The following is a 56,184-nucleotide window of genomic DNA, read 5'->3' as shown; positions in this document are numbered from 1 at the left end:
CGCGTGGCGGACGGTCGGAAGCATGGCCGCCGCGGGCGCGGTGCTGACGTCGACCGCCTGCGGCACGGGCAGCGCCGACGACGCGCGCTCCGAGAATCGCGAGACCAAGTACCGGCGCGTCATCGAAGAGCCCCATCCGCGGCCCGCCGACGTCATCGAGATGGCCGGCGCCCCCATCGGAGTGGCCCGCGCCGACGACGGCTCGCTGCTGCTGACGTACGAGGCCGGCAACGTCGAGGACGACGAGGGACCCGCCGCCACGGCCTGGCGCATCATCGACCCCGGCGGCAGAACGGTCGCCGAGCACGCGGAACACGCGGACGCGGAGGCGACACGGATCAGCTTCGAGGGCGTACCCGGGGGATTCGTACGCGTACCCCAGGAGGGGTCCGAGGGTGCTTACGTCCTCGACGTCCACGGTGAGCGGCGCACGACCGTCGTCGCGCAGACCCCGATGCGGGCCCGGGCGGGCGACGTCCTGCTCGCGGAGACGGAACCGACGCTCGTCTACCGCCCCGCCACCCGCACCGTGGCACCCCTGGCCGGGGTGCCGCAGGACGCCGTCCAAGTCGCCGTTGACGAGCGCGGCACGGTCTGGAGCCTGGACCAGCCCCTCACCGACGAGCCGAACCGGGTCGTATGGCAGCGCGACGCCCGCACTCTCGGCTCACAGGCGGTCCCCGAGCCGTACGCGGGCGGCGTCCTCACCGCACGGGGCGACACCGCGGCGCTCGCCCTCACCACGGACGACGGCGTAGCCGGCCTCCTGACGACCACCGACGCCGGCGCGCACTGGAAGACGCAGCTCGGCGGTGGCATCCCCTGGAAGAACCTGAAGAGCGGATCGGACCTGCTCACCCTGGGGCTCCTCGCCGACGGGCGCCTCCTCGTCGGCGAGGAAGGCGGCCCCCACTGGCTCGCCACCGACCCCACCAACACCGCCTTCCACCAGCTCAAGACCCCGGCCCCCTTCACCTCCCTCACCGCCCACGGCACCACCCTCTACGGCATCGTGGACACCGTCACGTCGACGTACGACCTGGCCAGGGGGGAAGGCCTCTGGATCTCGGAGGACGCCGGGGGCCAGTGGCGGCGTCACGAGCAGCGCGGCTAGCGACGGGGAACCCGGCGTGAGGGGAGCGGTTACGCGGCCGGCGCGGGGAGTTCCACGGTGACGCTCATCCCGCCCGCGGGGCGTGGGGTGAGGGTGAGGGTTCCGTCGTGGGCGTGGGTGATGGACTGGACGATGGCGAGGCCGAGGCCGACGCCGTCGTGATCGGTGTGGATGCGTTCGGAGCCGCGCTGGAAGGGCTCGGTCAGTTTCGAGGCCAGCCGGGGCGCGAGGACGTCGCCGGTGTTCTCGACGGTGAGGAGCACGGTTTCCGGGCCCACGGCGGTACTGACCCGCACGGTGCCCCGCTCGGACAGGTTGTGGACGATCGCGTTGTGCACGAGGTTTGTGGTGAGTTGGAGCAGGAGCGCCGGCGATCCGCTCGTGGGCGCGAAGTCGGCGCGGGTCTCGATGGTGATGCCGCGCTTTTCCGCCAGGGGCAGGAGGGTCTCGGTGGCCTCTTCCGCCAGGAGGGACAGATCCACCGGCTCTCGGGCGAAGGAGCGCTGGTCGGCGCGGCTGAGCAGCAGCAGCGCCTCGGTGAGGTCGATCGCGCGGGCGTTGACCGCGTGGAGGCGCTCGATGAGTTCGCCGGTGACCCGGCTCGGATCGGTGCGGGCCACGTCGAGAAGCGTCTGCGAGATCGCCAGGGGAGTGCGCAGCTCGTGCGACGCGTTGGCCGCGAACCGCTGCTGTTCGGCCACGTGCGCTTCGAGTCGGGCGAGCATCGCGTCGAAGGCGTCGGCGAGTTCGCGGAACTCGTCCCTGCGGCCCGGCAGCCGGACCCGGTGGGAGAGTGAGCCCTTCGTCGCCCTGCGCGTGGCGTCCGTGATGCGGCTGAGCGGGGCGAGCATCCGGCCGGCGAGGATCCAGCCGCCCACGAGGCCGAAGACCAGCAGGAACGCCAGCACCGCCGCCGCCCTCGGCGCGAACGTGCTCAGCAGGACGGACCGAATAGGGAAGACACCCCCGGTAGGCCGGTCATCGGGGTTGTAGAGCATCGCGCGGTCGGGGACGTACCGCAGGAGGAACACCCAGACCGCCGCGAGCAGCAGGGTTCCGGCCAGCATGAGGAACCCGGCGTAGCTGAGGGTGAGCCTGACGCGCACGCTCAAGCCGGGTGCCCTATCCATGCCGGCCGCCGCCCTGTCCGTCCTGCGGCCGCGCGTCGATGCGGTAGCCGACGCCGGGCACGGTGACGATGATCCAGGGTTCCCCGAGGCGCTTGCGCAGGGCCGATACCGTGATCCGCACCGCGTTGGTGAACGGATCGGCGTTCTCGTCCCACGCGCGTTCCAGGAGTTCCTCGGCGCTGACGACACCCCCCTCCGCGGCGACGAGCACGTCCAGTACCGCGAACTGCTTCCTGGTCAGGGCGATGTAGCGGCCGTCGCGGTAGACCTCGCGGCGGAACGGGTCCAGTCGCAGGCCCGCGATCTCGCGCACCGGAGGCCTGCTGTGGGCGCGCCTGCGGTTGAGTGCCCTGAGCCTGAGCGCGAGTTCTCTGAGCTCGAAGGGCTTGGTGAGGTAGTCGTCGGCGCCCAGGGCGAACCCGGAGGCCTTGTCGTCGAGACGGTCGGCGGCCGTGAGCATGAGGATCGGCATGCCGCTGCCGGAGGCGACGATGCGTCGGGCGATCTCGTCACCGGACGGGCCGGGAACGTCACGGTCGAGGACGGCGATGTCGTAGGTGTTCACGCCCAGCAGCTCCAGGGCGGTGTCGCCGTCACCCGCGATGTCGGAGGCGATCGCTTCCAGACGGAGACCATCGCGGATGGCCTCCGCCATGAACGGTTCGTCCTCGACGATCAATACACGCATGTCATCGATGCTACGAGCCACCGCATATCGCCGACGTATCGAAAACCGCATACGTGCCCGCAACACCACGCTGCCTTGACTGGCGGCATGATTCGGACCTCACCGTCACCGCGCACACCGCCCCCTCCACTTCACCGGCCGGTGGTCATCGTCGTCATCGGCTTCCTGACCGCGATCAGCGCAGCCCTCGGCTACCAGTTACTCAAGCCCTCGGCCTCGTCGTCCGGCCCCTCGCTGTCGGTCGTCTCGTCCTCTCCGGCCCGCGCGCCCTCGCACTCCGTCCACGGGGAGCGCGGCGGCGTGGTGGGTGAGGCCGACGGGGTCGTTCCGGACGGCGTGACGGTCTTCGAGGACGGCAGCCCGGCGGTTGCGAAACTCGAACCGGAACTGCTGAGAGCCCTCCGCCAGGCCGCCACCGATGCCGCGGACGACGGAGTCGAGTTCACCGTCAACAGCGGCTGGCGTTCCCCGGGATATCAGGACCAGCTCCTTCGCGACGCGGTCTCGGAGTACGGATCCGAGGACGAGGCCGCCCGATGGGTGGCCACCGCGGCGACCTCTCCGCATGTGTCGGGGGACGCCGTCGACATCGGGCCCTCGGACGCGGCGGCTTGGCTGTCCGACCACGGCGCCGCGTACGGGCTGTGCCAGATCTACCGCAACGAACCCTGGCACTACGAACTGCGCCCCGCCGCGATCGACGACAGCTGCCCGCGGATGTACGCCGACCCCACCCAGGACCCCAGGATGCAGCAGTGACCGGTGACGAACGAGGACAGACGATGACAGAGCAGGCGGTCACGGCCGAGACCGTGCGGCCGGAGACCGACCAGGCCGGCCCCGACCACAGAAACCCCGGCCACAGCCCCGGCCCCGACTCCCGGCGCCCCGGGTCCGGGGCCTGGCACACCGCCCCGCGCCGGGCGCTCCGCAGCGTCTCCCGGCCGGAGACCTGGAGGCGCGGCCCGGTGCTCACGGCCCTCGCGCTGTGCCTCGGCCTGCTCATGCTGCTGCACGGGAAGGTCACGAACGCGCGGGGACTGGGCAGTCTGGTGGAGACCTTCCTGCCGTGGTTCGGCCTGTTCGTCCCGGTGCTGCTGGCCGCGGCCGTGTGGCGCCGCTCCGCCTCCACCGTGCTCGCGCTGCTGCTGCCGGCCATGGTGTGGCTGAACCTTTTCGGCGGGCTGCTCGGCGACAAGTCCCACGCGGGCGGCGACCTCACCGTGGTCAGCCACAATGTCGGCGCCGACAACCCCGACCCGGTCGGCACGGCACGCGACCTGGCCGCCTCCGGAGCGCACGTGCTCGCGCTGGAGGAGATCACCCCGCAGGCGCTGGGAGAGTACGAGAGGGAGCTGGCCAAGACGTACCCCCACCACGTGGTCCGGGGCACCGTCGGGCTGTGGAGCAAGCTGCCGCTGTCGGACACCCGCACGGTCGACGTCGCGATGCAGGGCATGGCCGGACCGCTCGCCGAGCACCTGTCACCCGAGGAGAGGGCCGCCACGCCCCGGGCGCTGCGCACGACGGTGGTCACGGACCAGGGACCGCTCGCGGTGTACGTGGCGCACCTGGGGTCCGTGCGGCTGATGCCCAGGAACGGTTTCTGGACGGCCCAGCGGGACGCCGGCGCACAGGCGCTCGGCGAGGCCCTCGCCGCCGAGCGCAACGAGCGGGTGCTGCTGCTCGGCGACCTGAACGGCACCACGGACGACCGCGCGTTGACCGGACTCACCTCCCAGCTGCGCTCCGCCCAGGAGAGCGCCGGGGACGGGTTCGGCTTCACCTGGCCGGCGACGTTCCCGGTGGCCCGGATCGACCAGATCCTGGTCCGCGGCGTGCAGCCGCGGAGTTCGTGGGTGCTGCCGGCCACTGGCAGCGACCACCTGCCGGTGGCGGCGGGGATCAGCTGGTGAGCACCGGGCACCACGGCGGACGACACAGGCCCGCGGGCGCCGACGACGAAGGGCGGATCGGCCCTGCGCCGTGTGTTCACAGTTGAGGCCAACGCCCCTAAGCTGAGCGGCCTTCGCGCCTGGGGAGGTCTCGTGAAGGGGCTCCGAACGCTCGTCGTCTGCCTTGTGATCACGTGTGCCGCGATGGTGTCACCGGCCGCGGCCGTCACCCCGGCCGCGGCCGTGACGCCGACCTGGTCGGCGCTGCCGGTGCCCCCGGCGGCCGCCACACCGCTGACGGTGTCCGATCTCGCCACCCGAGGTCCGGCGGATGCGTGGGCCACCGGCTACGAACACGCCGCCGATGGACTGCGGCCGATGCTGTACCGCTGGGACGGCACGGCCTGGAGCCGGGACACCGGCTTCCCCGGCGCCGGGGAACCGGGCTGGCTGCGCAAGGTGCAGTTCGTCGGCGAGGAGGTGTGGATCTTCCAGAACCGGATGGGCGCGGGGGACATCCTGCGCCGGTCGGCCACCGGGTGGGATGCCCTCCCGCTGCCCCAGACCCTGTGGACCTACCAGGACTTCGCCGCCGTACCGGGCGCCGCGTGGGTGGTCGGCGAGGACGACACCGGGCTGAAGGTGCTGCACCACGACGGTTCCGGCTGGAGCACCCAGTCCATCCCGGACGGTGTCCGGTACGTGATGGGGATCAACGCCCGCACCGCCACCGACGCCTGGGCCTGGGCGGACACCGACACCGGCAGCACCGTCCTGCGCTGGGACGGCACGGCCTGGCGGGACGCGCACGTACCTCTGCCGGCGAACGCCAACGTGCACACCATCCTGCTCGAACCGGCAGGCCGGATCACGATCGGTGGCAGCCAGTACACCGACGGCGCGCCCCGCACCTACCTGATGACCTTCAACGGGCATACCTGGCGCACTACTTACCCGCCGCTGGGCGACACCTACACCGAGTCCATGGCACGTGGCCCGGACGGCGCGCTGTGGCTGCCGATGCGCGGCGACCGCGCGTTCCAGTCGAAGTACGCACGCGTGTCCGGCACCCGTACCACCTTCTCCTACGGCCCGGAGCGCACGAACGCCATCGACGTCCACCCGCGCGCACTGGCGAGGGCCGGGTCCTCGCTGCTGTCGTTCGGGACCGTCGAGATCTACGGCTCGAAACCGAACCTGATGAGTGAGCGACTGGGAGGCTGACCATGGCACGCAGACTTCTCCTCGCCGCCCTCGCCGTCGCCATGACCCTCGTGGCCACCCTGAGCCCGGCCGCGGCGGACACCCTGTCCTGGCACCACTTTCCGGTCCCGGCACAGGTGCGTCCCCAGGCCGCGCTGAACGAAGCCGCGGCCACCGGACCGGACCGGGCCTGGGCGGTGGGTGCCGACGCCGTCGGCCGCGAGGCGCCGGGCTTCCCGCTGGTGCTGCGCTGGGACGGGACCGCGTGGCAGCGGCAGAGCCTGCCCGGGGTCGCCTGGCAGGGCGAGCTGCTGTCGGTCGCCGCCACCGCACCGACCGCCGTGTGGGCGGTGGGCCGGGACTCGGCGGGCGGCGCCCGGCTCCTGCGCTTCGACGGCATCGCCTGGTCCGAGAGCCGTCCGCCACGCGGGGTCCAGCTGACCAGGGTGGTCACCGGCGGCGGCGAGACATGGCTGATCGGCTCCCGGGACGGCGTACAGGTCCTGCTGCGTCGGGACGGGCGCGGCTGGCAGGAGGTGCCCGCGCCGCCCGGATGGGTCTACGGCCTGCACGTCCTCGCGGCCGACGACGTCTGGGCCGCGGGCGAGACCGGCTCGGGGGCGGCCGTGTCGCACTGGGACGGGCAGGCGTGGCAGCAGACGGTCGTGGACGGGTACCCGCGGTCGGCCGTGGGCAGTGTGCTCGCCGTCTCCCCGACCGAGGTGTGGGCCGGGGGCACCGCCGGGTTCGTCGGCGGCCCGGTGGGCCGGCCGATCCCGCCCCTGCTGGTGCGCTGGGACGGGCAGAGCTGGAAACGGGTGACGATCCCCACCGACTTCGGCGGGATCACCTCCCTGACCCCGAACGCCTCCGGCCAACTGGGCTGGGTGGCCGTGGCCAACGCGCAGAAGTGGGGCCCGCCGGGCAGCTACCCGCCGCTCGTCCCCGGCCCGGACTTCCTCGCCTGGGACGGGCAGTCGTTCGCCGAGTACAGCGAGCCGGCGGTGCCCGGCGAGGGCGACTCCCGCACGCTGCGGCTGGCGCCGGTACCGGGTACGGAGACGGTGTGGTCGGTCGGCCGTGCCACCGGCCCCGAGAACACCTTCGCCCCGCGCATCCTGCGCTTCGGCTGAGACACGGACGTGGGGGCCGCCGTCGCGGAGGGGGTGCATAGGATCGCGGCATGGCACTGCGACCGGTTCACGTGAACATCAAGGCTCTGGACGCCTCGGCGGTCGGCCGGTTCTGGGCGGAGGCGCTCGGCTGGACCGCCTACAGTCCCGGCGTGACCACCTACGTCGGTCCCCCCGGCGGCCTCGTCTGGCCGGACCCGGCCGTCCTCGGTATCGACGTCGTGCCCGTCCCGGAACCGAGGACGGCGACGAAGAACCGTGTGCACCTCGATCTCGCCACCACCTCCGCGGCCCATCAGACGGAGTTGGTCGAGCGCCTGAGGACGCTCGGCGCGACACCCGTCGACGTGGGCCAGGGAGAGGTGCCGTGGACCGTCCTGGCCGACCCCGAGGGCAACGAGTTCTGCGTGCTGGAGCCCCGGGAGGTCTACCGGGACACCGGGCCGATCGCCGCGGTCGTCGTCGACTGCGCGGACCCGCGCGCGATGGCCCGGTTCTGGGACGCGGCCGTGGACTGGACCCTGCACGACGTGTCCGAGGACCACGCCACCTTCCGCTCAGCCAAGGGCGCCGGCCCCTACCTCGAGTTCCTCCGCACGCCCGACGTGCGGACCGCGCCGGACCGCGTCCATCTCGACCTGCTGCCGTACCCCGGTGACGACAAGGCGGCCGAGGTCGCGAGGCTGCGCAGCCTCGGCGCCACCGACCTCGACGTGGGGCAGGGAGACGTGCCCTGGACCTGCCTCACCGATCCGGACGGCCACGAGTTCTGCGTACTCGCCCCGTCCTGAGCGGACACGACGTCCCGTCGGCACGCAGGCGCTACGACGGGACGCGCGGCGCCAATTCGGGGTCAGTCGCCCGACGCCGGCTGCCCGTCGGCGGCCCGCGCCCCCGTGGCACCGCGCGTCACGAGCAGTGCCGCGCCGAGATCGGCCACCGTGTGCGGGTCCGACAGGGAGCGGCCGGTCAGCTCCTCGACGCGGCGCAGCCGGTAGCGGACGGTGTTGGGGTGGACGTAGAGCCGTTCCGCCGCGGTCGTGGCGGAGCCGCCGGCGGCGAACCAGGTCTCCAGCGTGTCCAGGAGCCTGACGCGTTCCAGGCCCGGAAGGTCGAGTACGGGTCCGAGGACCACGTTCATCAGGTGCGCGGCCTCCGCGGGTGCGGCGGCGACGAGCATGGCGAGCGGGTTGTCGTCGAAGCGGGCCACGCCCGGGGCGTCGCCCGGCAGGCCCGCGAGCGCCAGGCGGGCGAAGCGGAGTGCCTGGGGTGTGTCGCGCAGGGAGGCGAAGGAAGGGCTGACGCCCACGCGGGCGCCGGCGCGCCGCAGCAGGCGCAGGGCCGTGGCCTCCGCCTTCGGTGTGGTGACGGCGATGAGGCCGATCTGCTGGTCCGGCAACAGCCGCCAGGCGGAGGCGAGATGAGCCTGTCGCAGCGAGGCCTCCGCGCCGGGCAGGGGCTCCACGCCGGGGGAGTCCGCGGACGCCGCGACGACGGTGTAGGGGCCGCGTTCCGGCAGGCCCAGCTCGCGCGCCGCTTCCCACAGGGTGATGCGGTCGGCGATCACGCCGGAGAACAGCGCCTCGACCAGGGCCGAACGCCGGGCGCCGCGCTGTTCGGCCAGCTCGGCGCTGGTCTCCCGGTGCGCGGCCGCCACGGCTTCGGCGTACAGGCCGAACAGGTGCCACAGGTCCGCCGAGCGGTCCACCAGCTGGATGTCGGGGACCAAGGGGTGGGCACGCGCCTCCGTGAGGATCTCGGACCACACGCACTCGAAGCCGATCCGGTAGGCGTGCAGGATGTCCGGCAGCGGCATGCCCTGCTCGGCGCGGGTCCGGCCGGTCTGCCGTGCGGGATCGGGGTCCGGGCCGATGAGACCGAGCAGATGGCGCAGCAGCAGGTCCACGTTGGCGGTGCAGGACGTGCGCAGCGAGTCGAAGGGGATGAGCGACTCGTCGGCGTACACGGGAACCTCGGCACGGATGCGTTCCGCGATCCGCCCGCCCAGCTCGGGGTACCGGCCATGGATCACCGCGAGCACGTCTGAGAGGTCCATCATCGCAGCTTAATGCCGCTGTTTTGTTCGCCGGAACAGTTGACGGCGTGGGACGGTGTCGTATCGCCCATAGGCGAGGGCCGCGGTTCGACGCACGATGTCGCCCACGTGAACAACGGATTTCAACGGTGAGTTCGTGGAGGCAGGCATGGCGAATCTGGCGGAGTTCCTGGTGCGGACGGCGGCCCGGCAGCCGCGGCGTCCCGCACTGCGACTGGGCCCCGACAGCGTCTCCTACGGGGAGTTGGACGAGCGCAGTGCCCGGGCGGCCGCGCTGTTGCGGGCCGAGGGCGTACGCCCCGGCGATCGCGTCGCCCTGATGCTGCCCAACGTCCCCGAGTTCGTCGTCCTCTACTACGGCGCGCTGCGCGCCGGGGCGATCGTGGTGCCGCTGAACCCGCTGCTGAAGGAGCGGGAGACCGCGTACCACCTGACCGACTCCCAAGCCGCGCTGCTCCTCGAATGGCACCAGGCGCCCGGCGAGGGCTCCCAGGGCGCCGCGAGTGCCGGAGTGCGGCGCATCGCGGTGGAGCCCGCGTCCCTCGCCGCGCGGCTCGCCGGGCACGAGCCGCTGACCGAGGTGGCGCGGACGGCCGACGACGACATCGCCGTCCTGCTGTACACCTCCGGCACCACCGGCAAGCCCAAGGGCGCCGCGCTCACCCACGCCGGACTGCGGCACAACACCGAGGTCATGGAGGCCCGGGTCGCGCGGATGACCTCGGACGACGTGGTCGTGGGGTGTCTGCCGCTGTTCCACATCTTCGGCCAGATCTGCACGATGAGCGTGGCCATCCGCAGCGGCGCCTCGCTCACCCTCGTGCCGCGCTTCGAACCGCGGGCCGTCCTGGACGCCATCGCCCGGGACCGGGCCACCGTGTTCGAGGGCGTACCGACCATGTACGCGGCCCTGCTCCAGCATCCGGCGGAGGCGGACGTGTCGACGCTGCGGATGTGCATCTCCGGCGGCGCGTCCCTGCCGGTGGAAGTCCTGCGCGCGTTCGAGGAGCGCTTCGGGTGCGCGGTGCTGGAGGGTTTCGGGATGTCCGAGACCAGCCCGGTGGTGACCTTCAACCACGTCGACCGGCCGCGCAAGGCCGGGTCCATCGGCACGCCGATCCAGGACGTGGAGGTCCGGCTGCTGGACGAACAGGGCCAGGACGTGGACACCGGCGCGATCGGCGAACTGGCCGTGCGCGGACCGAACGTCATGAAGGGCTACTGGAACCGTCCCGAGGAGACGGCGATCGCCATCCCCGACGGCTGGCTGCGCACCGGTGACCTCGGCCGGCGGGACGAGGACGGTTACCTCTACATCGTCGACCGCAAGAAGGACATGATCATCCGCGGCGGATACAACGTGTACCCGCGCGAGATCGAGGAGGTCCTGCACGAGCACCCGGCCGTCGGCCTCGCCGCGGTGGTGGGCGTGCCGCACCAGGAGCTCGGTGAGGAGATCGCCGCCGCGGTGGTGCTGCGCCCGGGCGCGCAGGCGACGCCGGACGAGCTGCAGCGCTACGTCAAGGACCGGGTGGCGGCGTACAAGTACCCCCGGGCCGTGTGGCTGATGGATTCCCTGCCGACGGGGCCGAGCGGCAAGATCCTCAAGCGGGAGATCAGCGCGCCGGCAGCGCGGCCGAGGGGCTGACGGCCGGGCCGCTCGGACTCGCCGGGCGGCCCGGCCCGCCCAGCCGCGCCGCTGTAGGGGAGCGGAGACCGGGAGCCCGCGCTAGGTATGGGGCGGCAGGAGGGGGCCCAGCGGGCCGAGATCGAGGTTGAGGTCCTCCAGCGCGTAGCCGTGCTCGGCGCACAGGTCGGCCAGGCGGTCGTGGAGGGCCAGGAGTGTGGCTCCCAACTCCTCCTCCTGTTCGTCGGTGAGGTCTCCCGCGTCCACGCGGCGCAAGGCCTGGCGCTCGATGAGCTGGCGCAGAAGTTCGACCACGGTGAGCACGAGCTTGAGGAGATCTTCTTCGACCGTGTCACGGTCGGTGTACATGCGGTGGGCCGGGCGCGGGGCTGCCTCGTGTGGCAGGGGAGGTGCCTGGAGCAGCCGCAGCGCCTGGGACATGGTGTCGCCGACGCCCTCCAGAGCGGGTGCTGGGGGCGGCGACGGGCGACGGGTCCCCCGCTGGGGGCGTTCGCGTTCCTCACTCACCTGGGCCGCCCTCCTGCGGCGCGATGGCCGGGCGGGTCTCGGAGCTGACGGACACGACCAGGGCGCGCAGGGAGATACGGACGAGGTCGATGCCGGCGATGGAGAGAACGATGTCGCCGGTGATGACGACGCCGCCGCTGAGCAGCCGGTCGAGAAGGTCCACGAGGGCCACCTGGCGCCCGGGAAGCGGTTCTCCGTACCTGTCGACAGTCATGGGGCGCGCTCCTCGCCGGCGGCCGCGTTCTGCCGTTCGGCCGGCGGCATGGCGAAGGAGTAGGGGGCCCAGGGGCCGGTCACCTCGACACGAACGCCGTCGAAGGCTCCGGCGGCCTCGGCGACGGCGGCCTGGAACTGCTCCGCGTACGCGTCGGGGATCAGGTAGGCGTCGTTGAGGACATTCTCGGCGGGACCGCTCAGGCTGCCGCTCTGGGTGGGGTGGCGCACGCGCTGTGAGGCGTATCGGGAGCCGATGGCATCGATGGCCGCGGCGGCCTTCTGCGCCTGGCTGTAGACGGCTTCCTGGGCGTTGTGCTGGGCCCTGCGGCGCTGGAGGTACGCCTTGCCGGGAGTGGCGGTGCCGGCGGCAGGTCCGGGTTCGGGCGCCGCGGCGGTGGGGGCGAGGTAGATCTTCACGCCGAATTCGGTGTGGTCGGCGAGCTGGGCGAGCCTGTCGGCGAATACGTGGTGCTGCTCGGCGAGCGCTCGGCGGGCGCGGTCGTCGTCCTGGTACACGGTGGCCATACGAAGGGGCAGGACGGTGGCGTGCAGGGAGAGTGCCTGGATGACGTCGTGGTGGGCGCGCGCGACGCTCTCGAGCCACTCCAGGTCTTCGAAGCGGTGCTTCAGTCCGTGCTCGCTGAAGTCACGGTGGGGAACGTGGCCGGCGGCGAAGGCCAGGGACGGCTCAGGGGTGTCAGGGCCGGCGGTGAGGAAGAGGACGGGTGAGCCGTAGATCCCGCGGAGCCCGGCGGCGGCGTCGCGGAGATCCGTCGTCAAGGGGGCCGCGGCGTAGACGTAGGTGAGGGTGTCGTCAGGTGTGCTCATGTGCGGCGCCCCCGTGCGGTTCCCTCACCCGTCTCGGGCTCCTCGCCGGTTGCGCGGGGCGGGAGTTCCTCGCCGTCGACGCGATCGCTGCGCAGGGCCTCCAACTCGGCGCGCAGGCGCCGGTTCTCCTGCTCGAGAGGGCTGCCTGTGTGCCGGGAGGACAGCGAGGGGTCGTGCTCCCACCAGTCGATGCCCATCTCTTTCGCCTTGTCGACGGAGGCGATCAGGATCCGGAGTTTGATCGTCAGCAGTTCGATGTCGAGGAGGTTGATGCGGATGTCGCCGGCGATGACGATGCCCTTGTCGAGGACTCTCTCCAGGATGTCGGCGAGGCTGGAGGTGCTTTGTCCGTAAGGCGTCGAGGCGGCGCGGGACGGGAAGGATCCCAGTCGGTCGGGTAGTGGCTCGGACACGTGGGAAGCCTCCCTTGCCCATCAGGGCTGTTGCCGGCGGAACTCTGCGATCTCTGTCAGCCGGTCGATCAGTTCGTCCTCCTGGCGGTCGAAGGTCTCCTCGTCGATCTCGCCGCGCAGCAGCCGCCGCTCGAGGTCGGCCAGCTCGCGCCGTACAGGGGCCGGGTCGTAGTACTCCTCCTCGGCCTTCTCAGCCACCCGTTGGGCGGCCCATACGACGGCTTCCACCGGTGCGACGGGAAGGGTGAACAGCCGGCTCAGCAGTCCCATTTCGTCTCCTCCCGCCACGTTCGAAGCATCGTGGCTGTCACTGAACGAAGCTGTACGGGGGCAGGGGGCCGGTGAGTCGGAAGTCGACTCCGCCGTCGATCTGCGCGGTGAGGCCCGCCTGCGCTGCCAGCAGGTCGTGCTTGCGCTCGTGCGGTACGAGCAGCGACAGATTGAGGAAGTCTGGGGGCGAGGGCGGACGAGTGGCGTGCTCGCGCGCGTAGGGAGTCAGTGCGTGGACCAGCCCGGCGGCCAGTGCGTCCTGGCGTTCTTGTACTTCGCGGGCGACGAGTTCGCCGAGCGCGAGAGGCAACTGCGGATCCTGCGCGCCGGATCGGATCCGCTCGTTGAGTTCCCTCGCCTCGGGAGAGTCCCGCAGGATCCGGCGCAGCAACTCGTCCTCGTCCGTCTGGGTCGCCCGTGCGTGGTACTCGGCGCAGCCGTCGAGTCGTTCCAGAGTGGCCAGGTAAGAGTCCGGATTCCCGTCCAGGGCCTGCCGGATGGTCTGCTCGTCAGGGGCGATGTACCCGAACTGCAGTGGCAGGACCACTGCGTCGGCCATGAGGCGCTCCTGCACCTCCTGGTGTGCCTGGAGGTCTCGGCGCTTGGGCCGGATCTCCTCGGAGACGTCGCTGACCACCGCGCACAGGAGACCGGCGGTGACGGTGCGCACGGGCGCGGGGCGGGATCCCACCCCTTTCAGGCCGTCGAGGCGGTGGGGATGGTCCTTGCCGGTGAGCGCGTAGACGTAGAGCGCCATGGTCACTCCCTCTCCCGGCGTGCCGGACGCCGGGCGGGACGCCGCTTCCTGGGGGCGGCTTCCTCTTCGGCTTCCTGTTCGGCTTCCTCCTCCGGTTCTTCCTGCTTGGAGGACCGGCCGGTGAGGGATTCGGTCACGGCGTCCACCGCTCCGCTGAGCGCGCCCTTGGATTTGCCGCGGGCGCCGCCCTCCATCATCGTTCCGACGACTTCGGGGAGTTGGGCCGGTGCCTTGCGGCCTGCTTCGAGGTCGAGGCGGTTGCACGCTTCGGCGAAGCGCAGGTAGGTGTCCACGCTGGCCACCACGATGCGGACGTCGATCTTGATGAGCTCGATGCCCACCAGCGAGATGCGGATGAACACGTCGATGACCAGACCGCGGTCGAGTATGAGTTCCAGGACGTCGTAGAGGCTGCCCGAACCGCTCGGGCCCCTGCTTACGCTGCTGCCGCTCTGCGGCACCATGGTCATGGCGCCTCCCTTCCCGGCGATCTGGACGTCAGGTCGGCCGGTCGATCATTCCTCGGCTGTAGCGGCGGGTCCGTTCGTAGGAGACCAGCTGTCCCTCCGGATCCAGGGTGACTTTGTAGCTGGCCATCACGCTGGTCGTGTCGGGGATGCGTTCCAGTTCCACCACCTCCACCTGCGCTTGCCAGCCGTCCTCGGTCGGCTTGAGGGAGGAGACGGAGTCGGGCGTGCGGCCCAGGAGTTGGGCCAGCTGCCCGGCCGCGGAGCGCATCGCCGAAGCCGCGCTGGGAACCCCGGCCTTCCGCTTGGGGGCGGAGGGGCGGCGTGCGGGAGCCCTGTCCTGCGACTCGTCGTCCTCCTCGGTCCGGCGGGGACGGGCTCTGCGCGGTCGTGCCGGTTCTTCGGCCATCGGACGCTCCGCTGGGGGAATACCGAGTTGTGAATCTACAATGTCAGCATATAGGGAAATATGTTCCGCGTCGGGGGCGGGCGGTATACAGGCCGCACGAGCGGGGCGTGCTTCGGTCGGCGCCAGCAGGACAGCAGCCGGCACATCCGCAGACCCACCCGGTGTCCCTGGGCAGCGTCGTACAGCCCGCAAGCGCCCCGGTGAAGGGACAGCAGCTCATGCAGGACTCGACCAAAATCGCGCTCGCGGCCGCCGTGGCCGGGGGCTATGTACTCGGACGGACAAAGAAGGGCCGCCTCGCGTTCACCGCGGCGACCTACCTTGCCGGCCGCCGTTTCGCGCTTGAGCCCGGCCAGCTCATGACGCAGGGCCTCGCCAAGCTGAAGGAGACGCCTCAGTTCGCCGAGATGAGCGAGCAGCTTCGCGGTGAAGCTCTGGAGGCGGGCAAGAAGGCTGTGACGGCTGCGGCCAACCGCAAGCTCGCCGACCTCGCCGACTCGCTCCACCAGCGGACCTCCGCATTGGGCAGCGGCGGCGAAGCCGACGACGAGGACGACGAGGACCAGGAGGAGCCTGAGGACTACGAGGACGAGGAGGAAGCCGAAGGGAGAGGCGAGGACGAGGAGGAAGCCGAAGGGGGAGGCGAGGACGAGGACGAGGACGAGGAGGAAGACGAGGAACAGGCCGAGGAGGGCTACGAGCCCGCGACGGACGAGGAGGAGGACGAGGAGGAAGACGACGAGGAGGCAGACGACGACGAGGAGGAAGACGAGGACGAGGGCGAGGGAACCGAAGACGGTTACGAGCCCGAGGAAGAAGACGAACCCGAGGAGGAGCCTCCGCCTCGCAGGCGCGGCCGGCCCTCGGCCAAGGCTCCCCAGAGCGCACCAGCGCGCAGGGCCCGTCGCTCGGCTCCGGCAGAGCAGCCGCCCCCGGCTCGGAAGACGGCGGGGAAGAAGACCGCGGCGAAGAAGACCGCTGGGAAGGCGCCGACGAAGACCCCGTCCAAGTCGGCGGCCGCGAAGAAGGCCGCGCCGTCGAGGACGGCCGCCAAGAAGACAGCGACGAAGGCCCCGGCGAAGAAGACCGCGGCGCGCGGTTCGGCGAGCAAGACAGCCGCCAAGAAGACGGCCAAGCGCGCCCCGGCGAGCAAGACAGCCGCGAAGAAGACCGCTGCGCGCACTCCGGCACGCAAAACGGCAGCCAAGAAGACCGCGGCGAAGAAGACGCCGGGTCGCAAGCCGTCCACGCGGAGGTAGGTCATGACGAAGTCGGACCGCGCCAGCGAACAAGAGCCCAAGTCCGGGCTCGACCAGCTGCTCGGAGAGTTGACCTCGTTCCTGGAAGCACAGGCCGGGCAGCTCGCGGACAAGGCCACGGACAAGCTGGGGGAGGTCACCGACCAGCTCCAGGACGTCGCGCAGGGCAACGGAAAGCTGTCCGACGTAGCCGGCGTCGGAGGGCGGATGCTGCAAGGAGACTCGCCCGTCAAGGCGATGATGGGCCAGGGTTTCAGCGGTCTCAAGGACAAGGTGACCGAGGGCGCCTCCAAGCTGTTCGGCAAGGGCAAGAAGGGCCGCAAGAGCGGCGGCAAAGTCATCAACATCGTCGAGTTCCTCGATGTCGGCCTGCCGCTGCGCACCGTGTACGACCACTGGACGCAGTACGAGGACTTCAGTGGCTTCGCCAAAGGTGTGCGCGATGTCTCCCGCAACGATGACACCACCAGCGACTGGAAGGTCAAGGTCGGGCCGTCGACGCGCGGTTGGAAGGCCACCGTGCAGGAGCAGGTACCGGACGAGCGGATCGTGTGGACCTCCGAAGGCGCCAAGGGCACGACACGCGGTTGCGTGAGCTTCCACGAACTCACGCCGACACTGACCCGCATCGTCGCGGTGGTCGAGTACTACCCCTCCGGACTCTTCGAGAAGACCGGGAATCTGTGGCGCGCCCAGGGTCGGCGCCTGCGTCTGGACCTCAAGCACTTCCTTCGGCACGTCTCGCTCACGACCGACGAGGCGGAGGGCTGGCGCGGTGAGATCCGTGACGGCGAGGTGGTCCGCACCCACGAGGAAGCGTTGGAGGAGGAAGGCGAAGCGGAAGACGAGGACACCGACGACGAGGAAGGCGAGTACGAGGGCGAGTACGAGGACGAGGACGAGGAAGGGCAAGAGAACGGGGACGGGCGGTCTGAGGAGGACGAGGACCCTGAGGAGGACGAAGAGGAACCCGAGGCGTACGCCGACGAACCGGACGAGGACGAGGACGAGGACGAGTACGAGTACGAGGACGAAGAGGTCCCCGAGGAGGACTACGAGGACGAGGACGCCCCCGAGGAGGACGAGGACGAAGCAAGCCGTCCGGGCCGGCGGCGCCGCTAGCCGCACAGAGGGCCGCGCCATCCGGGCGGCCGCCGAGCAAGGGCCGACGTGGGACGTCGGCCCTTGCTCACGGCTTCCTGCTACGAGGAGATGAGTTCAGCCTTTTCTGAATTCAGACATCCCTGTATTGTCCTGGTGTGCTGACCGCTGCCACTGACATCGAGGTGCTGGCCCGCTTCGGCCGCGCACTCGCCGACCCGATCCGCTGCCGCATCCTGCTCGCCCTGCGCGAGGCCCCCGCCTACCCCGCCGACCTCGCCGACGCGCTCGACGTCTCCCGCACCCGGCTCTCCAACCACCTGGCGTGTCTGCGTGACTGCGGCCTGGTCGTCACCGTGCCCGACGGCCGCCGCACCCGTTACGAACTGGCCGACGCACGCCTCGGCCACGCCCTCGACGACCTGCGCACCGCCGTGCTGGCCGTCGAGACCGACCGCACCTGCGCCGAGGCGGACGACAAGGGGTGCTGCTGATGACCACCCTGCACCTCGGCCCCTCGCCGGTCCGGCGCGAGCAACTCGCCGGGCGCATACGTCTGCTGGTCGCCGCGACCATCGCGTACAACGTCATCGAGGCGATCGTCGCCCTCACCGCCGGGACCCTGGCCTCCTCCACCGCCCTGATCGGCTTCGGACTCGACTCCGTCATCGAGGTCTCCTCCGCCGCGGCGGTGGCCTGGCAGTTCTCCGCCCGTGACCACGCCCTGCGGGAGGCCCGCGAGCAACGCGCCCTGCGCGTCATCGCCGTCTCGTTCCTCGCACTCGCGGTCTACGTCGTCGTCGACGCCGCCCGAACCCTGACCGGCACCGGCGAGGCGCGACCCTCCGTCCTCGGCATCGCCCTCGCCGCCCTCTCCCTCGCGGTCATGCCGTTCCTGTCCGCGGCGCAGCGCCGCGCGGGCCGTGAACTGGGTTCCGCGTCCGCCGTCGCCGACTCCCGGCAGACCCTGCTGTGCACGTACCTCTCGGCCGTACTCCTGATCGGCCTGGTCCTCAACGCCACCCTCGGCTGGTCCTGGGCCGACCCGATCGCCGCCCTGGTCATAGCCGCCCTCGCCCTCAAGGAGGGCCGCGACGCCTGGCAGGGCAAGGGCTGCTGCGCGACTCCGGCATCGCCGGTCCCGGATCGGCGGGACACGGATTCCTGCGGCTGCGTTGAACACCACCTGCCCGTCACCTCCCGCTGACACGGCCGCCGGGAGCACCGAGGGCGATCGTGCTCCGTCCCGACCGCGCCCCCGTCCAGCCAGGCGAGCTGATCACGCGGATCGGCCGCGAGCAGGGTCGTCCGTCGCAGCGTCCAGGTCCGCAGGTTCGCGTCGCCGAGATGGTTCATGCACGCAGCATCGCACCCGGGTCTCGGGTGGCCCTCGTCCCGCCTCCCCGGAAGAGGTGGGACGGAGGAATTGCGGGGCAGGTGGACAGCAAGCCGTAGCCGCACGACGAGGAGCTCTTACGCCATGGGTAGCGCTGTCCATGTCCCTCAGACCCGGGACATGATCGGAGAGGAGCTCTCCGGAGACGAGGCGTTCACCGCGCTGCGCCATTACGGGGGGCTGCGGCTGCTGACCGACTCCTTCGCCCGGTTCCGCTACGCCGACGGCTTCAGCAACGCGCGGGCGCTGGCCTTCCAGGTGGTGCTGGGGCTGCTTCCGTGCACCGTGGCCCTGGTCGGACTGGCCACCTCGGTGCACACGGAGGCGGTGGGCCGGGTCATCGAGCTCACCCTCGGCCGTATCGTGCCCGGTGCCAGCGCGGAGATCGTCGAGGATGCCTTCGACGGCTCCCGGCGCACCGCGAACGGCGATGTGTGGAGCACTCTCGCCCTGTGGCTCGGCACCGGCTTCGCCCTGCTGAACCTGGCCTCGGCCATGGGCCAGATCGAGCGGGGCGCGAACCGCATCTACGGCATCGAGCGGGACCGGCCCTTCCCGCGCAAGTACGCCCGGGCGATCGTCCTCGCGTTCGCCGCCGGTCTGCCGCTGGTCCTGGGCTTCGTCGTGCTGGTCGCCGGACAGGCGGTCGGCGACGCGGTGGCCGACACCCTCGGCTGGGAGCAAGGCGCCGCACGCTGGTGGGGTGTCCTCGACATCCCCGTGGGGCTGCTGCTGGCCTGGATGGCCTCCGCCGTGATCTTCCGCTGGTCCCCGCGCCGACGCCAACCCGGCTACACCTGGCTGGCGTTCGGCTCGGCCCTGCACCTTCTGCTGTGGGTCTCGGCCACCTGGCTGCTCGCCCTGTACGTCGAGGGCAGCGGTGCCTTCGGTGGGGTCTACGGGCCGCTCACCGCGTTCATCGCCCTGTTGCTGTGGGCCAACCTCACCGCCGTGGCCCTCTTCCTGGGCATCGCCTTCGCCGCCCAGCTGGAAGCGGCCCGCGCCGGCATCGAATCGGCCGTCCACCCGGACCCGGGCCCAGGCCCCTGACACGGCACGCCTGCCCGCGGCGGGTCGACCCTGGCACCGCCGCGCCGGACGACCTGTCCGTGCGGACCGCGGCTCACACCCCGCTGACCTTGCCGCTCGCCGACAGCTCGTAGACGAGCGTGACCGTGCGACGGCCGTTCGGCGGCAGGGCGATGTCCCAGCGGGCGATGCCCTCGGCGTCGACCGCGTCGGGGGCGGGGGAACAGGCCTCCTCGCGCAGCCGCACCTCCACCGCCGAGACCTCGGAGACCGGGATCCGCTCCCGCAGCGCCACCTTCTGCTCGCCCTGTTCCCCGGGGGCGGAGAAGCGGGACAGGTGCAGCCGCACCGTGCGGGTGACGGTGGTGCGCTGGGTCATGGTGGCGGTGTCGCGGTGCTCCTCCACCTCGCGGACCACCCGGAAGTCGTCGTGGCTGCCGAACGCGAGCCGCAGCGGCGCACCGGGAGCGGTGAACTCCAGGGTGCCGCGGCCGCCGAACCCGCCGGCGCCGACAAGGTCCACCGGGCCCGCCAGCAGAGCGTGACCGGTCGGGTTGTCGCCGCGCACCACGTGGGTGACGAGCGGGGACAGCTCCGGGGAGCAGGCGTACTCGCTGCGCGCGGGCGTGGTGGCCACCGAGAGCGGTACCCGGTGGGCGTGGCCGTCGGCGGGGATCGAGACGGGCGCGGGCGAGTGCAGGACGCGCGTACGGCCGCCGTCGTCCACTCCCGGCAGTCCGAGCACCGAGGCCGGGCCGAGTTCCGCGATCTCCTCCTCGCGCAGTTCGACGGCGACCGTGCGCCGCTCCGCGGGGGAGCGCTCCGTGAGGGTCAGCCGGTCCTCCCCGAGCCGGGGCGGCTCGGTGGACAGCGCCGAGCGGGCCGTCGACAGCGTCAGGCGCACGTCCGACCAGTGCTCACCGGTGAGTTGCCAGACCATCGCGTCGGTCTCCAGCGTGAGCGCGTCCCCGTCGAGCACCGCACGATAGGCGGGACGCCACAGGGCACACGCGGTGAGGTGGGTCAGCCGCAGACGGGCGGGCCCCTCGACGGCGGCCTCCACGGTCAGTTCCACGTGACCGACCAGCTCGGCGGGGCGCCGCTCGGCGAGCTCGATGGCGCGCTCGGCCTCCTGGAGTTCGGTGGCGAGCGTCCGCAACTGGGCCTCGGCGGCGCGCAGATGCTCGCCATGGGTGTCGCGTTCCTCGTCCACCCGGTCCAGTTCGGCGCTCCAGCGGGCGGTGTCGGCCTCTCCGTGGCCGGTGCCTTCGCCGATCTCCCGCAGCAGGTCGGTGGCGAGGCGGCCGAGCAGGTCGAGGCGGGCGCGCAGGCGGTCACGCCGGCGCTCCAGCGCGGACCGTTCCTCTTCGATCACGTGGAGGCGTAGCCGCAGGGCCGAGGAGTCGGCGTCGGGCAGTGGTCCTTGCGGTGTCCAGGTGCGCACGACCCTGGCGTCCAGGACGGTCGCCGGATGGTCGCCGGCCAGCTCGGCGTGCAGGGTGCGGTCGACCGCCAGCGCGCTGACGGGGCCCAGACGCAGCCGCTGGACGCCGGCGCGGAGGTCGAGCACGGCGGTGCGCTCGACCTGGGCGCGGTCTTCGAGGCAGGTGACGGCGGTGACGGGCAGCGGGATCGGCTCGAGGTCCGTGGGCATGGTGGGTCAGCTCCTGCGGTTTCCGCCGACGAGGGCCTTCGCGGCCGGGATACGGATCTCGTAGCCGCCATCGCGGGCGGCGGTGCCACCGGCGGGCAGATCGACGCGCCAGAGGCGGGTGCCCGGCGTGAGGTGGTCGGGCCCCTCGTCGTCCTGGGGGACCGTCCAGTCGGCGCGTTCCTCGATGCGGACGTCGGCCTCGGTGCTGACCGGCACCTGCTCGCGGACCTCCACGGTGACGGGCCTGGCGAGCCGGTTGGCAAGCTCCACGTGGACGCCGTGGTCAAGCACGGTGACGTTGTTGCGCAGCCCCGCCGTCGACTCCCGCAGGCTCGTGCGCCGGGTGACCTCGATGTCCTCCGCCGGCCCGAGCCCCATCCGGCGGACCCCGCCCGGGGCGAGCGTGGGCAGCGCGGCGGTCAGCACGAAGTCGTCGTCGACAGCCACCTCCACAGGCCCGGCGAGCAGCGCCTGGTCGGTGGCGTTGGACAGCACCAGCGTCTGGTACACCCGCTGCTCCACCGACGGCACACAGACATACTCGGTCCGCAGACCGACCGGGATCCGCGTGACGGTGACGGTGTGCCAGGTGCCGTCCGAGGGGATGTCGGCGCGGGCGACGGCGTCGTAGCGGTGGTCGAAGGAGCCCGCCGACTCCCGGGGGCGCACGGCGTGGCAGGGCAGGGGCAGCGCGGCCACCGTCTCGGCGCGGCGCCGGTACTCGACGGCGACCGGGTCGAAGGAGGTGGCGGGGAACAGCCGGCCCCTGCGGCTCTCGGGCTCGTCGGGACCGCTCAGGACGAGTCCGGCGTAGTCGAGTTCGGCGCCGCTGGGCTGCGGGGGACCCGCCACCGGTACGGGCGGGGCCGACGGCGGGGGTGGCGCGAACGCACCCGAGGGGGCCTGCGGCATGGCGGCGGGCACGGCCATGGCGGCGCCGGCGAACGCGGGCGGGCCTTGCCTCAACCGGTTCGCCTGCGGGGGCATCGCCTGAAGACTGCCGGGCGCGGCGGGCACCGGGGGCGGAGCGCCGTAGGCCGGCGGCGCGGGAGGGGGAACGGGGCCCCCGGCGACGGGCAGGGGAAGCCCTCCGACGGCCAGGGCCTCGGGCTCGGCGGGTGAATCCGGGCGGGGTCCCGCCGAGTCGTAGGCGGTGAAGAGGTCGGCGAGCCCGGCCGGGGGCTCGCGCCAGCCGGCCGGTGCGGGGGCGGGCTGACGGCGCCCGATCCGCAGGGAGCGCAGCCGCGGCAACTCCGTGTGGCGCTTCAGGTCGGCGGTGGCGAGCGCGATACGCACACCCCTCCAGTCCTCGCCGGTGCGCTGGGCCACGCCGGCCCGCAGCACGAGGGTGCCGCTGCCGTCGCCCTGGCGGTAGGTCAGACGGTAGGCGGGGACCCATACGGCGCCCGGGACCGCGTACTCGACCTCCAGCAGCACCTCGCCGGTGCCGTCGAGAGTGACGGCCGCGCCGACCGTGGTGCGGACCTGTCCTGGCGGCGCGTCGGTGGAGGCGCGGTGCAGTCGGTCCGTGGCGACGGCGCGGTCGTGCTCCAGGCGGCGCAGCTGCTCCTCCAGGGCGGCGAGGCGGTCGTGCAGGCTCGTCAGCCGCTCGTCCACGAAGTCCGCGAGGGTCAGCCAGGCCTCGGCGGGGGTGCGGCGATGCGGGTCCTCACGCTTACGGCCCGGGGGGACCGGGTGGAGGTCGGTGATCTCCTTGATCCGGCCCAGGAGCCGGTCACGGCGCCCTCGGGCCGCCTCACACGCCTCGTCCAGCCGCTCTCTCTCCAGCCGCAGACCGTCCGCGGACCCCGGGTCGGCCGGCTCGGCACCCATGTCGATCCGCACCTCGGTGACCCGTACAGGCGAGTCGCCCAGCACGCGGGCCCGCACGGAGCCGCGGTCCAGACAACGCGGCAGCCCCGTCAGCAGCACCCGCCCGCCGGGCGGCACCGTACCCCGCGCCACCCGCGTGCACAGCGCCCCTTGCGCGTACACGACAACCGCGTCGAGCGTCGTCCCCCACCGCGCTGCTTCCTCGGACCCCATGTCCCCAGCCCCCCGTTCTGTCCGTGCCCGGCGAAGCCTAACGCCCGCCCGCGAGGTGGTGGTTCGACCCCCTGGCGATGCGAGGAGTGCCCCGGCGCGGAGGCGGCATTCCGCGGCCGAGATGCCGGCCACTTTCCGTCCGCCGGTCACCTCCGTCCGCCCGGGCCCTCAGCCCTCCCCCTGCCGGCACCGTCCGCCCGTCACCCCTCCGGCCTCGTCGTCGCTGTCCTCGCGCAGAGGTACGGCCGCGCCAGCAGCAACCCCGTGCCGGTCAGGGCGATGCCGATGTAGACCGGTACGAGGTGGACGAAGCTGGTGTAGTGGATGACTCCGTGGGCCACCACGGCGGGCAGGAAGCCGGCGGTCGCCGCCGCGGCCAGCGTCCAGAACACCCACGCCTCACCTCGCCGCCAGCCCCACGCGCTGAGCAGGACGATCGCGACCGCCGCGGACATCAGGGCGCCGCCGAACCCCGCGCGGTCGTGGGCGATGAACGGCACGAGCCGGGCGTTGACGGCTTCCAGCGCCTGCGTGCTGGTCCTCAGGAAGGTCAGGTCGGTCGGTACGAAGACGTCGGTCAGGCCGACCACCGAGACCACCGCACCGCCGATGAACAGCCCGACTCCCGTGACGATCAGCAGTAGTTGGCCGGTCAGCGCCCGCAGGCGCTCCGACTCCGGCCCCTCGGGCGCCGTCCGCCACCGTGGTGCGTGCGGGGTCCGGCGCACCCCGGCCACGAACATCGGGAACAGCATGAGGGCGGTGGCCGTGTGCAGGGGTTCCACGAAGCCGGTGCCCAGGAAGTAGAAGAGGGTGGGGAAGCCGATCGCCCCCGAGATCAGGTACACCTCGCGGGCCCAGGGCCAGCCGCGTCTGATGCCGCCCAGGGCGAGGCCGGTGTAGAGGGCGCCGATCGCCACCATGGTGCCGGCCATGGTGATCCGGTCGTGCTGGAGGAAGTGCACGAGGTGGTGGTTGGCGGCGTGCAGCTCGTGCAGCGTCATCCCGAGGTAGTCGCGGTCGTACCAGAGCAGCACCGGTCCGAGTGTGATCGCCGCGGCACCGAGCCCGGCGCCCGTCATCCCCAGTCCGACGAGCAGCGCCCACCACCAGGCGGGCCAGCGGCGGGGATCACGGCCCACGTCCCGTGGGCCCGGCGCGGGCGCGGTCGGGGTGGCCGCCTCGACGACCCGCGCGAACCAACCGGGCCCGGCCTCCACGAGCACCCCGGGCCGGGCGAGGACGACAGTGCCCGGTTCCCCGAGCGCGGCGGCCGCGGCGGTGACCGACGGGTCCCCGACAGGGACCATGCGCGGGTCGGCGCCGGTGAACCCGTCGACATGCGGGGCGAGAGCGGCCTTGACGTCGGGGTCCCCGGTCCGGACGAGCAGTGGGATCGTACGACCGGCCGCGGCCTGTCGTACGACCGGCACGTCGGCCGCCGAGACGGGCGCCACCTCGACGAACCCGGCTCCCAGCGGCGGCATGGCCCGAACCGTCGCCCGCGCCAGCGCCGGCGGGACGGATATGCCGAGCCGGACGGCCACGGGGACGCCGGCGACGTCCCCGGCGAGTCGTCGCGGCGGATGCCGGTGGCCGAACCCGCGGGCGATCAACCGGGCACCGGCGGGCCGGGAGCCGACCCGGGCCAGCAGCCCCAGCGCGGCCCGCTGCGAACGGCGGCGGCCGAGCACGGCGGTGGCGGCTCCACGCAGCGGGTGATAGGTCCAGTCCGGCATCAGGGGGTCTCGTTCGGCGTCAATGGGCTTCGATTGGTGTCAAGGGATCTCGCTCGGAGGAAGAGAGTCCCGTTCGGCGTCAGTGGTTCCCGCCGCGCGTCGCGCTCGTCCCCTCGCCGGGCGCCCGCCAGCCCAGCACCGGCGTCATGGAACGCAGCGTCGCCCGCGTCGGCGTCAGCCGGGCCGCGGCGTCACGCAGCAACACCGCCGGCGGCCACGACAGTTGGCCGACCGCGCCGAGCCGGGCGGAGCGGCGCGCGACGGCCTGGGTCCGGGGGCGGCGCAGCAGGTCGTACGAGGAGAGCGCGGCGGCGATGTCCGGGGTGCCGTCGAGGCAGTGGGCGAGGGTGACCGCGTCCTCCAGGGCCTGGCACGCGCCCTGGCCCAGATTGGGGGTCATCGCGTGGGCCGCGTCACCCAGCAGCGCCACCCGTCCGCGCGAGAAGGCGGGCAGGGGCGGCAGGTCGTAGAGGTCATGCCGTAGTACGGCGTCCGCGGGGACGGCGGCGAGGAGGGCGGGGATCGGGTCCGGCCAGGCGCCGAATCGGCGCAGCAGCTCGGCGTACTCGGTCGAACCGGAGGCTGTCCCGGCCGGGAGCGAGGCGGTCGCGAAGCAGTACATCCGGCCGCCCGGCAACGCCGTGTAGCCGAACCGCTCGCCGCGCCCCCAGGTCGCCGCGCCCTCGGCGGGCGGCTCGGCGAGGGGCTCGGTGACCATGCGCCACGCGGTGTACCCGGCATACCGGGGGCCGACCGCGTCGGGCCACAGCGCACGGCGCACCACGCTGCGCAGCCCGTCGGCGCCGACCACGAGATCGGGCCGGGACCGCCCACCGCGGTGCTCGACGACCAGGCCCGAGCCGTCGTCGGGGGCAGCGTCGTCGCGGACCGCGGAGACCTCGCAGCCGGGCCGCAGGCTGTCGGCGGGCAGCGCCGCGGTGAGCGCCCGCAGCAGGTCCGCGCGGTGCAGGACCAGCAGGGGGTGGCCGAAGCGGCGCTCCAGCTCCGCGTTGTCCGTACGGGACAACCACCGGCCCCGGCCGTCGCGTACGCCTCCAGCGGCCTCCACGGCGCCGAGCGCCCGTACGGCGTCGGCCAGGCCGAGCGCCTCCAGCGCGTGCAGCGCGTTCGGCCACAGGGAGATGCCGGCGCCGATCTCGGTGAACTCCCCGGCCCGTTCCAGCACTTCGACGCGCCAGCCCCGGCGATGCAGGGCGATGGCCGCCGCGAGTCCGCCGATGCCGCCGCCGACGACGGTCGCGGCGCGCTGCGGCATGGATCCTCGCTCTGTCTTCGGGGGCGCCGCCCTGGGTCTCGTGGCGGCCGGTCCGGTGCCCAGCGGCATGCGACGGGGCGCGGGGTCCGGCTGAGCAGCGCCTGATCACAGCATGTCGGCAGACACCTGTCAACGTGCCGGGGCGGGCCGCAGCGGAGCGGCCCGGTCCGGGGGCGAGGCAACCGGGTCCACCCGCCCGGTGGTCGTGCTGACCTGCGGATGCGTGCCCCTTCACGCGCGGTGGTCCGCTGATCCGGCCATGGCCGACTCACGCCCCTTTTCGCCCCCTCTCGGGCGGTTCACACTGCGGTACACGGACCTGTGGGGGAGGGCTTCGACGTGACGGGGCGTGGACGGGGCGCGGCTGCTCGCAGGCGGCGAGCGGCGCGGCTGAGGTCGGGAGCGACGGGCGGCGGTGTGCTGCTGCTCCTGCTGGTGGTCTTCTGGTCGCAGGTGTGGCCGTACGTCATAGGGGCCGTGGTGCTCGGCGGCGTCGGAGCGGCGGGCTGGTGGTGGTGGCGCACGGACCGGCTTCTGCGGGGGCGGGACCGGCTGTGGCGGCAGGAGGAGGCGGTCAAGGCCGGTCGTCGCACGCTCGCCGAGGTGGACGCGATGACCGGTACCGAGTTCGAGGAGCTGGTGGCAGACCTGTGCAGACGGGACGGACTCACCGACGTCCGGCGGGTGGGTGGTGCCCACGACAACGGGGCCGACGTCGTCGGCCGCCTCCCGGACGGCCGCAGCGTGGTGATCCAGTGCAAGCGGTACGCGCCGACCAGCGTGATCGCGAGCCGGGAACTGCGTGATCTGCTGGGGGCGCGGGTGCACTTCGGTGCGGACGTCGCCGTGTTCGTGACGACCACGCGGTTCAGCCGCCCTTCCGAGCGGTTCGCGCTGCAACACGACATCCTCGCCGTGCACCGGGACTTCCTCGGCCTGTGGAACAACGGGGCCGGCCTGCTGTCCCTGCTCGCGGTCAACGGCCGAGGGCAGGGTGACACCCGTCATCGGGCGCGCTGGAAGCAGGCGTACGAGAAGTGACGGCTCGGTGAGAAGAGGTTGGCCGGTGGTCAGACCGGGTCGCCGCCGGTCGGCGCGGGCGGGGTGTGCGGGCGCAGGACCATGAGCGGGCCTTCCGGGGTCGCCACCATGGCGAAGGGGAATCGGTCCAGTTCGAGACAGAGCGCGACATCGTCGGGGTGGACCCCTTCGCGTACTCCCGTCGTCAGTTCGGCGGCGGCGCGTGAGGCGGCGGCGCGGCGGAGGAACCCGGCGGCGACCGTGCGCGGTTCGGTGGCGCGCCGGGCGATGTACTGGGCGCACGCCAGGTCCTCGTCGGCCTGTCCGTCCTCGCCGGTGACGACGAAGGTGACCTTCCCGCCCCCGTGCGCCCGCAGGACCCGCGCCGTGGCCCCGGCCACCGCGAAACTGGCGCAGAGCACCAGAGACGCCTCCCTGACGGCGAGGGCGCCGACCGTGCCGGCTGTGGTCTTCTGCACCACGGTCCGTCCCGTGAGGTCCAGGGACCGCAGCAGACCAGGTGAGTTGACCGTGTCGAAACCGGGCGCGGGCGGACCGTCCTTGAGCGTCACCCAGTCCGGGTGGCGGGCCTTGAGCGCCAGCGCCTCGCCCAAGGACCCGGCCATCACGATCTTCTCCGCACCCTGGCCGAAGGCCCAGGCGGCCACCGTGAAAGCGCGCATGACGTCGACCACGACCGCCACGGACGGGACGTCGACCAGATCGGCGATACCAAGGAAACGGGCCTCCATGCGGGTCATGATCGCGCATGCCCGGCCCGGGGCACTCGGAGAGTGCCGCGCGTCACGTCGTCGTGCGCGGAAGGCCCCCGAGCCGGGAGCACATGACCTTCCGCCACCGGCGACACGTCCGCGAGACCCGCCGGGGCGCGTGACAGTATCGGCGGTGAGCGCAGGGCCGCGCGCCGGCGGCGAGGGCAGAGGACGAGGGACATGAACCGGCCACCAGGAATGATGGACGTGGCACGGGAGGCCGGCGTCTCGCACATCACCGTCTCGCGGGTCGTCAACGGCCATCCGTCGGTACGGCCGGAGACCCGGGCCCGGGTCGAGGCCGCGATCCAGAAGCTGGGCTACCGCCGCAACAGTGTGGCCAGGGCCCTCAAGAGCCGCCGCTCCTCGACGATCGGTGTGGTGATCACCGGGGCGGAGTTGTTCGAGCTGCCCCGCATCCTCAGCGGCGTGGAGGCGGCCGCCAAGCGGGCCGGGTACTGGGTGAGCCTGGCGAGCCGGCAGGGCGAGAGCGGCACCGATGACCTGGTGGAGACGTTGCAGCGGCTCACCGACCAGTCGGTGGAGGCCATCGCGGTCGTCGCCGACCGGCCGGCCGCCGTCGAGGCGCTGACCAGCCTCGTCCTGGACGTGCCGGTGGCCGTGGTGATGTCGGGCGGCGTGCCCAACCTCGACCTGAGCTGCGTCGAGGTCGACCAGGAACTCGGCGCCCGGCTCGCCGTGCGGCATCTGCTCGACCTCGGGCACCGGCACATCGCCCATCTCACCGGCGCCCTGCGCACCTTCGACGCGCGCGCCCGGGTCACGGGCTGGCGGGACGAGCTGGCGGCCGGGGGAGGCGAAGGCGCCATGCTCGAAGGGGACTTCAGCGCGGAGAGCGGGTTCCGGCTGGCGCACGCGCTGTGTGCGGACCGGTCCGCGCTGCCGACCGCCGTCTTCGCGGGCAACGACCAGATGGCCATGGGCGTGCTGGCGGCGTTCGCGGAACAGGGTGTGAGGGTGCCCGAGGACGTGTCCCTCGTCGGCTTCGACGACATGAGGGGCGCCGGATACCTCGTCCCCGCCCTGACCACCGTCCGCCAGGACCTCGACCACCTCGGCAGCAGCGCCATCGAGCTGCTGGTGCGGATGCTGGGCGGGGAGCGGGCAACCCGGGAGAAGCTCACCCCGCAGCTCGTCGTCCGGCGCAGTACCGCGGCTCCCCGCACGGCCCGCTGAGGATCGACGGACCGGCTACGGCTGAGCCGGGCTGTACTCGAACCACCTCACGTGTGCCTCACCGGTGTCGCCGATGCCGTACAGGCCGAGGTGGACGCCGACGAACCCACCGGCGCGTTCCGTGCTGAAGAAGGGGCGTTCGACGCTGCCCAGGGTCGTCCAGGCGGCGTTGTCGTGGACGAGGAAGGTGTAGGCGGACTCGTCGCCGTCCACCGCGAGGACCACCTCGGTGTCCGTGACGGGTACCGCCGCGAGCCGGGTGGCGACGCCCGCCTCCCGGGCCGTGAGGACGACCTGCGGGGCGCCGGCGGTGTCGACGGTGAGCGCCACGGTGGCGTGCTGGTGGTGGTTCTGGAAGACGGCAAGCCCCGCCTCCTGGCTCGGCGCGGTGGCGCTGAGGCGCAGGCGGGTGCTCGCGCGCATGCGCAGGTGCTGCTGGCGGCGGGCGATGAACGCGGGGGTGCCGGTGGAGGTGAGGGGGTCGAGACGGCGGCAACGGCGGAGCACGACACGGGGCCGGGGTGGCCTCGACGTCGGAGCGCGGGGCCGAGAAGGAGACGAAAGTTGGGCTCGGGACAAGCCATCAGAGCGTGTTAACGTTAACATCACTGTTCATGTCGACCTCCGGAAACACCCACACCCGACCGTCGTTCCCCGCCGACTTCCTCCTCGGTTCCGCTACGGCCGCCTACCAGATCGAAGGCGCCGCCACCGAGGACGGGCGCGGTCCCTCCATCTGGGACACCTTCTCCCACACCCCCGGCAAGACCTGGAACGGCGACACCGGTGACGTGGCCGCCGACCACTACCACCGCCTGGGGGACGACCTGGACCTCATGGCCTCCCTCGGCCTGCGGGCCTACCGCTTCTCCCTGTCCTGGCCGCGCATCCAGCCCACCGGCCGCGGCCCGGCCAACCCCAAGGGCCTGGACTTCTACAGCCGGTTGGTCGACGGGCTGCTGGAGCGGGGCATCACCCCCGTCGCGACCCTCTACCACTGGGACCTGCCCCAGGCGCTCGAGGACGAGGGCGGCTGGACGAACCGTGCCACCGCTCTCGCCTTCGCCGACTACGCCCGCATCGTCGGCGAGGCCCTCGGTGACCGCGTCGCGATCTGGACCACGCTGAACGAGCCGTGGTGCTCCGCCTACCTCGGCTACGGCTCCGGTGCCCACGCCCCCGGTCGCACCGACGGCGCCGCGGCGCTCACCGCGGTTCACCACCTCAACCTCGCCCACGGGTTGGCCGTCCAGCAGCTCAGGGCGGTCGCCACCAACTCCCCCCAGTACTCCGTGACCCTGAACTTCCACGTCCTGAGGGGACAGGGCGACGGCGCCGCCGAAGCCGTACGCCGCATCGACGCGCTGGCCAACCGCTCCTTCACCGACCCCCTGTTGCACGGCCACTACCCGAAGGACCTGTTCAGCGACACGGCGTCCGTCACCGACTGGTCGTTCGTCCGGGACGGCGACCTCACCGACATCCACCAGCCGCTGGACCTCCTCGGCGTCAACTACTACGCGACCACCGCCGTCCGCCTGTGGGACGGCAAGGGCGCGCGGCACACCAGCGACGGCCACAAGGACATGGGCGGCTCCCCCTGGCCCGGCTCACCCCAGGTCGAGTTCCTCCCGCAGGCCGGCCCGCACACCGCCATGGGCTGGAACATCGACCCCGACGGCCTGGAAGAGCTCCTCCTCGACCTGCACAGCCGCTACCCGGACCAGCCCCTGGTCATCACCGAGAACGGTGCCGCCTTCGAGGACCACCTCACCACCGGCCCCGACGGCACCCACGCCGTCCACGACCCCGAGCGCGTCGACTACCTCCACCGCCACCTCACCGCCGCCCATCGCGCACTGTCCGCCGGCGTCGATCTGCGCGGCTACTTCGTGTGGTCCCTGATGGACAACTTCGAATGGGGCTACGGCTACTCCAAGCGCTTCGGCATCGTCCACGTCGACTACGAGACCCAGCGCCGCACGCCGAAGGACAGCGCCCTGTGGTTCAGGGAACTCGCACTGACCCGCACCCTGCCGTCGACGGAGGCGATCCCGGCCGAGTGACCTACGACCCGGGGAGCGGCCGGTTGCCGGCTGTCGGGGCCCGCTCAGCACCGGCGGCCGCCGCGCAGCTCCAGCCGCTCCCCGGGGAAGCGGGCGCGAAAACCCCGGTCGTGCGAGACCGCGACCACCGCCCCCGGGTACGCCGCGAGGGCCGTCTCCAGATCCTCGACCAGGTCGAGCGCGATGTGGTTGGTCGGCTCGTCGAGGACCAGGAGGTCCACGGGCCGGGTCACCAACCGCGCGATCTGCAACCGCCGTTGCTGCCCGGCGGACAGCTCACCGACCGGGACACGCAGATCCTCATCACGGAAGAGTCCGAGTGCCAGCAGCTGATCGGCGTGCTCCTCCGGCAGTCCGCGCCGCCCGGCCGCGAAGGCGGCGAGCAACGGCAGGCGCGTGGAGCGCGCGGGCAGCTCCTGCGTCAGATATCCGATCCGGGCCGGACGGCGTACCGTGCCCGCGTCCGGTTCCAGGTCTCCCGCGAGGACACGCAGCAGGGTCGTCTTGCCCGCGCCGTTCTCGCCCGTGACGAGCAACCGCTGACCGTGGCCGATCACCAGCGGCCCCTCCAGGTGCAGCCGCTCGCCGACGCTCACGTCGTGGAGCTCGGCGAGCGGAGCCTGACCGGAAGGCGCGTCGCCCGTCGTCGGCAACGCCGTCGTGAACCGCAGGGGTTCGGGCGGCGCCGCCACCGGGTTGCGCCGCAGACGCGCCAACCGCTCCCGGACCGACCGGACGTGTCCGCCGAGCTTCGCCTCGTGGGATCGCCGGTGCTTGCCGAACCCCTGCCCGGGGTCCTTGCCGGTGCCGGCGAGCCTCCTCCCGGCGGCGTCGAGCAGTTCCTCGGCACGGGCCAACTCCGCGACCCAGAGCGCGTGTTCCTGCTCCGCGCGGCGTCGCGCGGCGGCCTTGGCGGTGCGATAGCCGGCCCAGCCGTCGCCGTACCGGCGCACCGTGCGCGTGTCCCGGTCGACCTCGAGGATCACGGTGGCCACGCGTTCCAGGAACCCGCGGTCGTGGGTGACGGCGACGACCGTGCCGCGGTGCGCGCGCAGTTGCTCCTCCAGCCAGTGCACGGCCGACGCGTCGAGATGGTTCGTCGGCTCGTCGAGGAGCAGCAACTCGGGCGCGGCGGCCAACACGCAGGCCAGCGCGAGCCGTGACTGTTCTCCGCCGGAGAGCGAGCCGAGCAGACGGTCACGGGTGACGTGGGCGAGCCCGAGCCCGTGCAGGGCGGCGTCCACGCGGGCGTCCGCCTCGTATCCGCCGCGATCCTCGTAGGCGATCAACAGTTCGCCGTACGCGGCGAGTTCGTCTTCCGTCGCCTGGCCGAGGCGTTGCTCCATCGTCCGCAACCGGCGCTCCATACCGCGCAGTTCGGCCAGAGCGGTATCGACGGCGTCCCGCACGCTGCGGGACGGGTCGAGGTCGAGGGTCTGGGCGAGATGGCCGACGCCGCCGGGGAAGCTGACGGTGATCTCCCCGGAGTCCGGCCTCTCGACCGCGGCCAGCAACCGCAGCAGAGTGGACTTGCCGGAGCCGTTCTCACCGATGACGGCGGCCTTGTCGCCTGGGCGGACGGTGAAGCACACCTGGTCCAGGACGGTTCGGGTGCCATAGGACTTGGTCACGTCCTTGACGGACAGCTGCGCCACGGCAGCGGGCACAGCGGTATTAGCGCGGTCGCGCATGTCACTTTCCCTGGGGATGCGAAGGGCCTACGGGCAGCAGAAACGGCGGCGTGGGCCGTGCCCGGACTCAGAGAAAGTGGTAGTAAGACATGCCTTCACCATACAAGACGATGCGTATCGTCTCCATTTATTTCGGGAGGTGCTCGACGCCGCCGCGCGGTGATCGAACACCGGCGAGCAGTTCCCGTCCAGCGCGGCCGGAGTACGGCGGCCACCGCGCACACGTGACAGGGCGCACAAACAGCAAAGGCAAGGAGAGATCTCTCCTTGCCTCTCTCAACTTATAGCGCACAGGGGGGCTTGCCACAAGGCCCCGGTCAGGGCGCAGACTCATGGGCCGACGCCGCAACCTGCAAGAACGCGGCGTGACTTGAGCTGCCGGGTGGCCTTGCGGGGAGGGGTCGGGGACGACGACATGCCCGGCAGAGGTTCGACGGAGTTCAGGGACCCGGTGATTCGATCAACCGGTGCCGTGCGACGGAGCGCGGTTGCCTCGGAGGTAGCGCAGTGGTGGAGCAGTACGTGTTGGATCTTCAGGACGTGGACGAGTCGCAGGTCGCGCTCGTCGGCGGCAAGGGCGCGCACCTGGGCGGGCTTTCGCGGATCGAAGGCGTCCGGGTGCCGTCGGGCATCTGCGTGACGACGGACGCCTTCCGGCGGGTCATGGCGCAGGCGCCGTCCATCGACGAACGGCTCGAGGAGTTGTCGCGTCTGGACCCGGAGGACCGGGCGGCGGTCCGCAGGCTCAGCGCGGATGTCCGCCAGGCCGTCGAGGGGATCGCCGTCCCCGGCGACCTCGCGGAGGAGATCACCCGCGCGCTCGCCCGGGACGGCGCACACGCCTCCTACGCCGTCCGCTCCAGCGCGACGGCCGAGGACCTGCCGACGGCCTCGTTCGCCGGGCAGCAGGACACCTACCTGAACGTCATCGGGGCGGAGGGGGTCCTGCGGCACGTCAGCCGCTGCTGGGCCTCGCTGTTCACCGAGCGGGCCGTCACCTACCGCCGACGCAACGGCATCGACGACCGTACGGTCCAGATGGCCGTGGTCGTGCAGCGGATGGTCTTTCCCCAGGCCTCCGGCATCCTGTTCACGGCCGACCCGGTCACGGGGCACCGGAAGGTCGCCACCGTGGACGCCGGATTCGGCCTCGGTGAGGCGCTGGTCTCCGGTCTGGTGAACCCGGACGTCTTCAAGGTGCGTGACGGTCAGGTCGTCGAGAAGACGATCGCCGCCAAGCAGCGTGCCGTGCGGCCCCTTGCGGCCGGTGGCACCGAGGAGGTCACGATCGACGTGCCGCAGCAGGAGCAGCCCGCGCTGACGGATGCTCAGGTCGTGCGGCTCGTGGACCTCGGGCGACGGATCGAGGCGCACTTCGGTCGCCCGCAGGACATCGAGTGGTGCCTGGCCGACGACGACTTCCAGATCGTGCAGAGCCGACCGATCACCACGCTGTTCCCCGTTCCGGACAGCGACGACCAGGACAATCACGTCTACGTCTCCGTGGGCCATCAGCAGATGATGACCGACCCCATGAAGCCGCTGGGGCTGTCCATGTGGCAGCTGACGGCCATGACCCCGATGCACGCCGCCGGCGGGAGGCTGTTCGTCGATGTCGCCGGGCGCCTGGCCTCGCCCACGGTCCGCGCCGGCCTTCTGGACCTGATCGGGCGGGGCGACCCGCTGGTCAGGGACGCCCTGGAGACCGTCCTCGACCGGGACGACTTCGTCCCCTCGCTCCCGGACGCGCCGCCCGTCCGCCCGCCGGCCGGCGGCCCGCCCGCCCCGATCCCCACCGACCCGGCGATCGTGACCGAGCTGATCGAACGGAGCCGGACCTCTGTCGCCGCCCTGGAGCACGACATCCGGACGAAGACCGGGCCGGAGCTGTTCGACTTCCTGCTGGAGGCCTTCGCCGAGCACAAGCGGGTCCTCGGCGATCCCCTGAGCATGCAGGCGATCATGGCGGGGATGGAGGCCACGTGGTGGCTCAACGACCACCTGGAGGAGTGGCTGGGCGAGAAGAACGCCGCTGACACGCTCACCCTGTCCGCCCCCGGCAACATCACCTCGGAGATGGGACTGGCGCTGCTCGACGTGGCGGACGTGGTCCGTCCGCACTCGGAGGTGGTGGCGTTCCTGCGCGGTGTCCAGGACGACGACTTCCTGGACGAGCTGGCGAAGCTGGAGGGCGGCCTCGCGGTGCGCGACGCCATCCAGGGCTACCTCGACCGGTACGGCATGCGGTGCGTCGGTGAGATCGACATCACCAGGCCACGGTGGAGTGAAAGCCCCAGCACGCTCGTGCCCGTGATCCTGGACCACGTCAGGAGCTTCGAGCCGGGCGCGGCCGGGCGGCGGTTCGAGCAGGGCCGGCAGCGGGCGCAGGAGAAGGAGGCCGAGGTGCTGTCCCGCCTGCGAGCCCTGCCGGACGGGGACGCGAAAGCCGACGAGACCAAGCGGATGATCGACCGGGTCAGGACCTTCATCGGGTACCGGGAGTATCCGAAGTACGGCATCATCAGTCGCTATTTCGTCTACAAGCGGGCCCTGCTGGAGGAGGCCGAGCGGCTGGTGCGGGCAGGTGTGCTCGCCGAGAAGGAGGATGTCTTCTTCCTCACGTTCCAGGAACTGCGCGAGGTCGTGCGCTCCCGCCGGGCGGACCGGGAACTCGTCGAGCGGCGCAAGGAGGAGTTCCGCACGTTCCAGGGGCTCACCCCGCCCCGGGTGCTCACCTCCGACGGTGAGGCCCTCACCGGGGCGTACCGGCGCGACGACGCGCCGCCCGGCGCCCTGGTCGGCGTGCCGGTGTCCACCGGGACCGTGGAGGGGAGGGCTCGCGTCCTCATCGACATGGCGGACGCCGATCTCGAACCGGGCGACATCCTCGTCACACCCTTCACCGACCCCAGCTGGTCCCCGCTGTTCGTCGGCATCGCGGGCCTGGTCACAGAGGTCGGCGGCCAGATGACCCATGGTGCGGTGATCGCTCGTGAGTACGGCCTGCCGGCCGTCGTCGGCGTCCACGACGCCACGCGCCTGATCCAGGACGGACACCGGATCCGGGTGCACGGAACGGACGGGTACGTCGAGCTCCTGCCGTGAGCGAGGACACGGAGCGGTGAACGAGGGGCGGGGCCGACGACCGCGCGGTCCCGTCCCCGGCGTCGCCGACGCCGTCTATGGTGCCCGGCATGACTGCATGGATCGACCGCGGTGTCATCACGTGGATAGAACAGGGACCGTACCTGGACGACGAGACGGTCCTCGTCCACTTCAAGGGGATCGGCCTGGCCGCCATGGTGGCGGGCCTGTCCGCCCGGAACCGGCCGCCGTTCGCCCACGGCGGCGAGACGGCACCGGGTGACTGGGGCGTGATCGTGCACCACATGTTCAACCGCGACGACTACGACGAGATCGACTACCGCGACCTGTGCCCCCAGGGCGCCGAGCTGATGGTCTTCGTCCCCAACCCGAGCATCGCCAAAGCCCACAGACCCAAGGCGTACCACTACAAGGACGGCAGGACAGTGTCCTGCGTCGACTATGAGGACCCCGCCTACGTCGGCGAGTACTGGCCCAACGAGATGGCCCCCATGATCACAGCGGCCGGGCTGGACCACGAGAGCGACACCTACGAGGAACAGCTGACCCAGTTGATCTGTGACCACCTGGGGCTGCCGGCGCTGGACCGCGACACCATCACGGTGGACCGCGACCTGGTGGCCTCCTACCTGTGAGAGGCACTCAGCCGTCGCGGCCGAGCGGCGCCGGGTCGCACAGGGGCAGCCGGGCGGTGACCCGTTTGCCGACCGGTTCCCGATGGGCCGCGAACCCCTCGACGACGGCCATCACGATCTCCAGGCCGTGCTGGCCCACGCGTCCGGCGTCGGCGGCCTGGGCCATCGGGAGGGTCGGATCGGTGTCCCACACGCTGATCTCCACCGAGTCGCCGATGATGCGCAGTTCCAGCATTGCCGGCCCGGGCGCGTATTTGAGCGCGTTGGTGACCAGTTCGCTGACCACCAGCTGCGTCAGATCCATGGTTCGCGCCGACACGGGCAGCCCGTGCTCGGCCTGGACCCGTGCCAGGAAGTCCGACGCCGTGGCCCTGGCGTTGGCAATACAGCCGACGGCGCCGTCGAGAGCGACGATCACCTCGGCAGATGCGTCATCGGGCATCAGGGAACACTCCTCGCGCGGGACAGGTCCCTTGCCGACGATCTGCAGTACCCCGTTCATGAGCGCGCGCATACCCCGGAAATCCTTTGCTACTCCTGCGCCCCGAATCCATGCATGGGTCACGTGTACGCATCGTGGCCGTGGTCCCGGGGCAACGATGCCTCAGACGTCGTCCAGCCCGACCGAGTGCGCAGAGGATACGAGTGGCAGACAACCAGCAAGCAGCGGGGCGCGGCCGGCTGACCGTGGACCGGGCCGACATCGACGGCGTCACCGTCCTCAGCCTTCACGGCGAGGTGGACTACGACAGCGCCGACGCCCTCACCCGGGCCGTGCCCCCGGCGGACGGCGCCGCGGGCCGGCGCGTCGTCGTGGATCTGAGTCAGGTGACCTTCATGGACTCCAGCGGGGTCAACGCCTTGATCGCCACCTATCGGGCGACGCAGGCCGCGGACGGCTGGCTGAGGCTCGCGGGGGTGCGCGGCGCCGTGCAGCGCACGCTGCAGCTCGTCGGGCTGGACGCCATCGTCACCTGCTATCCCACCGTGAAGGAGGCTCTCCAGTCGTGACAGCCGTCAGCCGTGAGCGCGCGTAAACTTGTTCGGGTTCCCCGGAAAGGCTCCTTCATGCGTCTTCCGGTCCGCTGATTTCGAGCGGCTTCGTCGCTCGCGCCAGGCTTTGGTTGTCACACGGCAACTGCGTTAGCCTTCACCGAATTTTCTCATCGTGGGAAACCGTGAACAGCGGAAACGTGAGCGGTGGGCGGGGCCGTCCACGGCCCGGCGCGGTTCCGAGTCCTCGCCGTGAGGACTCCTGGGGAGCGGAACGAGGGTGCGCATGACCGGCAAGACGATCGAGGCCGTCGAATCGGCCCCGGGCGAGCAGGAGCTGCGGCAACTGCTGGCGGGCCTGACCGCCGTCCGGGACGGCGACTTCGGCACCCGGCTGCCGTCCGACGGTGAAGGGCTGCTCGGAGACATCGCCACGGTCTTCAACGGCATGGTGGATCAGCTGTCACTGTTCACCTCCGAGGTCACCCGCGTGGCGCGCGAGGTGGGCACCGAGGGCACCCTGGGCGGACAGGCGGAGGTGCCGGGCGTCTCGGGTACCTGGGCCGACCTGACCGACTCGGTGAACGCCATGGCCGGCAACCTGACCACGCAGGTGCGTGACATCGCCCAGGTGGCGACCGCGGTGGCCAAGGGCGACCTGTCCCAGAAGATCGACGTGCCCGCGCGCGGTGAGATCCTCCAGCTGAAGGAGACCGTCAACACGATGGTCGACCAGCTGTCCGCGTTCGCCGACGAGGTCACCCGCGTCGCCCGCGAGGTCGGCAGCGAAGGACGTCTCGGCGGCCAGGCCCAGGTGCCCGGAGTCGGCGGTGTCTGGCGCGACCTGACCGACTCGGTGAACTTCATGGCGGGCAACCTCACCTCCCAGGTCCGCAACGTGGCCCAGGTGACGACCGCGGTCGCGCAGGGTGATCTGTCGCAGAAGATCACGGTGGACGCGCGCGGGGAGATCCTGGAGCTGAAGAACACCATCAACACGATGGTGGACCAGCTGTCCGCGTTCGCCGACGAGGTCACCCGCGTCGCCCGGGAAGTCGGCACCGAGGGCCGCCTCGGGGGTCAGGCGGACGTCAAGGGCGTCAAGGGCACCTGGCGCGACCTGACGGACTCCGTGAACTTCATGGCGGGCAATCTGACCGCGCAGGTCCGCAACGTGGCCCAGGTGGCCACGGCGGTCGCGCAGGGTGATCTGTCGCAGAAGATCACGGTGGACGCGCGCGGGGAGATCCTGGAGCTGAAGAACACCATCAACACGATGGTGGACCAGCTGTCCGCGTTCGCCGACGAGGCCACCCGCGTCGCCCGCGAGGTCGGCACCGAGGGCAACCTCGGCGGGCAGGCGATCGTCCGGGGCGTGTCGGGGACCTGGAAGGATCTGACGGACAACGTCAACGTCATGGCGTCGAACCTGACCGGTCAGGTCCGCTCGATCGCCCAGGTCGCCACCGCCGTCGCGCGCGGTGACCTCTCGCAGAAGATCACCGTCGAGGCCAAGGGCGAGGTCGCCGCCCTGGCCGATGTGATCAACACCATGGTCGACACCCTGTCCGCGTTCGCCGACGAGGTCACCCGTGTCGCCCGCGAGGTCGGCACCGAGGGGCGCCTCGGGGGACAGGCGCACGTACCGAACGTGGCGGGTACGTGGAAGGACCTGACCGACAACGTCAACTCCATGGCCAACAACCTCACCGGCCAGGTCCGCAACATCGCCCTGGTGACGACGGCCGTGGCCAACGGCGACCTGTCGAAGAAGATCGACGTCGACGCCCGGGGCGAGATCCTGGAGCTGAAGACCACCATCAACACGATGGTCGACCAGCTGTCGTCGTTCGCCGCCGAGGTCACCCGTGTGGCCCGCGAGGTGGGCAGCGAGGGCCGGCTGGGCGGCCAGGCCGAGGTGGAGGGTGTCGAGGGCACCTGGAAGCGGCTGACGGAGAACGTGAACGAACTCGCCGGGAACCTCACCCGGCAGGTGCGCGCCATCGCCGAGGTCACCAGCGCCGTCGCCGAGGGCGATCTCACCCGCTCCATCACCGTGGAGGCCTCGGGCGAGGTCGCCGACCTCAAGGACAACATCAACTCCATGGTGGAGTCCCTCCGCGAGACCACCCGGGCCAACCAGGAACAGGACTGGCTCAAGACCAACCTCGCCCGGATCTCCAGCCTGATGCAGGGCCACCGGGACCTGCCCGTCGTCGCCGAGCTGATCATGGACGAGCTCGCGCCGCTCGTCACCGCCCAGTACGGCGCCTTCTACCTGGCGGAGGACACCGAGCGCGGGCACGAGCTGCGGCTGGTGGGCTCGTACGGCTATCCGGACGACGCCGAGCGCCCGTCCCGTATCCCCGTGGGGCGCTCGCTGGTCGGGCAGGCCGCCCGCAACCACCGTGCCATCACCGTGGAGGAGCTGCCGCCCGGTTACGTCACCATCTCCTCGGGCCTGGGATACGCGGTCCCCACCGCCCTGGTGGTGCTGCCGATCGTGGTGGAGGACCAGGTGCTCGGTGTGATCGAGCTGGGCTCCGTCACCCGCTTCACCCAGATCCACCAGGACTTCCTCACCCAGCTGATGCCGACCATCGGCGTCAACCTCAACACCATCGTGGCCAACGCCCGCACCGACGAGCTGCTCGACGAGTCCCAGCGGCTGACCGCCGAACTCCAGGCCCGCTCCGAGGAGTTGCAGGTCCAGCAGGACGAACTCCAGCGGTCCAACGCCGAACTGGAGGAGAAGGCCTCCCTGCTGGCCTCGCAGAACCGCGACATCGAGGCCAAGAACCTCGAGATCGAGCAGGCGCGGCAGGAGCTGGAGACCCGCGCGCAGGAACTGGCGCTGGCGTCCAAGTACAAGTCGGAGTTCCTGGCGAACATGAGCCACGAGCTGCGTACCCCGCTCAACAGCCTGCTGATCCTGGCCCAGTTGCTCGCCCAGAACCCCTCGCGCAACCTCACCCAGAAGCAGGTCGAGTACGCGGGCATCATCCACTCGGCCGGTTCGGACCTGCTGCAGCTGATCAACGACATCCTCGACCTGTCGAAGGTCGAGGCGGGCAAGATGGACGTCGCCCCCGAACGCGTCCCGCTGCGCCAGCTGCTGGAGTACGTCGAGGCGACGTTCCGGCCCATGACGACGCAGAAGAGCCTGGACTTCGCGGTGGCCACCGCCCCGGGCACCCCCGCCGACCTGCTCACCGACGACTCCCGGCTGCGGCAGATCCTGCGCAACCTGCTGTCGAACGCGGTGAAGTTCACCGAACAGGGCGGTGTGGAACTGCGGATCGAACCCGCCGCGGACCGGGAGGTGCCCCCGGGTGTCCAGCGTGGTGGTCCGGTCGTGGCGTTCCGGGTGAAGGACACCGGCATCGGCATTCCGCAGCAGCAGCTGGAGACGATCTTCGGAGCGTTCCAGCAGGCGGACGGCACCACCAGCCGCAAGTACGGCGGCACCGGGCTGGGGCTGTCGATCACCAGGGAGATCGCCCATCTGCTCGGCGGAGCGGTCACCGTGGACAGCACGCCGGGTCAGGGCAGCACCTTCACGCTCTATCTGCCCGTCGCCCGCGCCGACTTCGAGGACGTGATCGGCGGCGTCCGGCCGCTGGAACAGTCCGGCGAGGCGGACACCGACGACGAGCTGCCCGCTTCCCCCGCCCAGCCCCAGCGGCGCAGGCGGCGTCTGCTGGTGGTCGAGGAGCGGTTGCGCGGTCTGCTCACCCTGGTCGCCGAGCGCGCCGTCGGGGACCTTGTACCGGACCCGGACGACCCGCGCGGCACGATCGACATCATCACGGCCGTGGGCGCCCAGGAGGCCGCGGGCGCCCTGGCAGCCGAACCCTGCCACTGCGTCGTGCTGGAGCTCGGTATGCCCGACGACGAGGGCGTGCGGCTGCTGGAGGCCATGCAGGGCGACTCGGCGCTGGCGAGTGTGCCGGTCCTCGTCCACACCAGCCACCGGCTGGACGTGGCGAAGGAGGAGATGCTGCGTTCCCGTGCGGGCGGCCGTCCGCTGGAGTTCCTGGCCAGCCTGGACGAGCTGCGCGAACACATCACCCTCCACCTGTCCGCCGAGGAGCCGGGCGACGTGTTCACCCTCGTGCACACGGACGAGCAGCCCCAGCAGCCGATCCAGCCGGTGATGGACGACTCCTTCCTGGGCTGTACCGTCCTCGTGGTCGACGACGACGCGCGCAACCTCTTCGCGCTGAGCGGGGTGCTGGAGCTGCACGGCTTCCAGGTCCTGCACGCCGACAACGGCCGCAAGGGCATCGAGATGCTGCTCGCCCACCCGGAGATCTCGCTGGTGCTGATGGATGTGATGATGCCCGAGCTGGACGGCTACGCCGCCACCGCGGAGATCCGCCAGATGCCCCAGTACGCGAACCTGCCCATCATCGCCGTCACCGCGAAGGCGATGCCGGGCGACCAGGAGAAGAGCCTCGCCTCGGGCGCGAACGACTACGTCACCAAGCCCGTCGACGCCAACGATCTCATCGGCCGCGTCCGGCACTGGCTGCCCGCATGACATCAGGTCATGCGGCGTCGCCCGCTCGCCGACCCCGCGCCGTCCCCGGACGCTCGAAACGAGGAACACTTCTATCGTGAGCCGACTACAGCAGCCGCCCGACCCGGCCGGTGCAGGTGAGCAGTCCGCCGACGCCCCGGCGACCGGCAACGACCCGGCCCCCGCGCAGGCGCCCGTGACCCTGCCCGCGGCCCGCCGCACGGACGTGACGGGGGCCGGCGGCCGGGACGCGGACGAGGAGATCTCTCCCGTCGGCCGGCTCGCGGCGACCGTGGAGCGGCTGCGCAACGAGGTACGCGCGGCCCAGGCCGAGGCGGACGGGCGCGCCCTGATCGAGCTGGCCAAGGGCATCCTCGTCGAGCGGCTCGGGTGCGGGCCGACGCAGGCCGCGCGACAGCTCGCCGAGCTCACCGAACAGGCGGGCGTGACCCCGCTCGAGTTCGCCGTGGAGGTGATCAACCAGGCCTCGCGCGACCGGCTCTCCGAGGTGACGGCGGCCTTCTTCGCCGCCACGACGGGCCAGGACGCCCCCTCTGCCGCCCCGGGCCAGAACCGGCCCGCGGTGGAACTGCGCTCCGCGGAGAGCGCCGCACTGGCCGCCCAGGACGCGCAGACCGTCGCCGAGTCCCTGCTCGCGCACGCGCTGACGCCGCTGGGCGCGGTGGCCGTGGCCATCTGGGCCCTGGGCGCCGACGGCTCGCTCACCCTCGCGGGCAGCGCGGGATTCTCTCCCGCCGAGGCAGGACGCTGGCGGCATGTGCCGCCGGGTGTGGCGACCGTGGCCCGCCGCGGTCTGACCGAGCGCACGGGGCAGTGGATCGACCGCCTGTCCGGCACCGGCCTGCCCACCATCGGACAGCATCTGCATCCCGACGGCGGCCGGGTCGCCGTACCGGCCGGCACCGCGGGCCGTCTCCATGGCGTCCTGGAGATCGTCTGGCCGACCCCGCTGGAGCCCCAGCCCCCGCAGATCGTCCGCCAGGTCGAGGCGCTGGCGGAGCTGTGCGCGCACACCCTGGAGACGAGCGGCCTGCGGTACGCCGACGAGATTCCCGGTCCCCGCGGCCTGCCCGACGCCGTCGAGCTGATGGACCTGGCCGACGGCCTGCACGACCCCGCCCTGGTGCTCGTCCCGCACGTGGACACCGGAGGGGAGCTCGTCGACTTCCGCATCCACCACGTCAACGCCCGCTTCCTGGACCCCGCGGGCCGGCCCCGGGGCGTCGTCAGCGGGGCCCTGCTGCTGGAGGCCTATCCGCTGGCCGCCGGGGAGAGCGGGCTGTTCGACCAGATCGAGCGCGTGCACGCCACCGGCGAGCCCTTCCGGGCCCACCGCATGCGGCTCACCGCGCTGGTGGACGACGTGCCCCTGTCGGCGGTCGCCGACGTCAGCATCAGCCGGCACGGCGGAAGCGTCCTGCTCATCTGGCGCATAGAGGACGAGACGGCACGGCTGGCGAACCTGCTCCAGCACGCCCAGCGCCTGGGCCGCGTCGGCGGTTTCGAGGAGAACCTGCTGACCGGTGAGATCACCTGGAACGGCCAGCTCTACCACCTCTACGGCCAGCCCACCACGGTCGGTCCGGTGCCGCTGGAGGACCTGTCCGCGCACGCCCACCCGGACGACGCGGTGGCCATCGGCCGCTTCCTGCGCACCCTCCTGCACCATCACCGACCGGCGTCCACCGCCTTCAGGCTGCAACGGCCCGACGGGGTGACCCGGCACCTGCGGGTGGCCGCCGAACCGGTCCTGGACTCCGACGGCCGACTGAATGTCGTACGGGGCGCCTATCAGGACATCTCCGCCCACCACTGGACGGAGGTGGCGCTCGCCGCGACCCGCGACCAGCTCGCCCACACCGAACAGCAGGCCAGCGAACGCCACCGTCTGACCCTTCAGCTCCAGCACGCGATCATGCCGCCGGCGCAGGCACCGCTGGAGGTGCCCGGACTGCGCGTCGCGGTGCGCTACCGGCCCGCCGAGACGGAGCAGCTGGTCGGCGGCGACTGGTACGACGCCGTCGTCCTGCCCTCCGGGAAGGTGCTGCTGTGCGTCGGCGATGTCGCCGGCCACGGCATCGAGGCGGCCACCAGCATGGTCGTCCTGCGCAACGCGTTGCGCGGACTCGCCGTCACCGGCGCCGGGCCCGGTCAGCTGCTGTCCTGGCTGAACATGGTGGCCCACCATCTGACCGGCTCCATCACCGCCACGGCGGTGTGCGGTCTGTACGACCCCGAGCGCCGCAGCCTGCGCTGGGCCAGGGCGGGCCATCTGCCGCCGGTCCTGGTGCGCGGTAGCGAGGCGGCGCCGCTGCCCCTGATGACGGGGCTGCTTCTCGGTGCCGTTCCGGAGGCGACGTACGAGGAACACGAGATGCAGCTCGCGGTCGACGACACGCTGCTGATGTACACGGACGGCCTGATCGAACGGCGTGACCGTTCCGTGGAGGAGTCCCTCAGCCAGCTGCTGACCACCGCGCGCATCCAGCAGCCCACCCTGGACCAGCAGCTGGACCGGCTGCTCACCCACAGCAGGTCGGACACCGACGACGACACCTGTGTCGTGGGGATCCGGGTGACGTAGACGACCCGCTCGGCCCCCCTCGTCGGGCCCGACGACCTCGCGCAGGTCGCCCGAAAGGCGCGTAGACCTCGCTCCCCTGGGAATTCAGGAAACCGCAGGGAAAACTGAGCCGGGCCGACCGACGTCGTGGCTCCGAGCGGGGAAGGTGAGATGGCAGCCGAACACCGTCAGCACGCAAGTGAGGTATCCGGGAGCGTTCCGGAGCAGGCCGCACGCTATACGGGTGAACTGCACGACGTGACGGAGGCACGGCTCGACGCGGAGCGGTTCCTGGAGGACCTCACGCGGGTGACGCCGCCGTCCGCGCCCGAGCACTGGGACGACATTCTGCTGGTGGTCACGGAACTGACCGCGAACGCGGTTCAGTACGCGCCGGGTCCCTTCGGGCTCCGGCTGCGCCGGACCTTCGACGGCGTGCACGTCGTCGTCCACGACACGAGCAGCACACCGCCGGCCCCGCGCCCGTTCCAGCGCGACGGGGGCGGCGGGGTCGGCTGGTACCTGGTCGAGACGCTGTGCACCCAGGTCAGCGTCGTCATGACCGACGACGGCAAGGACGTGCACGTGTTTCTTCCGTGGTAGGGGCGCTCTATCGGGCGCGCAGCGGTACCAGCGCGCTGATCGTCTTGCCGCCCCCGGGGCGCGGTTCGACGGCGATCTCGCGGGCCAGCCGAAGGACGAGCGGCCAGCCGTAGCCGTGTGCCGCGCCGTTGCGCGCGGGCAGGGCGCCGGAACCGTAGGCGGCGTCGGGAATCGTGTCGCTGTGGTCGTGGACGGCGAGGCGTACGCCGTCCTCGGTGACGGTGATCTCGAACCCGGCCAGTCCGTCGCCGTGCCGGATGGCGTTGGTGACGAGTTCGGAGACGACGAGAAGCAGGTCGACGACGTCCTCCTCGCGTGCCGTACGCGATGCGGAGTCCCACTGCTGCCGAACGACCGCGCGAGCGTGGTCGCGTGCCTCGGCCGCGGTCGTCACCGTGGGGGTGACCGGCGTGCCGTCGCTCACACGACCGTTGCGCGTGGCCTGCTGCTCCGACGGGGTCATCGGTCCGTCACAGCCCAGGGCGCTTCCTTCGTCGATGGGACATCGAGGACGAAGGACCTCGCGACAGCAGTCACTGCAAACAGCCTTTCGGTGCTCTGTGGAACGACGTCGTACGACCGCGTCACCGGCGGGGGTCTGCCGCTCGCCGGGCGGCCGACGGCAGGCCTGCGGAGGTTGACCTCCCAGGTCGCCTGCGTCGGGTGCTCATACCAGCAGATACCCTGCTCGCCCTCGCACATTCGGTACGACTTTCCGCCGAGAACCGGAAAGGGGCGGTCCGGTCAGCTGGGTCCAGGGGAGCTCAGGTACCTGTCCCACCGGTCGTCGGGGCTCAGTTCGGCGGCGAGGCTGAGCAGCCGGCGCGGCTGAGGGTGGAGGCCGACGATCCGCAGCAGACCCCCGCGGGGGGTGAGGGCCTGGTCGATCGTGAGAACGAGATGGAGCAGTGCCGAATCCACGAAGTCGACACGGGCGAGGTCGAGGGTGACGCGGCGCACGGATGACGGCAGTTGGGTCGCCGCGCTCTCGATGGCGGGCCGTACCCGGTCGTCGATGTCGCGGTCCACGGTCAGCTTGGCGGCGTGACCGCCGGGGCTGAGAGAGATCTGAGTGCCCACTGTTCTGTGCCCCCTTCCTGGGGGTTGGTGGCCGCGGGAACGGCCGCTGGGCTTCCTCCACCGTGCCACGGACCGCGCCGCACGTCGAACGGCCCGGTAACAGCCGGTGCATGACCTGCCCGTTCGGGGGTATCCGCGCATCCGCGGTGCCCACCGCGGGCGAGAGGTCATCGCGCCCTGGCCGTATTACGCGCTGTTGTTGGAGGTACACGTGTCCATTGCCCAGAACCCGTTGTCCGTGGAGGTCACACTGCCCCGCGAGGATGTGGCCCTGATCACGGTGGAGGGTTATTTGGACGTCGACACCGCGACCGATTTCCAGCACCACCTGGCCAACCAGCTGCATCACGGCCGACGGCACTTCCTGCTCGATCTCTCGGACGTCCCGTTCATGGACTCGTCCGGCATGAACATCATTCTCCGGCTCTACCAGGAGACCCGCGGCCCGGGCGGCACCGTGCACATCATCTCGCCCACGCCGGCCGTGCGCCGGATACTCGATCTCACCGGTGTGAGCATCACGGTCCCGGTGTCCGAGAGCACCGAGCAGGCGCTCGCCCTCGTCGACCAGCTGCAAGCCTGACAACAGTTGCCCTTTGACAACTATGAGGCGGACCCAACAGAGTGGCTCGAGTGCAGGGGAGGGGGTGGTGATGCAGCGTCGTCAGGCGGAACGGGCCGCCGTCTCGCCGTCCTCTTGGATCTGCGCGGCCGCGGCGACGCAGAACGCCTCCAGGCCCTTCAGCAGCGCCGACCGCCGCCCCGCGGGCATGTGTTCGAGCACGGACTGCAGGGCGTTCTCCCGGCGGGCGCGCAGATCGGTCAGGAAGGCCCGTCCGCGCCGGCTCAGATACAGCTCCAGCTCCCGCCGGTCCGTGGTGGCGGCCCTGCGCTCCACGAACCCCACCGCCTGGAGCCGGTCGCACAACCGGCTCGTGGACGGAGGCGTGGACCCCAGCGCGTCCGCGAGCGTGCGCAGGTTGATGCCCTCGTTGTGCTCCAGGACGAACAGCACACGCAGCTGCGGGGCCGAGACCGGCGCCGTCGAGGCCCGGCCCCAGAGCACCTCGAGCAGCTCGGCGGCCCGGGAGGTCACGCGCGCGACCTCCTGGGGCTGCGGGCGCGGGTCCGAGATCGTCACCCCGACACCTTCTCAGGCTTCACCAGCGCTGTCAGCCTGCCTGGGCGCGCGTCGCCCGCGACCGGGCACCTCGAACGGACGGGGACGATCGCCGAGACAGCGCCGCAGCGGCGGCACCCCCTCGCACGGAAGTGGCATGACCGACAACGTGAACAGACTCGCGGCCGCCGAGCGCGCCCTGCGCTCCGCGGCCCCCTACCAGCTTCCGGAGACGGCCCGTGAGGTGCTGGGCAGTCAGTACGGAGCAGAGAGCGTGGAGCTCCTCCTCGTCGACTACGGGCTGAGTGTCCTGCGGCCCGTGGGCGCGCCGGAGGAGTCCCCCGAGGGGCTGCCCGTGCACGGCAGCGCCGCGGGACGCGCCTTCGGGGCGCAGCAGCCGTTCGTGACGGAGGACGACGGCCGGGTGCGCGTGCATCTGCCGGTCACCGCGCGCGGCGACCGGCTGGGCGTGCTGTCCGTCACGCTGCCGCCCGGCGCACGGCCCGACGAGGACCTGGCCGAACTCGCCGCGCTGGCCCAGGTGCTGGGCCACGAGGTGGTGGTGGCCGAACGCGCCACCGACCGCTACCAGACGGCACGGCGTGAGGAGCGGCTCACGCTGGCCGCGGAGATGCAGTGGCAGCTGCTTCCCGCCCGCTCCTGTGCGGGACCCGAGTTCGCCCTGGGCGCCCAACTGCAGCCCGCGTACGCGGTCTTCGGGGACAACTTCGACTGGTCGACGTCCGCCGACCGGCTGCTGCTGTACGTCACCGACGGCATGGGTGACGGCATCGAGGCGTCCCTGCTGACCAGCCTCGGTGTCAACGCCCTGCGCAACGCGCGCCGGGCCGGTCTGTCCATCGCCGACCAGGCCGCTCTCGCCGAACAGGCCGTCTACGGCCACTACCGGGGTGAGAGGTACCTGTCGGTGCTGCTGGTGGACCTCGAGCTGTCCACCGGGCGCGTGCAGGTGGTCGAGGCGGGCTCGCCGCGGATCCTGCGGCTGCGGGAGGGCAATGTCACACCGGTCGTGCCCGAGGCCCAGCTGCCGCTCGGCATGTTCGAGGAGACGGACTACGTGGCGCAGGAGTTCCTGCTGGAGCCCGGCGACCGGCTGCTGTTCGTCAGCGACGGGGTCCACGCGGTCGCCGCGCCGGGCGGCGAGCAGTACGGGGAGCGCGCTCTGGCGCGGGCGATCACGGCCACACGGCTGGTGCCGGCCGCCGACGTGCCGGCCGCGGTGCTCCGGGAACTGAGCGGTCATCGCGGCAGCCCGGAGCCGGACGACGACGCGTTGGTCGTCTGTCTGGACTGGTTCGGACAGGGGGCGGCGACGTAGGCCGACCGGCCCGAACCCCCGGACCCGGGTAACGGGCCGGGCTGGTTACAGTGGTCGATCGGCAACGGCCCGCGAGCGTTTGCGGCCGACCGGAGCGGCGACCGCTCCCGGACCGGCCGCACCGCAGCCACCGCGCTCCACGCGACGCGCACGACCCCGAAGAGGAGATGAACAGGGTGCCGGAACAGGAAGCGGCAGTACAGCAAGGATCACCGGCTCGGCAGGTAGGGGAGTTCCTGCACCGCCACCGGGTACAGATCGCACAGCGCTGGGCCGACGAGCCTCTGTTCCGCAGTGTGTTCACCCTCTCGCGGGACGAGGCCGTGGAGGCGGCCCGTACCGTCGTCGAGGCACTGGCGCGGGTGGCCGACTCGGACCGGGTGCACGACACCGACGCCGAGGGATTCGCGGTCGTACGCGAGCAGTTGGCCCGGATGGCCGCCGCGCGTTCCCGCGCCGGGATCACCATGGCGCAGGTGTCCGCCGAGGTGGACGCGTTGCGCCCGCCCGTCGCCGAGCAGCTCGTCGAGGAGTTGCAGGAGACGTCCGCGGAGCAGGTGCGGGAGTGCGCCACGGCCTTCACCGTGCTGATGGGGACCCTGCGGCTGGTCGTCCTGGACACGGCGCTGTCCGAGGGGCAGGCGCTGATCGAGCGTCAGCAGCTCCAGCTGCTGGAGGTGGCCACCCCCGTGATCAAACTGTGGGAGGGCGTCGTGGCCGTACCCCTGATCGGGACTCTCGACAGCGCGCGCAGCCAGGTCGTCATGGAGACGCTGCTGAACGCCATCGTCGACCAGCACGCCCGCTTCGCCATCCTCGACATCACCGGCGTCCCGACCGTGGACTCGCTCGTGGCCCAGCACCTGATGAAGACCGTGGCGGCGGCTCGCCTGATGGGCGCGGAGTGCGTCGTGTCGGGCATCCGTCCGGCGATCGCCCAGACCATCGTCCACCTCGGACTGGACCTCGGCACGGTGATCACCCGCGCCGGCCTTGAGGACGCGCTGGCCTACGCGTTGCAGGAGCTGGGCGTCGGCATCGTCGCGCCGACCTCCGGAATCACGGGGGCACGATGAGCGAGGGCATCCACCACGGCCTCGCGGCCCACGTCCCGGTGCTGCGGCTGGGCGACGTCCTGCTGGTCACCCTCCAGGGCGACCTGCACGACAGCATGGCGCAGCAGCTCCTGCACGACATCGCCACCACGATCGCGGACAGCAGGGTCACCGGGGTGGTGATCGACATCTCGGGTGTCGAGATCGTCGACTCCTTCCTCGGCCGTGTGCTCGCCGAGATCGCGGCCAACGCCTCGCTGCTGGCGGCGAGCACCGTCGTGGCGGGGATGCGTCCGGCCGTGGCGATCACCCTGGTCGAACTGGGACTGACGCTGCCAGGACTGCGTACCGCCCTGAACACCGAGGCCGCCCTGGAGCTGCTGTCGCGTCGCAACCCTGCGGCCGGCCACGGTCGAACGCCGCGGGAGCACGCTTGATGCCCTCCTCCACGGCCGTCGAGGCCACCCTGCAGATCCGTTCGGACCTGGATCTCGCATGGGTGCGCCAGCATGTGCGGCAAGCTGCCGGACTGCTGGGCTTCGGTCTGGTGGCGCAGACCAAGCTGGTCACCGCGGCCAGCGAACTCGCCCGAAACACCCTGGTGCACGGTGGGGGCGGCCGGATGGAGTCGTCCGAGGTGCTCCAAGGAGCGGCGCGCGGCCTGCGGTTGGTCTTCTCCGACGAGGGACCTGGCATCCCCGACCTGGAGCGGGCGCTCACGGACGGCTACACCTCGGGCGGCGGGCTGGGCATGGGGCTCGGCGGCGCGCGGCGCCTGGTGCACGAGTTCACGGTCGACAGCACCCCCGGAGAGGGCACGACGGTCACCGTGGTCTGCTGGGCCTCGCCCCAGCCGCCCCGCCCCTACGGAGGGTCCTGATGCCGCGCGTGTGGGACGTACCGGTCCAGGACCCGACCCGGGTGCGCGACGCCCGGGTCGCCGCGGAGCACGCCGCGACCCTCGCCGGACTCGACGAGGCACGCACCGCGGCGGCCGCGCTGGTGACGACGGAACTGGCGACGAACCTGGTCAAGCACGCCCGCGGCGGCCGCTTGCTGATCGACGTGGTGCCCGAGCCGGAACCGGTGGACGCCGACGCCCCGGCACAGCTCGTCCAGATCGCGGCGATCGACCACGGCCCCGGCATCCCCGATGTCACCGCCGCACTGCACGACGGCTTCACCACGGCCCGCACCCTGGGCGCGGGCCTGGGTACCTGCCGACGCGTCGCCGACGGTTTCGCGGTGCACAGCGCGCCGGGCCGGGGCACCGTGGCCGTGGCGCGCGTCGGCCCCGCCGGGTGGAAGACCGCACCCGCCGCGTCCGGCGTACGGGCGGGCGGCGTCAACCTCCCGTTCGGCGGCGCCGAACACTCCGGGGACGCCTGGGTGCACGCCCGGCACGGCGACCGCGTGACACTGATGCTCGCCGACGGCCTCGGTCACGGAACTCAGGCGTCCCACGCCTCGACGGCAGCGGTGCAGGTGGTACGCGGCGCCGCCCACCTCCCCCCGGCGGAACTGCTGAGCCGTCTCGACGCCGGCCTGCGCGGTACCCGGGGCGCGGCCGTGGCCGTCGCCCAGGTCGACACCGCCGCCGGGACACTGCGGTTCGCCGGTCTCGGCAACGCGAGCGCCTGGCTGTGGGAGGGAGACGCCTGGCGCAGTCTGCTCTCGCGCCCCGGCATCGTCGGCGTGCACCGACCGCGAACCCTGCGCGAGGACGTCAGACCGTGGGGCGCCGACCGCGTACTGCTGCTGCACAGCGACGGCCTGCCGGGCAGCGGGAGACCGCCGTCCGCGCCGGACCTGCTGGCGGCCGATCCCGCGGTCCTGGCCGCCGTCACCCTCCGCGACAGCGGCAGCGCGGCCCGGCCGGCCCGTGACGACACCACCGTGGCGGTCCTCAACCCGGCACCTGGGGAGGGCCGTTGAAACGCACCTGGGAGATCGACACCGTCACCGACGCCACCCTGGCCCGCATCGACACCGCCCGTCTGGCCTCGGCGTACGGCCTGACGGCCCTGGAACGCACCCGTCTGACCGCCATGCTCAGCACACAACTGCGGCAGTGCCTGGCCAAAGGCGGAACCTGGCTGCTCACCCTGGACGTCACCGACGCGTCCCCGCAGGCGCACCTGCACGTCACGCTCACGTCCACGGACCTCGCCGCGCACGCCCCGTGGCACACCACCCTGGCCTGCGCCGGAACACCGCTGGCGGACGACGGGCCGGTGGCCGGGTCCCCCGAGACCCTCGCGGAGTCCCTGCTCGACGCCGACGAGGACGCCGCCCTGCTGCTGGAACGGCTCGCCGAGCAGGAGCAGTTGGTGGCGTTCCACCGGGAGGAGCTCCATCAGACCAACCAGGGTGTGCTGGCCCTCCACGCGGAACTGGACGCCGCCGGACAGGCCCAGCGGGAGGCGTTCGCCGCCGAGCACCGAGCCCGCCAGGAGGCCGAGAGCGCCCGCCGGCGCCTGACCTTCCTGGCCGACGCGAGCGCGGCCCTGACCGCCTCCCTCAACCACGACGAGGTCGTGCGCCGGCTCTCTGAACTGCTCGTACCGGAGTACGCCCGCAGTGTCGACGTCTGGCTCTTCGACGGCGACGACGACCGGCGCCCGCCGGCCTCGCACCCCGCCGCCGCGGTCACCGCGGCCCGCACCGGACGGCCGCAGTACGCCGCCCTCAAGCCCGGCGGCCTGCCCGGCGTCGACGACCAGCCGGCCTCGGCCATGGATCCCGAACGCCCGCTGCTGTGCGTCCCGTTGCCCACCCGCCGGGCACCCCTGGGCGTGCTGAGCCTGGTGCCGCCCGGCGACCACTGGGACCCCGACGACGCGGTGATGATCATCGAGTTCGCGCGGCGCGCCAGCATCGCGATCGACAACGCCCGGCGCTTCGAGCGCAATCGCGACATCGCCGAGACCCTGCAACGGGCCCTGCTCACCGACCTGCCCACGACACCGGCGCTGCGGCTGGCCGCCCGCTACCTGCCCGCCACCCACGGGCTGAACATCGGCGGTGACTGGTACGACGCGTTCCGCCAGCCCGACGGCTCCCTGGTCGTCGTCATGGGCGACGTCACCGGACACGGGCTGCGCGCCGCCGTCATGATGAGCCAACTGCGCACCGCACTGCGCGCGTACGCCGTGGACGGCAGCAGCCCCGGCACCCTGCTGACCCGGCTGCACGAGTTCCTGCACCACCTCCAGCCCGACCTGTACGCCACCGCCGTCGTCGCCCGCTTCCACCCCGGCCGGCCCACCCTGACCTGGGCGGCGGCCGGTCACCCGCCGCCGCTGCTGCGCACCCCCGACGGCCAGGTGCACACCCTGGACGCCAAACCCGGCGCCATGCTCGGCATCCCGCTGAGCCAGGAGATCGAGGACCACGTCGTGCCCCTGCCGCCGGGTTCGACGCTGGCTCTCTACACGGACGGTCTGGTCGAACGCCGCGCCCAGGGCATAGACCCGGGCATCGCCCGCCTGGCGGCCGCCCTCCAGTCCTTCGGACCGGCGGACCTGGAGAAGGACCTGGACAGCTCCGCCGACCGGGTCCTGGTCCCCATGCTGAGCGACTCCGAACGCGACGACGACGTGTGCCTGTTGCTGTGCCATGTCGCGGAGCACGTGCAGGACCTCACCGCGCCTCCTCGCCGGGCCTCGTCGAGCCTCACAGGGTGACCTTGCCGGTCACAGCGCCCGTGCCGCGTACGCCCTGACGTCCGCGTCCGAGTCCGTGGTCGCGGTGGCCAGGGCCGCTCGGGCGTCGGCGGTGGCCCGGTGGCGGGTCAGGGCTCGCACAGCTGCCTTGCGGACATCGGCGTTGGGATCGGCGACGGCCTTGGCGAGGGCCGGGACGGCGCGCTCGGGGTCGGAGGCGGACAGCGCGGTGGCGGCGCCGGCGCGTACCTGCCAGGCGGGATCGGCGAGGGCGGCTTCCGCGTGGGCGGCCAGGGCGGGCGGGCAGCCCGTCGTGCCGAGCGCCTCGTAGGCGGCCCCGCGGACCAGGGCGTCGGGATCGTTCACGAGGTGCGCGAGGGTCCCGCTCGCCTCGGGGCCCGCGGTGGCCAGGGCCTTGGCGATGGTGACGCGCACCTCGCGGGAGGGATCGACGGTCGCGGCACGGGCCACCTCCTCGACGGCCTCGACCGAGACCAGGGCGCGGACGGCCGCGATGCGGACGGTGATGTCCGCGTCCGACAGCGCTGCCGCGAACAGCCCTTCGTCACCCAGGCGCAGGGCACGCAGGACGTCCAGCGCGGCCGCACGGACCACCGGGTCGGCCTGGGACAGGGCCGTGGCGAGGCCGTCGCGCAGGGCCGGTTCGGGGGGCAGCGTCTCGACCAGCTCCCGCAGCGAGGCGGCCGCGGCGGCGCGCACCCCGGCGTCCGGGTCGGCCAGCGCCGCGGCCAGCGCCGGTCCGGTGCCCGCGGGGACGGTCTCCGTCAGCACCGTGACGGCCGTACGCCGCACGGCGGGCTCGGGGTCGGTCAAGTAGGGCGCGAGGGCGGACAGTTCGGGCGCTTCCTCGGTCAGGGAGAGCAGGGCGAGCAGGCGCGGGGTGGCCGGCGTCTCGGCCTCGGCCTCCTCACCGGCACGGACGGCCGCGCCGGTGACGGCGGACTCCTGCCCCAACGCCACCGGTGCCACGTCCCGGGCGCCCGCCGTCGCGACCTGTTCCGCGTGGACCTCGCCGAGGTGCCGGGAGGGGCCCCCGACCGGGGTGAAACCGTCGACCGGAACCAGATAGGGGTTCACAGGACGGGCCGTGAACTCCATCGCGCCCGTAGGGGACTTGCGCAGATCGAGGTGGTGGAACCAGGAGGCGTCGTCGCGCTGCGGATGGTCGATGCGGTCGTGGTAGAGACCCCAACGCGACTCCGTGCGGGCCAGCGAGGACCGCGCGGCCATCTCCGCGCAGTCCCGGATGAAGGTCACCTCGGCGCAGCGCATCAGCTCGTGCGGGGTGCGGGCACCCATCGCGGCGACATCGGCGCGCATCCGCTCGAAGGCGTCCAGGGCCAGCGAGAGCCGGGCCCCGGACTTGGGCGGGGCCACGTAGTCGTTCACGAAACGCCGCAACTTGTACTCGACCTGGGGCTGCGGCGGGCCGTCGGGGTTGCGCAGCGGGCGGTAGATCAGCTCGTGCGCCTCCTGGAGCTGGTCCGGGGGCAACTCGCCGTCGTAGGGCCTGTATCGGGCGGCGTCGGCGCCCGCGAGGTCGCCGAAGACGAACGCGCCGATCATGTAGTTGTGGGGGACGCAGGCCAGGTCCCCGGCGGCGTACAACCGCGGGACGGTCGTCCGGGCGTGGTCGTCCACGCGGACGCCGGAGGCCGAGTGGCCGCCGCACAGGCCGATCTCGGAGATGTGCATCTCGACGTCGTGGGTGCGGTAGTCGTGACCGCGGCCGGCGTGGAAGGTGCCGCGCGTCGGACGCTCGGTGGAGTGCAGGATCGACTCCAGAGCCGAGATCGACTCCTCGGGAAGGTGGCTCAGTTTCAGGTAGACCGGTCCGCGGTCACCGGCCACCTCCTCCGCGAACTCGGCCATCATCTGGCCCGACCAGTAATCGGAGTCGACGAAGCGCTCGCCGTGCCGGTTGACCTGATAGCCGCCGAAGGGGTTGGCGACGTACGCGCACGCCGGGCCGTTGTAGTCCTTGATCAGGGGGTTGATCTGGAAGCACTCGATGCCGGTGAGCTCGGCGCCCGCGTGGTACGCCATCGCGTAGCCGTCGCCGGCGTTGGTGGGGTTCTCGTACGTGCCGTACAGGTAGCCGGAGGCGGGCAGGCCCAGGCGGCCGCAGGCGCCGGTGGCGAGGATGACCGCGCCCGCGCGGACCGTGACGAACGCGCCCGTGCGGGTGTTGAAGCCGACCGCCCCCACGGCCCGGCCCTCGGCGGTGAGCACCCGTACCGGCATCACCCGGTTCTCGATCCGGATCAGCTCGCGCATCTCACGTCGCCGCAACTGCCGGTACAGGACCTTCTTGACGTCCTTGCCCTCCGGCATCGGCAGCACATAGGAGCCGGAGCGGTGGACCTGGCGGACCGCGTACTCGCCGTGTTCGTCCTTCTCGAACTTCACGCCGTACGACTCCAGGCGCTGCACCATGGCGAAGCCGCGGGTGGCGGTCTGGCGGACGGTGGACTGGTCGAC

At 71.9% G+C, this 56,184-nt stretch carries 51 protein-coding genes (1 of these 51 cut by a window edge); 28 read left to right on the top strand and 23 right to left on the bottom strand.

Translation table 11 applies throughout. The features are described 5' to 3' along the window. Positions 1–22 precede the first annotated feature (22 nt). Complete coding sequence (locus ACZ56U_RS09905; RefSeq protein WP_469083517.1) at positions 23–1,114, top strand: hypothetical protein; 1,092 nt, start codon at positions 23–25, stop codon at positions 1,112–1,114. A 29-nt stretch (positions 1,115–1,143) separates the two neighbouring features. On the opposite strand, the gene ACZ56U_RS09900 is transcribed toward ACZ56U_RS09905, so the two are convergent. Together ACZ56U_RS09900 and ACZ56U_RS09895 are read right to left on the bottom strand one after the other, a co-directional pair. Then, positions 1,144–2,244 carry a sensor histidine kinase gene (locus tag ACZ56U_RS09900; protein WP_469083516.1) on the bottom strand — a complete coding sequence of 367 codons (1,101 nt, stop codon included), beginning with the start codon at positions 2,242–2,244 and terminating at the stop codon, positions 1,144–1,146. Continuing rightward, the gene (locus ACZ56U_RS09895) at positions 2,237–2,932 is read right to left on the bottom strand and encodes a response regulator transcription factor (RefSeq protein ID WP_469083515.1); all 696 of its coding nucleotides are present in this window, start codon (positions 2,930–2,932) and stop codon (positions 2,237–2,239) included. The genes ACZ56U_RS09900 and ACZ56U_RS09895 overlap by 8 nt, the downstream gene beginning before the upstream one ends. An 87-nt stretch (positions 2,933–3,019) precedes the next feature. Between ACZ56U_RS09895 and ACZ56U_RS09890 the strand changes: the two genes are divergently transcribed. The 5 genes from ACZ56U_RS09890 (at position 3,020) to ACZ56U_RS09870 (ending at position 7,954) form a co-directional block, all read left to right on the top strand. Further along, positions 3,020–3,691 carry a M15 family metallopeptidase gene (locus tag ACZ56U_RS09890; protein WP_469083514.1) on the top strand — a complete coding sequence of 224 codons (672 nt, stop codon included), beginning with the start codon at positions 3,020–3,022 and terminating at the stop codon, positions 3,689–3,691. A 23-nt stretch (positions 3,692–3,714) separates the two neighbouring features. After that, positions 3,715–4,848 carry an endonuclease/exonuclease/phosphatase family protein gene (locus tag ACZ56U_RS09885; RefSeq protein WP_469083513.1) on the top strand — a complete coding sequence of 378 codons (1,134 nt, stop codon included), beginning with the start codon at positions 3,715–3,717 and terminating at the stop codon, positions 4,846–4,848. A gap of 132 nt (positions 4,849–4,980) precedes the next feature. Then, on the top strand, positions 4,981–6,051 hold the full coding sequence (locus ACZ56U_RS09880) for a hypothetical protein (RefSeq protein ID WP_469083512.1): 1,071 nt from the start codon (positions 4,981–4,983) through the stop codon (positions 6,049–6,051). A 2-nt stretch (positions 6,052–6,053) separates the two neighbouring features. Further along, complete coding sequence (locus tag ACZ56U_RS09875; protein WP_469083511.1) at positions 6,054–7,163, top strand: beta propeller repeat protein; 1,110 nt, start codon at positions 6,054–6,056, stop codon at positions 7,161–7,163. Positions 7,164–7,213: 50 nt separating this feature from the next. Then, entirely contained in the window at positions 7,214–7,954 is a 741-nt protein-coding gene (locus ACZ56U_RS09870; protein WP_469083510.1) for a VOC family protein, read from the top strand. Positions 7,955–8,016: 62 nt separating this feature from the next. On the opposite strand, the gene ACZ56U_RS09865 is transcribed toward ACZ56U_RS09870, so the two are convergent. Continuing rightward, a complete protein-coding gene (locus ACZ56U_RS09865; protein WP_469083509.1) occupies positions 8,017–9,219 on the bottom strand; it encodes a PucR family transcriptional regulator in 1,203 nt (400 codons plus the stop codon). A gap of 148 nt (positions 9,220–9,367) precedes the next feature. Between ACZ56U_RS09865 and ACZ56U_RS09860 the strand changes: the two genes are divergently transcribed. Further along, positions 9,368–10,867 carry a long-chain-fatty-acid--CoA ligase gene (locus tag ACZ56U_RS09860; protein WP_469083508.1) on the top strand — a complete coding sequence of 500 codons (1,500 nt, stop codon included), beginning with the start codon at positions 9,368–9,370 and terminating at the stop codon, positions 10,865–10,867. An 81-nt stretch (positions 10,868–10,948) separates the two neighbouring features. Here the strand turns inward: ACZ56U_RS09860 and ACZ56U_RS09855 are convergent, their stop codons facing one another. The 8 genes from ACZ56U_RS09855 to ACZ56U_RS09820 all read right to left on the bottom strand — a co-directional run bounded on the left by ACZ56U_RS09855 (position 10,949) and on the right by ACZ56U_RS09820 (position 14,734). Further along, entirely contained in the window at positions 10,949–11,287 is a 339-nt protein-coding gene (locus ACZ56U_RS09855) for a gas vesicle protein K (RefSeq protein WP_469083864.1), read from the bottom strand. A gap of 79 nt (positions 11,288–11,366) precedes the next feature. After that, the gene (locus tag ACZ56U_RS09850; RefSeq protein ID WP_391232059.1) at positions 11,367–11,588 is read right to left on the bottom strand and encodes a gas vesicle protein; all 222 of its coding nucleotides are present in this window, start codon (positions 11,586–11,588) and stop codon (positions 11,367–11,369) included. Further along, positions 11,585–12,418, bottom strand: coding sequence for a GvpL/GvpF family gas vesicle protein (locus ACZ56U_RS09845; protein ID WP_469083507.1), 834 nt, complete (start codon positions 12,416–12,418; stop codon positions 11,585–11,587). The genes ACZ56U_RS09850 and ACZ56U_RS09845 overlap by 4 nt, the downstream gene beginning before the upstream one ends. Further along, positions 12,415–12,831 carry a gas vesicle protein gene (locus ACZ56U_RS09840; protein ID WP_469083506.1) on the bottom strand — a complete coding sequence of 139 codons (417 nt, stop codon included), beginning with the start codon at positions 12,829–12,831 and terminating at the stop codon, positions 12,415–12,417. The genes ACZ56U_RS09845 and ACZ56U_RS09840 overlap by 4 nt, the downstream gene beginning before the upstream one ends. 21 nt (positions 12,832–12,852) lie before the next feature. Next, positions 12,853–13,101, bottom strand: coding sequence for a gas vesicle protein GvpG (locus ACZ56U_RS09835; protein ID WP_469083505.1), 249 nt, complete (start codon positions 13,099–13,101; stop codon positions 12,853–12,855). 37 nt (positions 13,102–13,138) lie between these two features. Continuing rightward, positions 13,139–13,858, bottom strand: a complete 720-nt coding sequence (locus ACZ56U_RS09830) for a GvpL/GvpF family gas vesicle protein (RefSeq protein WP_469083504.1) — start codon at positions 13,856–13,858, stop codon at positions 13,139–13,141. A 2-nt stretch (positions 13,859–13,860) separates the two neighbouring features. After that, positions 13,861–14,328 (bottom strand): gas vesicle structural protein GvpA, encoded by a 468-nt coding sequence (locus ACZ56U_RS09825; RefSeq protein ID WP_469083503.1) that lies wholly within the window; start codon positions 14,326–14,328, stop codon positions 13,861–13,863. A gap of 28 nt (positions 14,329–14,356) precedes the next feature. Beyond that, positions 14,357–14,734, bottom strand: a complete 378-nt coding sequence (locus ACZ56U_RS09820; RefSeq protein ID WP_469083502.1) for a gas vesicle protein GvpO — start codon at positions 14,732–14,734, stop codon at positions 14,357–14,359. A 218-nt stretch (positions 14,735–14,952) separates the two neighbouring features. Between ACZ56U_RS09820 and ACZ56U_RS09815 the strand changes: the two genes are divergently transcribed. The 5 genes from ACZ56U_RS09815 (at position 14,953) to ACZ56U_RS09795 (ending at position 19,540) form a co-directional block, all read left to right on the top strand. After that, positions 14,953–15,993 carry a histone protein gene (locus ACZ56U_RS09815; RefSeq protein ID WP_469083501.1) on the top strand — a complete coding sequence of 347 codons (1,041 nt, stop codon included), beginning with the start codon at positions 14,953–14,955 and terminating at the stop codon, positions 15,991–15,993. A 3-nt stretch (positions 15,994–15,996) separates the two neighbouring features. After that, positions 15,997–17,115, top strand: a complete 1,119-nt coding sequence (locus ACZ56U_RS09810) for an SRPBCC family protein (protein WP_469083500.1) — start codon at positions 15,997–15,999, stop codon at positions 17,113–17,115. Between the two features lie 137 nt (positions 17,116–17,252). Further along, positions 17,253–17,588 carry an ArsR/SmtB family transcription factor gene (locus tag ACZ56U_RS09805; protein ID WP_469083499.1) on the top strand — a complete coding sequence of 112 codons (336 nt, stop codon included), beginning with the start codon at positions 17,253–17,255 and terminating at the stop codon, positions 17,586–17,588. After that, positions 17,588–18,301: a cation efflux transmembrane domain-containing protein gene (locus ACZ56U_RS09800; protein ID WP_469083498.1), complete on the top strand. Its 714-nt coding sequence runs from the start codon at positions 17,588–17,590 to the stop codon at positions 18,299–18,301. The genes ACZ56U_RS09805 and ACZ56U_RS09800 overlap by 1 nt, the downstream gene beginning before the upstream one ends. 273 nt (positions 18,302–18,574) lie before the next feature. Continuing rightward, positions 18,575–19,540, top strand: coding sequence for a YihY/virulence factor BrkB family protein (locus ACZ56U_RS09795; protein WP_469083497.1), 966 nt, complete (start codon positions 18,575–18,577; stop codon positions 19,538–19,540). Between the two features lie 73 nt (positions 19,541–19,613). Here the strand turns inward: ACZ56U_RS09795 and ACZ56U_RS09790 are convergent, their stop codons facing one another. The 4 genes from ACZ56U_RS09790 to ACZ56U_RS09775 form a co-directional block, all read right to left on the bottom strand. After that, positions 19,614–21,173 carry a mucoidy inhibitor MuiA family protein gene (locus ACZ56U_RS09790; protein WP_469083496.1) on the bottom strand — a complete coding sequence of 520 codons (1,560 nt, stop codon included), beginning with the start codon at positions 21,171–21,173 and terminating at the stop codon, positions 19,614–19,616. Positions 21,174–21,179: 6 nt separating this feature from the next. Beyond that, positions 21,180–23,219, bottom strand: coding sequence for a DUF4139 domain-containing protein (locus ACZ56U_RS09785; RefSeq protein ID WP_469083495.1), 2,040 nt, complete (start codon positions 23,217–23,219; stop codon positions 21,180–21,182). A 200-nt stretch (positions 23,220–23,419) separates the two neighbouring features. Beyond that, positions 23,420–24,958, bottom strand: coding sequence for a hypothetical protein (locus ACZ56U_RS09780; RefSeq protein ID WP_469083494.1), 1,539 nt, complete (start codon positions 24,956–24,958; stop codon positions 23,420–23,422). A 79-nt stretch (positions 24,959–25,037) separates the two neighbouring features. Beyond that, entirely contained in the window at positions 25,038–26,234 is a 1,197-nt protein-coding gene (locus tag ACZ56U_RS09775; protein ID WP_469083493.1) for an FAD-dependent monooxygenase, read from the bottom strand. A gap of 417 nt (positions 26,235–26,651) precedes the next feature. Between ACZ56U_RS09775 and ACZ56U_RS09770 the strand changes: the two genes are divergently transcribed. After that, positions 26,652–27,275, top strand: coding sequence for a restriction endonuclease (locus ACZ56U_RS09770; RefSeq protein WP_469083863.1), 624 nt, complete (start codon positions 26,652–26,654; stop codon positions 27,273–27,275). Positions 27,276–27,304: 29 nt separating this feature from the next. On the opposite strand, the gene ACZ56U_RS09765 is transcribed toward ACZ56U_RS09770, so the two are convergent. Then, entirely contained in the window at positions 27,305–28,006 is a 702-nt protein-coding gene (locus ACZ56U_RS09765; protein ID WP_469083492.1) for a 2-phosphosulfolactate phosphatase, read from the bottom strand. A gap of 201 nt (positions 28,007–28,207) precedes the next feature. On the opposite strand from ACZ56U_RS09765, the gene ACZ56U_RS09760 reads away from it, so the two are divergent. Then, positions 28,208–29,224, top strand: a complete 1,017-nt coding sequence (locus ACZ56U_RS09760; protein WP_469083491.1) for a LacI family DNA-binding transcriptional regulator — start codon at positions 28,208–28,210, stop codon at positions 29,222–29,224. A 15-nt stretch (positions 29,225–29,239) separates the two neighbouring features. On the opposite strand, the gene ACZ56U_RS09755 is transcribed toward ACZ56U_RS09760, so the two are convergent. Then, positions 29,240–29,731: a beta-xylosidase family glycoside hydrolase gene (locus ACZ56U_RS09755; RefSeq protein ID WP_469083490.1), complete on the bottom strand. Its 492-nt coding sequence runs from the start codon at positions 29,729–29,731 to the stop codon at positions 29,240–29,242. A gap of 107 nt (positions 29,732–29,838) precedes the next feature. On the opposite strand from ACZ56U_RS09755, the gene ACZ56U_RS09750 reads away from it, so the two are divergent. After that, positions 29,839–31,290: a GH1 family beta-glucosidase gene (locus tag ACZ56U_RS09750; RefSeq protein ID WP_469083489.1), complete on the top strand. Its 1,452-nt coding sequence runs from the start codon at positions 29,839–29,841 to the stop codon at positions 31,288–31,290. Positions 31,291–31,334: 44 nt separating this feature from the next. Here ACZ56U_RS09750 and abc-f read toward each other — a convergent pair whose 3' ends face one another. Further along, positions 31,335–32,981, bottom strand: coding sequence for a ribosomal protection-like ABC-F family protein (gene abc-f / locus ACZ56U_RS09745; protein ID WP_469083488.1), 1,647 nt, complete (start codon positions 32,979–32,981; stop codon positions 31,335–31,337). 507 nt (positions 32,982–33,488) lie between these two features. On the opposite strand from abc-f, the gene rph reads away from it, so the two are divergent. Together rph and ACZ56U_RS09735 are read left to right on the top strand one after the other, a co-directional pair. Then, positions 33,489–36,086 carry a rifamycin-inactivating phosphotransferase gene (gene rph, locus ACZ56U_RS09740; protein ID WP_469083487.1) on the top strand — a complete coding sequence of 866 codons (2,598 nt, stop codon included), beginning with the start codon at positions 33,489–33,491 and terminating at the stop codon, positions 36,084–36,086. 89 nt (positions 36,087–36,175) lie between these two features. After that, positions 36,176–36,721 carry a hypothetical protein gene (locus tag ACZ56U_RS09735; RefSeq protein ID WP_469083486.1) on the top strand — a complete coding sequence of 182 codons (546 nt, stop codon included), beginning with the start codon at positions 36,176–36,178 and terminating at the stop codon, positions 36,719–36,721. 7 nt (positions 36,722–36,728) lie between these two features. Here the strand turns inward: ACZ56U_RS09735 and ACZ56U_RS09730 are convergent, their stop codons facing one another. Next, a complete protein-coding gene (locus tag ACZ56U_RS09730; protein ID WP_469083862.1) occupies positions 36,729–37,163 on the bottom strand; it encodes an ATP-binding protein in 435 nt (144 codons plus the stop codon). A gap of 203 nt (positions 37,164–37,366) precedes the next feature. Here ACZ56U_RS09730 and ACZ56U_RS09725 point away from each other — a divergent pair, with 203 nt between their 5' ends. From ACZ56U_RS09725 to ACZ56U_RS09710, 4 genes are all read left to right on the top strand, one after another. Beyond that, complete coding sequence (locus ACZ56U_RS09725; protein ID WP_469083485.1) at positions 37,367–37,732, top strand: STAS domain-containing protein; 366 nt, start codon at positions 37,367–37,369, stop codon at positions 37,730–37,732. Positions 37,733–38,000: 268 nt separating this feature from the next. Next, entirely contained in the window at positions 38,001–42,257 is a 4,257-nt protein-coding gene (locus tag ACZ56U_RS09720) for a HAMP domain-containing protein (protein ID WP_469083484.1), read from the top strand. Between the two features lie 205 nt (positions 42,258–42,462). Then, the gene (locus tag ACZ56U_RS09715; protein WP_469083861.1) at positions 42,463–44,841 is read left to right on the top strand and encodes a SpoIIE family protein phosphatase; all 2,379 of its coding nucleotides are present in this window, start codon (positions 42,463–42,465) and stop codon (positions 44,839–44,841) included. Between the two features lie 150 nt (positions 44,842–44,991). Then, on the top strand, positions 44,992–45,423 hold the full coding sequence (locus ACZ56U_RS09710; RefSeq protein WP_469083483.1) for an ATP-binding protein: 432 nt from the start codon (positions 44,992–44,994) through the stop codon (positions 45,421–45,423). 7 nt (positions 45,424–45,430) lie between these two features. Here the strand turns inward: ACZ56U_RS09710 and ACZ56U_RS09705 are convergent, their stop codons facing one another. Together ACZ56U_RS09705 and ACZ56U_RS09700 are read right to left on the bottom strand one after the other, a co-directional pair. Then, the gene (locus tag ACZ56U_RS09705) at positions 45,431–45,886 is read right to left on the bottom strand and encodes an ATP-binding protein (RefSeq protein ID WP_469083482.1); all 456 of its coding nucleotides are present in this window, start codon (positions 45,884–45,886) and stop codon (positions 45,431–45,433) included. Between the two features lie 281 nt (positions 45,887–46,167). Continuing rightward, positions 46,168–46,503 carry an STAS domain-containing protein gene (locus tag ACZ56U_RS09700; protein WP_469083481.1) on the bottom strand — a complete coding sequence of 112 codons (336 nt, stop codon included), beginning with the start codon at positions 46,501–46,503 and terminating at the stop codon, positions 46,168–46,170. A 211-nt stretch (positions 46,504–46,714) separates the two neighbouring features. Between ACZ56U_RS09700 and ACZ56U_RS09695 the strand changes: the two genes are divergently transcribed. Further along, positions 46,715–47,086 (top strand): STAS domain-containing protein, encoded by a 372-nt coding sequence (locus ACZ56U_RS09695; RefSeq protein WP_469083480.1) that lies wholly within the window; start codon positions 46,715–46,717, stop codon positions 47,084–47,086. An 81-nt stretch (positions 47,087–47,167) separates the two neighbouring features. Here the strand turns inward: ACZ56U_RS09695 and ACZ56U_RS09690 are convergent, their stop codons facing one another. Continuing rightward, positions 47,168–47,644 (bottom strand): MarR family winged helix-turn-helix transcriptional regulator, encoded by a 477-nt coding sequence (locus tag ACZ56U_RS09690; protein ID WP_469083479.1) that lies wholly within the window; start codon positions 47,642–47,644, stop codon positions 47,168–47,170. 136 nt (positions 47,645–47,780) lie between these two features. Between ACZ56U_RS09690 and ACZ56U_RS09685 the strand changes: the two genes are divergently transcribed. The 6 genes from ACZ56U_RS09685 (at position 47,781) to ACZ56U_RS09660 (ending at position 53,703) form a co-directional block, all read left to right on the top strand. Then, positions 47,781–48,962: a PP2C family protein-serine/threonine phosphatase gene (locus ACZ56U_RS09685; RefSeq protein ID WP_469083478.1), complete on the top strand. Its 1,182-nt coding sequence runs from the start codon at positions 47,781–47,783 to the stop codon at positions 48,960–48,962. Between the two features lie 176 nt (positions 48,963–49,138). Further along, complete coding sequence (locus ACZ56U_RS09680) at positions 49,139–50,038, top strand: STAS domain-containing protein (RefSeq protein WP_469083477.1); 900 nt, start codon at positions 49,139–49,141, stop codon at positions 50,036–50,038. Then, on the top strand, positions 50,035–50,454 hold the full coding sequence (locus ACZ56U_RS09675) for an STAS domain-containing protein (RefSeq protein ID WP_469083476.1): 420 nt from the start codon (positions 50,035–50,037) through the stop codon (positions 50,452–50,454). Before ACZ56U_RS09680 ends, ACZ56U_RS09675 begins: the two co-directional genes overlap by 4 nt. Continuing rightward, on the top strand, positions 50,454–50,897 hold the full coding sequence (locus ACZ56U_RS09670; protein WP_469083475.1) for an anti-sigma regulatory factor: 444 nt from the start codon (positions 50,454–50,456) through the stop codon (positions 50,895–50,897). The genes ACZ56U_RS09675 and ACZ56U_RS09670 overlap by 1 nt, the downstream gene beginning before the upstream one ends. After that, a complete protein-coding gene (locus ACZ56U_RS09665) occupies positions 50,897–51,952 on the top strand; it encodes an anti-sigma regulatory factor (RefSeq protein ID WP_469083474.1) in 1,056 nt (351 codons plus the stop codon). The genes ACZ56U_RS09670 and ACZ56U_RS09665 overlap by 1 nt, the downstream gene beginning before the upstream one ends. Further along, positions 51,949–53,703 carry a PP2C family protein-serine/threonine phosphatase gene (locus ACZ56U_RS09660; protein WP_469083473.1) on the top strand — a complete coding sequence of 585 codons (1,755 nt, stop codon included), beginning with the start codon at positions 51,949–51,951 and terminating at the stop codon, positions 53,701–53,703. The genes ACZ56U_RS09665 and ACZ56U_RS09660 overlap by 4 nt, the downstream gene beginning before the upstream one ends. A 9-nt stretch (positions 53,704–53,712) precedes the next feature. On the opposite strand, the gene ACZ56U_RS09655 is transcribed toward ACZ56U_RS09660, so the two are convergent. Next, positions 53,713–56,184 carry the 3' portion of a fumarate reductase/succinate dehydrogenase flavoprotein subunit gene (locus tag ACZ56U_RS09655; RefSeq protein WP_469083472.1) on the bottom strand. The gene runs 279 nt beyond the window's last position, so 2,472 of the gene's 2,751 nt are visible here — the last part of the coding sequence; its start codon lies off the right edge, out of view; it ends in the stop codon at positions 53,713–53,715.

Source organism: Streptomyces sp. NPDC034103 (assembly GCF_055575395.1).
Note: the sequence above shows the minus strand (reverse complement) of the source record. Positions and strands in the feature narration are given on the sequence as shown.

Excerpts from the sequence above, each read along its gene's own strand:
- ACZ56U_RS09885 (WP_469083513.1), top strand. The coding sequence starts at position 3,715 with ATGACAGAGCAGGCGGTCACGGCCGAGACCGTGCGGCCGGAGACCGAC.
- ACZ56U_RS09865 (WP_469083509.1), bottom strand. The coding sequence starts at position 9,219 with ATGGACCTCTCAGACGTGCTCGCGGTGATCCATGGCCGGTACCCCGAG.
- ACZ56U_RS09870 (WP_469083510.1), top strand. The coding sequence starts at position 7,214 with ATGGCACTGCGACCGGTTCACGTGAACATCAAGGCTCTGGACGCCTCG.
- ACZ56U_RS09780 (WP_469083494.1), bottom strand. The coding sequence starts at position 24,958 with ATGCCGGACTGGACCTATCACCCGCTGCGTGGAGCCGCCACCGCCGTG.
- ACZ56U_RS09900 (WP_469083516.1), bottom strand. The coding sequence starts at position 2,244 with ATGGATAGGGCACCCGGCTTGAGCGTGCGCGTCAGGCTCACCCTCAGC.
- ACZ56U_RS09670 (WP_469083475.1), top strand. The coding sequence starts at position 50,454 with ATGCCCTCCTCCACGGCCGTCGAGGCCACCCTGCAGATCCGTTCGGAC.
- ACZ56U_RS09735 (WP_469083486.1), top strand. The coding sequence starts at position 36,176 with ATGACTGCATGGATCGACCGCGGTGTCATCACGTGGATAGAACAGGGA.
- ACZ56U_RS09905 (WP_469083517.1), top strand. The coding sequence starts at position 23 with ATGGCCGCCGCGGGCGCGGTGCTGACGTCGACCGCCTGCGGCACGGGC.
- ACZ56U_RS09825 (WP_469083503.1), bottom strand. The coding sequence starts at position 14,328 with ATGACCATGGTGCCGCAGAGCGGCAGCAGCGTAAGCAGGGGCCCGAGC.
- ACZ56U_RS09675 (WP_469083476.1), top strand. The coding sequence starts at position 50,035 with ATGAGCGAGGGCATCCACCACGGCCTCGCGGCCCACGTCCCGGTGCTG.
- ACZ56U_RS09710 (WP_469083483.1), top strand. The coding sequence starts at position 44,992 with ATGGCAGCCGAACACCGTCAGCACGCAAGTGAGGTATCCGGGAGCGTT.
- ACZ56U_RS09775 (WP_469083493.1), bottom strand. The coding sequence starts at position 26,234 with ATGCCGCAGCGCGCCGCGACCGTCGTCGGCGGCGGCATCGGCGGACTC.
- ACZ56U_RS09835 (WP_469083505.1), bottom strand. The coding sequence starts at position 13,101 with ATGGGACTGCTGAGCCGGCTGTTCACCCTTCCCGTCGCACCGGTGGAA.
- ACZ56U_RS09845 (WP_469083507.1), bottom strand. The coding sequence starts at position 12,418 with ATGAGCACACCTGACGACACCCTCACCTACGTCTACGCCGCGGCCCCC.
- ACZ56U_RS09820 (WP_469083502.1), bottom strand. The coding sequence starts at position 14,734 with ATGGCCGAAGAACCGGCACGACCGCGCAGAGCCCGTCCCCGCCGGACC.
- ACZ56U_RS09855 (WP_469083864.1), bottom strand. The coding sequence starts at position 11,287 with ATGTCCCAGGCGCTGCGGCTGCTCCAGGCACCTCCCCTGCCACACGAG.
- ACZ56U_RS09795 (WP_469083497.1), top strand. The coding sequence starts at position 18,575 with ATGGGTAGCGCTGTCCATGTCCCTCAGACCCGGGACATGATCGGAGAG.
- ACZ56U_RS09720 (WP_469083484.1), top strand. The coding sequence starts at position 38,001 with ATGACCGGCAAGACGATCGAGGCCGTCGAATCGGCCCCGGGCGAGCAG.
- ACZ56U_RS09760 (WP_469083491.1), top strand. The coding sequence starts at position 28,208 with ATGAACCGGCCACCAGGAATGATGGACGTGGCACGGGAGGCCGGCGTC.
- ACZ56U_RS09890 (WP_469083514.1), top strand. The coding sequence starts at position 3,020 with ATGATTCGGACCTCACCGTCACCGCGCACACCGCCCCCTCCACTTCAC.
- ACZ56U_RS09750 (WP_469083489.1), top strand. The coding sequence starts at position 29,839 with ATGTCGACCTCCGGAAACACCCACACCCGACCGTCGTTCCCCGCCGAC.
- ACZ56U_RS09765 (WP_469083492.1), bottom strand. The coding sequence starts at position 28,006 with ATGGAGGCCCGTTTCCTTGGTATCGCCGATCTGGTCGACGTCCCGTCC.
- ACZ56U_RS09830 (WP_469083504.1), bottom strand. The coding sequence starts at position 13,858 with ATGGCGCTCTACGTCTACGCGCTCACCGGCAAGGACCATCCCCACCGC.
- ACZ56U_RS09815 (WP_469083501.1), top strand. The coding sequence starts at position 14,953 with ATGCAGGACTCGACCAAAATCGCGCTCGCGGCCGCCGTGGCCGGGGGC.
- ACZ56U_RS09665 (WP_469083474.1), top strand. The coding sequence starts at position 50,897 with ATGCCGCGCGTGTGGGACGTACCGGTCCAGGACCCGACCCGGGTGCGC.
- ACZ56U_RS09810 (WP_469083500.1), top strand. The coding sequence starts at position 15,997 with ATGACGAAGTCGGACCGCGCCAGCGAACAAGAGCCCAAGTCCGGGCTC.
- ACZ56U_RS09785 (WP_469083495.1), bottom strand. The coding sequence starts at position 23,219 with ATGGGGTCCGAGGAAGCAGCGCGGTGGGGGACGACGCTCGACGCGGTT.
- ACZ56U_RS09860 (WP_469083508.1), top strand. The coding sequence starts at position 9,368 with ATGGCGAATCTGGCGGAGTTCCTGGTGCGGACGGCGGCCCGGCAGCCG.
- abc-f (WP_469083488.1), bottom strand. The coding sequence starts at position 32,981 with ATGCGCGACCGCGCTAATACCGCTGTGCCCGCTGCCGTGGCGCAGCTG.
- ACZ56U_RS09730 (WP_469083862.1), bottom strand. The coding sequence starts at position 37,163 with ATGCCCGATGACGCATCTGCCGAGGTGATCGTCGCTCTCGACGGCGCC.
- ACZ56U_RS09705 (WP_469083482.1), bottom strand. The coding sequence starts at position 45,886 with ATGACCCCGTCGGAGCAGCAGGCCACGCGCAACGGTCGTGTGAGCGAC.
- ACZ56U_RS09685 (WP_469083478.1), top strand. The coding sequence starts at position 47,781 with ATGACCGACAACGTGAACAGACTCGCGGCCGCCGAGCGCGCCCTGCGC.
- ACZ56U_RS09800 (WP_469083498.1), top strand. The coding sequence starts at position 17,588 with ATGACCACCCTGCACCTCGGCCCCTCGCCGGTCCGGCGCGAGCAACTC.
- ACZ56U_RS09875 (WP_469083511.1), top strand. The coding sequence starts at position 6,054 with ATGGCACGCAGACTTCTCCTCGCCGCCCTCGCCGTCGCCATGACCCTC.
- ACZ56U_RS09850 (WP_391232059.1), bottom strand. The coding sequence starts at position 11,588 with ATGACTGTCGACAGGTACGGAGAACCGCTTCCCGGGCGCCAGGTGGCC.
- ACZ56U_RS09790 (WP_469083496.1), bottom strand. The coding sequence starts at position 21,173 with ATGCCCACGGACCTCGAGCCGATCCCGCTGCCCGTCACCGCCGTCACC.
- ACZ56U_RS09895 (WP_469083515.1), bottom strand. The coding sequence starts at position 2,932 with ATGCGTGTATTGATCGTCGAGGACGAACCGTTCATGGCGGAGGCCATC.